Source organism: Caulobacter sp. CCH9-E1, assembly GCF_001556515.1.
In the GTDB taxonomy this organism is placed as follows: Bacteria; Pseudomonadota; Alphaproteobacteria; order Caulobacterales; family Caulobacteraceae; genus Caulobacter.
Genome location: NZ_LSJA01000125.1, coordinates 1 through 54,000 on the forward strand (window position 1 = coordinate 1; position 54,000 = coordinate 54,000).

A 54,000-nucleotide genomic window follows, 5' to 3' on the forward strand; every position below is an offset into this window, starting at 1 on the left:
CTGGAAGGCGGCCGCGCTGGCCCCCTCCGGCCCTCTGGGCCACCTCCCCCGCTCGCGGGGGAGGAACTGCCTGATGCTCACCCAAACAGGCCATGGATCCACCACTTCGGCGCGTCGCCGCCGCCAAACAGCCCCTGCCGGAAAATCCAGAACCGTCCGCCGGCCTCGTCCTCGACGCGGTAGTAGTCGCGGATCTTGCCCGGCCCGGTCTCGCCCTCGGCGACGCCCGCGCGCCACCATTCCTGGGCGATGCGCTCGGGGCCCTCGGCGCGGCGGATGCGATGGGACCGGCCGCGCCAGGTGAAGGAGACCGGCGGGTCGTCGGGCACCTTGGCCAGGGCGGTGATCGCCTCGGGCCGCTTGAACAGACGCACCGGGCGCGGACGGTCGGGGTCCCAGGCCGCGACGGGCGACGGGTCCAGCGGCGCGGCGCGGACCACCGCGCGTTCGGGCACGTGGCTCTCGTAGGGATCGGCCCGCCAGACGCGCGCCTCGCCCAGGCGGTTGACCAGGCGGTCGATCAGCGGGGCCAGGGTCTCGTCGAGGCCAGCGCCCGCCGTGTTGTCCAGCCCGTTCTGGACGGCGGCCAGGGCTTCGACGCCGGCGGCGTGGACGGTGACGACCTCGATGCCGAAGCCCGGATCGACCTTGTCCAGCTTGGGAACGACCAGCTTGGCCAGCCGCTGGGCGTCGCGGCCGATCCGCGCCAGGCCCGCGCGCACAGGGAAGGCCTGGCCGTCCAGCCGGTGGAACACGACCTCGAAGCGCTTGGCCCCGCGTCCCTCGGCCTCCAGCCGGGCGCAGATGAGCGCCAGCGCGTCGGCGGCGACGCGGGCCATGTCCTCGGGCGCGCTGATCGGCTCGAAGAAGGCCAGGCGGTCGAACCACGGGCTGGCCGGCCGGCGGAAGGTCAGGGCCTCGGCCGCCGCGCCCAGGGCCTGGTCGAGCCGGGTGGTGAAGGAAAGGCCAAAGCGCTTGGCCAGCTGGGCGCGCGGCAGACCATAGAGCTGGCCCACGCGGTGCAGGCCCAGGCGCGGCAGCTGGGCCTCGGCCGCCTCGTCCAGCCGCAAGGCCGCGACCGGCAGGTCCGCGAGCGCCTCGCGCTGGCCGCCGGGCGGGACGACGGCGAGGTCTTCGCCGTAGCGGGCCAAGCCCCAGGCCGCCCCGGCCGTGTCGGCGATCGCCGCCCGCGCCGGCACGCCCCAGCGCGCCAGCCGCGCCACGAGGTCGACCAGCATGGCGCCCTCCCCGCCCCACAGGTGGTCGGTCCCGGTGATGTCCAGCAACAGGCCATCGTCACCGTCGATCGCCACGGCCGGCGAGAACCGCACGCACCAGTCGCTTAAGGCCTCCAGCGCGGCGCGGTCGGCGGCGGGGTCGTGGTCGAAGGTGGCGAGGTCCGGGACCAAGGCCAGGGCGTCGGCGGCCTTCTGGCCGGGGAACAGGCCAAGGGCCCGGGCGGCCTCGTCGACGGCCGCGAGGCGGCGGGTTCCGCGTTCGGAGACGAGGAGAGCGAGGGGGGGTGAGGATGGATGCTCCCCCGCGATGCGGGGGAGCTGTCGCGGAGCGACTGAGGGGGCTAGCTGGAGATCGGCGGAGCTGGCCCCCTCCGGCCCTCCGGGCCACCTCCCCCGCATCGCGGGGGAGGATTGCTCAGCCGGCTTTACGCCACCCGGATTCCGCCGGCGCCACGTCGTGATCGGCCAGTTGGGGCACCAGACGGAAAGGATGCGGGCCATGGCCGGCCTCCTGGGCTTCTAAGATCCAGCCGCCGGAACGTCCGCCCCGGCAGCGCTCGAGTTCGACCCGCCAGCGCGGCGGTCCCAAACCAATGTCGTCGGGCGGCGCGCCGCTGGGCTGGGGCCCCACGCGCCAGCGGCTGAACGAGGCCGAGCCGGACACGGTGCGAGGCCCCTCCCCCGCCCGGCCGCCATAGGGCCGGCGATGCAGCAGCAGCCCAAGGCCGCCGCGCTTCTCGCAGGCCAGCTGCAGCCGGCGGCCGGCGGTCAAATCGGGGGCCTCCGCCTCGCCGACCGCTGCCGCGACGCCTTCCGTGGAAAGCGCGTCCTCCAGCACCGACAGCACCTCGGCCTCGTCGCGGGCCCGGACCTGGATCAGCCGACCGGCGGGAAAACCCAGGCCGGCCAGGCCCGGCGCGAACAGGTCGCTGCGCCGCGCCACCCAGACCACGACGCCGGTCGTGACCAGCGGCCGCAGCAAGAGCCCGACGAAGGCCGCCGGGGCCGCGCCGGTCTCGCCCTCCAGGCCCGCGCCGACCACCTCGTGCCAGGCGCCCAGCGGCAGGCCGCCGCCGGGAAAGCAGCCGTCGATGGCGCGATCGCCGAACGGCAGGACCGGAGTCGGAGTCCGAGTCCCCGCTTCGATCGCGGCGATCCGGCCTCTCAGGGCCGCAAGACGCGCCTCGCGCGATCCGGCCATCTCACACTCCAAGTTCTCTCTTTGTTCTCGCGCCTGGCGCGGGGAGAGTCAAGGGATGGAGGATGCGACCTTTGAACCCGACTTCCCCGGCGCCACGGGTCGCACTATGCGCGCCCGAGCGTAAACTCCTGCTCGGGGCCCAGATTCATCCGGAGTGTTTGGGGGTGATGCGCCCGCTTGCCCTGTCAGCGCGTCAAAGGTTCTGGGTTCGATCTGGGCCCCGGCATTCGCCGGGGAGATCGGAACTCTAAAGCCTATTCCTCTTTATTCAGCCACCGGGTGGCGACGATCGGGCCGAAAAAGAAGCCGACGCCCAGGGTGTCGGCGACGATGTCGAACACATCGGCGTCGCGGCCGACGATCGGCAGGCCCTGCAGGATCTCGATGGCGATCCCAAAGCCCAGCAGCACCGCGCCGATCTTCCAGTAGCGGCTCCTGGGCAGGGCCATCGTCGCCAGGAAGGTCAGGCCGTAGAAGACGATGAAGTGCTTGGCCTTGTCCCAGGGGATCAGACCCTGGGTGTCGTCGCCGGGGGCGAGGGCCGCGTAGAGCGTGAACGCCACGGCGGCGACGAAGGCGGTCAGGCCCAGCCAGTTGATCTTGCGGCGAACGAGCAGGGACATGGGGGGCCTTCGTCAAGTTCCTCCCCCGCGATGCGGGGGAGGCGGCCCAGAGGGCCGGAGGGGGCGAGCTGGGCATACGCCGCGTTCGCCCCCTCAGTCACTCCGTGACAGCTCCCCCGCATCGCGGGGGAGCATCTTCTCACCGCGGCCGGATCTTCTTGATTACGCCCGAGAAGTTCAGCATCGGGCCGGTCCCGGTCGAGATCAGGCCGCGCACGAACAGCAGCGAGCCGCCGGCCCGCACCACCTCGCCCGAGCCCGTCACCAAGTCGCCGGGGCGGGCCGGGCCGACGAACTCGCCGTTCAGGCTAACGGTCACGGCGCGGCTGTCGGCCAGCTCTTTCCAGGCGATCGCGAACAGCGAGAAGTCGGCGAAGGTCATCATGCAGCCACCGTGCATGAAGCCGCCGCCGTTCATGTGCTTGGTCTCGGCGCGGAACGCGGTGGTGACGCGACCGTCCTCGCCCTCGCGGAAATAGAAGGGGCCGGACTGGTCCTCGAAGGGGTCGAGACCCGACCACGTCCGCCAGCCCGCCCAGTCGCCCGTCTCGATCAGGCGCGGCCCGCCGATGACTTCATTGCCGCCGTCCATGGCGATCCCCTCCGTTTCTTTTGAGGATCAGCTAGAAGCAGCCGGCGGCGAGCGCAAGCGCCGGGCTCGCCTCTGCTGACAATCCGTGGCATGGGAGCGCCCATGACCTCCCCGATCCAAGACACGATCCTGTCCCAGCTGGCCGCGCTGCCGCCGGGCAAGTCGATCGACCCGATGAACGTCGCCAAGGCCATCCAGCCCGAGCGCTGGCAACAGATCCTGGGCCACGTGCGCACCAACGCCATCGAGCTGGCCCGCGAGGGCAAGGTCGTGATCCTGCGCCACAACAAGCCGACCAATCCCGAGAAATTCCGCGGCGTCTACCGCATCCGCCTGCGCATGGAAGGCGACCCGACCTCGTTCGAGGACGAGGCGGGCGGCGACGAGGACTAGGCTTGGGAGGTGGGGACCGCGTTCCTAGATTGGCGACATGTCGCTCGACGCGCTCCTTTCCGAGATCGCCGCCTGCCGGGCCTGCGCGCCTTACCTGCCGCACACGCCTCGGCCGGTGACGCGAGTCCGAGAGGAGACCCGCATCCTGATCGCCGGCCAGGCGCCGGGAAGGCTGGTCCATGAGACGGGCCTGCCGTTCAACGACCGCTCGGGCGATCGCCTGCGCCAGTGGATGGGCGTCGATCGAGAGACCTTCTACGGCCGCCCCGAGATCGGCGTCGCGGCCATGGCCTTCTGCTTTCCCGGCACCAATCCCAAGGGCGGCGACTACCCCCCGCCGCCGCGCTGCGCGGCGAGCTGGCGAACGCGCCTTTTGGAGCAGTTGCCGAACGTCGAGCTGACCTTGCTGGTCGGGTCCTACGCTCAGGACTGGGCGCTGCCGGGACGGGCCAGCAAGACCATGACCGAGACCATCGCCCGCTGGCGCGAGTTCGGGCCGAACGTCCTGCCCCTGCCGCACCCGTCCTGGCGCAACACCGCCTGGCTGAAGCGCAATCCGTGGTTCGAGGCCGAGGTGACGCCCTATCTTCGCCAGAGGATCGGGGAAATCCTCGGGTCATGAATCGCCGCGCCCTGATCCTCTCGGTCTCCGCCCTGGGCCTGACCGCCTGCGCGCCGCTGGCGCAGAAGCCGGACGTCGCGGCCCTGGGCTTTCGCGGGCCAGGGCTGCTGGACGACGCGTTCGTCAGCTTCGACGGCGCGAAGCTCGGTCTGATGCGCTGGCTGCCGGCGGGCGAGCCGGCCAGAGAACCGGATTGGGTGGTCGTGGGCCTGCACGGCATGAACGACTACGCCAACGCCTATCACCTGGCCGCGGCCTGGTGGGCGCAGCGGGGGATCGCGACCTACGCCCTGGACGTCCGAGGCTTCGGCCGCTCGCCCGAGCGCGGGGTCTGGGCGCCGACCGATCTGGTCTTGGAGGACGTCCGCGCCCTGGTCGCGGCGGTCCGCGAGCGGCATCCCAACGCCAAGGTCGCGCTGGCTGGGATCAGCATGGGCGGGGCGCTGGCGATCTGCGCCATGGCCTCGAACGACCCGCCGCCGGTCGACAAGCTGATGCTGTTCGCGCCGGCGGTGTGGGGCTGGTCCAATCAGCCGCTGCCGAACCGGGTCAGCCTGTGGGCGACGGCGCATCTGATGGGCGAGTGGGTGGTCAAGCCGCCCGACTGGCTGGCGCGGAACATCATGGCCAGCGACAACATCGACGAACTGCGCCGGATGGGCCGCGATCCCCTGATGATCTGGGGCGCGCGATCCGACGCGATCTACGGCCTGGTCGGGCTGATGGAGCGGGGCTGGCGCTCGGCCGACCAGGTCCAAGTCCCAACGGCCTGGTTCTACGGCGCCCGCGACCAGATCATCCCGCGCGAACCGACGGCCGAGGCGGTGCGCCGCCTTCCGGCCCAGGCGCGAACGGCCTACTACGCCAGCGGCTATCACCTGCTGTTGGTGGACCGGCAGGCCGAAAGGGTCTGGTCGGACGCCGAAGCCTTCCTGCGCGGATCGTCGGCCGCCTGGCCGCCATCGGGCGCGCCCGCGATCCCGACGTCGATCGCGGCCATGACCGCCCTCGACCCGCCCAAGCCCGGTAAGCGCAAGATACCGCGTCGCCAGCCTTGAGGGTTGTTCGGCGCGGCGAGGGGGCGTAAACCCCGCGCCACATTCATTCTGGCTGACGTGAGACCGACGGCATGACCTTGTTCGATTCCCCCGATTTCGAGGGACACGAAGGCGTCCACGCTTTCTTCGACGAAAAAACCGGTCTGAAGTCGATCATCGCGATCCACTCCACCGCCCGCGGCCCGGCCGCCGGCGGCTGCCGCATGTGGGACTATTCCAGCGCCGACGCGGCGATCACCGACGCCCTGCGCCTGTCGCGCGGCATGTCCTACAAGAACGCCATGGCCGAGCTGGACCTCGGCGGCGGCAAGGCCGTGATCATCGGCGACAGCCGTAGCCAGAAGACGCCGGAACTGTTCGAGGCCTTCGGCCGCGCCGTCGACAGCCTGAATGGCAAGTACTGGACCGCCGAGGACGTCGGCGTCTCGCCGGCCGATCTGGAAAGCACCCGCAAGACCACCCGCTTCGTCGCCGGCCTCGAAGGCCACGCCGCCGCCTCGGGCGACCCGTCGCCGGTCACCGCCGAGGGGGTGTTCCGAGGCGTGCGCCTGTGCGTCGAGCGGGCGCTGAACCGCGACCTCAACGGCGTCCACGTCGCCATCCAGGGCGTCGGCCATGTCGGCGGCTATCTGGCCGAGAAGCTGCACGCCGCCGGCGCGCGCCTGACCATCGCCGACGTCAATCAAGCGGCCCTCGAGGCCGTCGCCGCCAAGACCGGCGCCCAGATCGTGCCGACCGACGCCATCTTCGACGTCGAGGCGGACGTCTTCGCCCCTTGCGCCCTGGGCGGCGCGATCTCGGCCGCGACCCTGCCGCGCCTGAAGGCCAAGATCATCGCCGGCGCCGCCAACAACCAGCTGGCCGACGCGACGATCGGCCAGGCGGTGTTCGAGCGGGGCCTGCTCTACGCCCCGGACTACGTGATCAACGGCGGCGGCATCATCAACGTGGCGGCCGAGATCCGTGGCCTGGAAGCTGGCGCGGCGTTCGACGGCGCCTGGGTGGCGGCCAAGCTGGACCGATTGGCGCTCACCCTGGCCGAGGTGATCGACCAGTCGATCGCCGAGAAGCGCCCGGCCAATGTGGTCGCCGACGAGATCGCCCGCGCGCGTATCGCCGCGGCGCGCGCCTAAACCGGACCTCATGCGTTCTTCGGGGACGGAGCTGTCCCTGGAGAACGCGATGTCCCACCTCGACGAGCTGAAGACGCAGTTGGAAGAGGCGGTCGCCGCCGACGACTTCGAGACGGCGGCCAAGCTGCGCGACCATATCCTCTCCATCCAGCACAGTGCCCTGGTGCGCGATGTCGAAGACCCGCCCCAGGCGTCCTACTTCAAGCGCCAGGTTCCGGGGCGCATGGGCCTGGGCACCGACCAGCCCGTGCCGCGCAAGCCCGAGGGTTGGGTTCCGCCTGTGAAGCCCGACCCGATGACGGCAGGCCATTCGCGCGGCGGACGTCGCCGAAAGGCTTAGGTCGACTTGGCCCGGCCGCTGATCGTCGCGCCGGCGTCCTTGTCCAGCGCCAGGTAGACGGGCAGGGCCAGCAGGGTCACCAGGCCGATCGCCACGAACGGCAGCACGAAGCGATCCGGCGTCAGGGCGCCGTCCGATCCGCGCGCCACGTGCAGCATCACGCCGCCGAAGCTGACGCCCAGCGCCAGGCCGACCTGCTGGGTCACGGCCGACAGGGTCGAGGCGGCGGCCGTCTTGGTGTCGGGCACGTCGGCATAGGCGATGGTGTTGGCGGCGATGAACTGGTTGGAGCGGCAGAAGCCGCCCAGCAGCAGGGCCGTCATCATCACCACCATCGGCGTCTCGGGCGTGAAGAAGCCCGGCGCGGCCGTGAACAGCCCGGTGAGCGTGACGAACACCGCCAGCGAGGTCCTGAAGCCGAACCGACGCAGGCCGGCGGCCGCGAACGGACGCGCGATCAGCACGCCGACGCCCGTCGCCAGGGTGACGAAGCTGGCCTTCAGCGGACTCCACCCGAGGGCGACCTGCAGCAGCAGGGGCATCAGGAACGGGCTGGCGCCGATGCCTAGCCGCACCAGCGTGCCGCCCAGCAGGCTGGCCCGATAGGTCGGATAGCGCAGCAGCGACAGGTCCAGGATCGGCCGGCCGGTGCGCCGGCAGATCTTCAGATAGATGAGACCGCAGGCGAGTGAGACCGCCAGCAGGGCGATCTGGACCCAGGCGGGCAGCAGGCCGACGCCCGAGGTCTCGGCCACCACGACCAGACCGCTGATCGCCGCGGCGGAAAGCGCGAAGCCGAGGGTGTCGAACCGCCCGAGGTCCCGTTGGGGCTCGCTTCGCGGCACGAACCGCATGACCGCGATCGCGCCGAGCAGGCCGATCGGCAGGTTGATGTAGAAGATCCAGGGCCACTCGGCGACGCTCAGCACCAGGCCGGCGATCGGCGGGCCGATCAGGGGACCGACCAGGGCGGGCATGGTGAACCAGCCCATGGCCGACAACAGGCGCGCCTTGGGCGTGGCGCCGACCACGATCAGCCGCGCCACCGGCGTCATCATCGCCCCGCCCAGCCCTTGGATGATGCGCGAGGCGACCAGGGTCTCCAGATTGCGCGACAGGCCGCACAGCGCCGAGCCCAGCAGGAACACGACCATAGCCGACAGGAACACCCGCCGCGCGCCGAAACGCTCGGCCGCCCAGCCGCTGGCGGGGGTGAAGACGGCCAGGGCGAGAATGTAGGAGGTGAGCGCCAGCTTCAGATGGATCGGGTCCACCGAAAAGGCGCGGGCCAGGGTGGGGAGGGCGGTGGACAGCGCGGTGGAGTCGATGAACTCCATCAAGAGCGCGCTGGCGACGGCGATCGAGACCAGTCGGGTCGACAGCGGAGACGTCGCGGACTCTGACGCGTCAGGCTGTGTGGAGGGATCGGACACGCGGGCGTGTTACGCCCGTGCGGGACAGGGGTCCAGAGACCCGGAGGCCTCAGTGGCCGGGGCGGGGCTCGAAGGTGCGTTTTTCCTTCAGCTTCACGCAGGCCTTGTCCGGTGTCTGGCCGTGCTGAGGCTTGGGCTCGGCCTTGGGGAAGCAGACATTGGTCATCGGATTCTGGTTCTGAAAACCGCTGGTCATGACGTTTTCTCCCATATGCCGTTAACCTTTATCACGCCGCGCGCCCGATTTCATCGATGAGTCGCACGTCCACAGAGACTTGCAGGCGCGACTCGCCCGGGTCGCCGATGATCGCGCCCGAGACCGGCAGAGCCTGGGCCGGGGTCCGCGTCGCGGCCACGCGGATCAGGTCCGGCGACTCGGCCAGGCCATTGGTCGGATCGAACTCCAGCCAGCCGAGGTCCGGCAGGAAGACCTCGCACCAGGCGTGGGTCGCGCCCGCGCCGCGGATCTGGGCGTTGGGCGAGTGGATGTAGCCGGTGGCGAATAGGGCGGCGTAGCCCAGGCGACGCAAACCCTCGACCATCAGCCAGGCCAGATCGCGGCAAGCGCCGCTACGCTTGCGCAGCGTCTCGACCGGCGTCTGGACGCCTTTTTCCTCGCGGCTCTGATAGTCGAACTGCTTGTGGATCAGGTCGTTGACCCGCAGCAGGAAGGCCAGCGCCGGTTCGTCCTTGTGGCTGGCCAGGCCGCGCAGCCAGCGCAGCAGCACCGCGTCGGGATCGTCGGTCACCGGGGCGATGAACGGCTCCAGCGTCGCGCGGTCCTCGCGCGAATAGACGATCGGCGTCAGGGTGTCGGGGTTTTCGATCCGCTGGGGGACCAAGGGCGCGGGATAACGGTCGATGACAAGCTCGCTGGCCACCCGCATGGCGTCGGCCTTGCCGTTCGGCTGGAACAGGCAAATGCAATTGCCGTTGGCGTCATAGCTCCAGCGGGTGTCGCCCGGCGGGAACAGGCGCAGCGACGCCTCGACGATGCGCAGGGCGTGACTGTCGCGCGGCCGGATCATCAGCCGCTGAGGGCCAAAGCTCACCGGTCGTTCGTAGTAGTACCGCGTCTCGTGCAGGATGCGCAGCCGTCCCATGTCGAACCCAAAAGCACGACCGAGACTTGGGTTCCCGCGGAACGCTTAGGCGCGGAAGCCGGCCTCGGCGAAGTTGAGCATCCGCTCCAGCAGGGCGGACACGTCGGCTTCGCTGGTCTGGCCTTCCGACAGCACGTTCAGCCGGTCGAACTCGGCGAAGCGGTTGTTGTGCAGCATGCCCAGCGTGAAGTGCAGGCGCCAGTAGACTTCTTCCGGCGACAGGTCGGGGCGCGCGCGCAGCAGGGCGTCGGAGAAGCGGCGCAGGTGCGAGACATCGGTCTTCAGCACCTGGCGGATCTCGTCGGTGCCCTCGCTGCGGGCGCGGATCAGGAACTGCAGCGAGATGCGGCGCTCGTGCTCGGGCGCCAGCCAGCGCAGGGGCGGGGTCAGCAGGGCGGCCAGGATCTCGCGCAGCGGCGGCGCGCCGGCGTTCCGGTCGTTGGCCTCGTGCAGCATCTTGGCCCGCTCGCGGTTGAGCTCGGCCGTGCGCCGCTTGAAGATCTCGAACAGCAACGCGTCCTTGGAGCCGAAGTGATAGTTCACGGAGGCCAGGTTGACGCCGGCGGCGGCGGTGATGTCGCGCACCGACACGTTCTGGAAGCCGTGCAAAGCGAACAGACGCTCGGCGGCGACGAACACCAGGTTCTTGGTGGCGGCTTCGGTCTCCGCGCCCTCGGTTTCGACGGAGGCGGCGGCGTCGGTCGTCGGACTCACTACATATTCCCCTTTACCCGTGGGGAAGTCTTACGACCGTTCGAATTTGGCGCAAGCGTCAAGATCGTTCAGTACAATGCAAATTACGCCGAAGGGGCGCCGGAGATCGACCTTTCCGCCAAGGCTGGCCGCAGGCGTTCGGCCGGGCGACCCATCCGGCCGCGCCGCAGCTGGCGCAACAGCGGACGAGCGACGGCGGTGAACAGGATCAACGGGGCCAGCGCCAGGGCCAGCGCCTTGCGCCGTTTCCGATCCGCGCGCTTGAGGAAGTAGCGCACCAGCCCTCGGCCCTTGTGCCATTCGATCACCAGCGGGCTCTCGCGGCTGGTGGAGCCGACGTGGACGATGTGGGCGTTCGGCTGGAACAGCACGCTGCCGCCCTGGCGTCGCGCCCGCCAGCACAGGTCGATGTCCTCGACGTGCAGGAAATAGCCCTCGTCGAAGCCGCCCAGCGTCTGGAAGTCCGCCGCCGACATATGGAAGCAGGCCCCGGAGATCGTAGGGGTGTCCACCGGGTAGGGCGGCGGGGGCTCACCCTCCCGGTGGATCTCGAAGCGGCGCAGCGGGGGCAGTAAGGCGCTGAGCTTCGAGAGGCTAAGCAGGGTCGTGACGGGCGTGATCTCGCCGCGCCGCGCGCCCCGCTGTTCGGTTCCGTCGGTGTTGAAGACCCGGGCGCCGATCACGCACGGCGAGGGCCGGTCGCGGGCGGCGTCCAGCAGCGCCGCGATGGCCCCGGGGGTCAGGAAGGCGTCGGGATTGAGGAAGACCAGGGCGTCGCCCTTGGCGCTGGTCGCGCCGAGGTTGGCCGCGCGGGCGAAGCCGATGTTGCCCAGGCCTTGCAGCAGCCGCACGCGTGGCTCGCGCCGGGCCAGCTCGCGCAGCCAGGCCGCGTCCGCCAGCGACGAGCCGTTGTCGACGATGACGAACTCGTCCGCGGCGGGGTCGGCCAGCACGCGTCGGACGCTTTCCATCAGCGCGGGGCCGGTCATGTACACCACCATGATGACCGACACGCGCGGACGCGCCTTCGATGAGGCGGCGCGGGCGTGTTCGGGATCAATGGCGATGTACATGCGCTCACTGCGTTCAAAATAGTTGCGTTAAAACTGTAGTCGCTGGATAAGCAACCCGCAAGAGGCTGAGCGTCCATCGCAACAGGTTGTTGCGTTTTTATGCAATGTGTAACAACTAGGGAGCGCTCGCTGGGGAGCGCTGAAACGGCTTTGCGATGTCACGAACGGCGATGAATCCCGCCAAGGCGGCGCTGACCAAGTCCCTCCGACGCGAAGCTGGGCGTTGGTTGAAGACCGCGCGTGAGGCCGCGGGTTTGACTCAGGCCGAACTGGCCGAGCGGACCGGACTGCGCTACTACACGTTTGTATCCCAGGTTGAGAACGGCCTGGGGCGCGTGCCGATCGAGGCCCAGGCCGTCTGGGCTGAAAGCCTCGGTCTGGATCCAAGCCAATTCGCCCGTACTCTGCTGCGCTATTATGAGCCCGAGCTTCACCGACTGCTGTTCGAAGGCGCCGCCGACGCGGACGCGCCGGTCGTCGTTGAGCGGGCGGCGCAAGGCTGACGAGCGCCGCGATGGGTGAAGTCCTCGCCTTCGCGCCCCGGCCCCCGGCCGGAGACTGGACCGCCAGCGAGCGGGGCCTGTTGCTGCTGCTCACCCAGCATCTCGAAAAGAGCTATGGCGAGATCGACGCCATCTTCGGCCAGACCGACTCTGGCGATCCCTGGTACGTCGTGACCGACGCCAATCAGGACGTGCTGGTTCACGTGGCTAGGATCGACGGCCAGTTCGTCGTCCATGACGCCGCCGTCGACATGTTCCACCAGGTCGGCAGCCTGTGGAGCGCGCTGCGCCAGATGCTGGCCTCGGGCGCGTCCGAGGAGCCGGCGGGCGTGGTCGTGTCGTTCAACCCCGCCAGCCGCGAGGCGCAGTCCTTCCTGTCGCTGGTCATCGCGGTCGGTCTCTACCTTGAACTTCGCGACGCGGGTTTTGGCGAAATCTCCCGTCTCGACTTCGGCGGCCTGCCGCGCAGCGGGGACCTGGCGGTCGATGGCGTGGCGTCCAAGCTGATCGCCGCCCTCAATTTCGATCCCGACCGGATCGAGAGCCGCGGCGCGCCGCAGGCCGCGCCGGCGAACGAGAATGGGGCCCAGCCCGCCATCAAGCCCGAAGGCGCCAAGGCGGCGGCGATCGAAACGCCTTGGGCCGCCTTGACCGGACTCACCGTGAGCAAGGCGGCGCACGCCGAGACGATCGCGATCGCGCCGCCGCCCTCGCAGCCTCCCGCCCAGCTCCAACAAACCGACGCTTCCAAGACCGCGGAGGCCGGCGGCACGCAAGGTTTCGCCGGGACGGCGTCGGTGATCAACGGCACCCCTGGCGACGACAACATCGTCGGCACGGCGGGCGCCGACGTGATCCGCGCCGGCGCCGGGGATGACCATATCGACGGCGGCGGCGCGCGTAGCGGGATCGATCGCATCGATGGCGGCGCCGGAGACGATGGCATCGTCATGAACGCCCGCGTGGTGGCCAGCGGCGGGACCGGAGCGGACACCTTCCTGATCTCGGCCAAGGCGCCGACGAACAAGGCCGAGGCTCTTTTGGGCGTGGTTCTCGACTACGCCGCCGCGCAGGGCGATCATCTCGCCGTGCTGGGCAAGGGGCAGCTCACCGTTGTCAGCGCGACGGCGGTCAGCAACGTGCTGAGCGCTCAGGAAAGCGCGCTCGCCGAATCGACGGCGCACCTGGTGACCGACGTCACGCGTACGGTGGCGGGCGCGCGCGTGGGCTTCGACATCGATGGCGACGGGCGCGAGGACGTCTTCATCCTGCTGGGCGGCGCCAACACCGCGACCTTCCGCATCGGAACCACGATCGACGCCGACCACGCCGCCGCGCCGACCGTCTCGGTGGTGGGCCAGCCCGCGATCGACGCTAATTTCTTCGGCGAGCCCGCGCCGTCGCGGTAGGGCGCCTTAGCCGCGCACCAGCTCGCGCATGGCCTTGTCCAGGCCTTCCAGGGTCAGCGGATACATGCGGTCGGACAGGATCTGCTTCATCACGCCGATCGACTGGGTGTAGTCCCAGTGCCGCTCGGGCGTCGGGTTCAGCCAGACGCAGCTCTGGTAGATGTCGGTGACCCGCTGCATCCAGATCGCGCCGGGCTCCTCGTTCCAGTGCTCTACGCTGCCGCCCGGATAGGTGATTTCGTAGGGGCTCATGGTCGCGTCGCCGACGAAGATCACCTTGTAGTCGGCCGGGAACTTGTGGAGCACGTCGAAGGTCGGGATCTTCTCGGTGTGGCGGCGCTTGTTGTCCTTCCAGACCGTCTCGTAGAGACAGTTGTGGAAGTAGTAGAACTCCAGGTTCTTGAACTCGGTCTTGGCGGCGCTGAACAGCTCCTCGCAGAGCTTGATGTGGCCGTCCATCGAGCCGCCGATGTCGAAGAAGATCAGCACCTTGATGGCGTTGCGGCGCTCGGGGCGCAGCTGGATGTCGAGATAGCCCTTCTCGGCCGTGCCCTTGATCGTACCGGGCAGGTCCAGCTCCTCGGCCGCGCCGGTGCGGGCGAACTTGCGCAGGCGCCGCAGGGCGACCTTGATGTTGCGGGTGCCCAGTTCGACGCTGTCGTCGAGGTTCTTGTACTCGCGCTTGTCCCAGACCTTCACCGCGCGGCCATGGCGGCTCTTGTCCTGGCCGATCCGCACGCCCTCGGGATTGTAGCCGTTATTGCCGAACGGCGAGGTCCCGCCCGAGCCGATCATCTTGTTGCCGCCCTCGTGGCGCTTCTTCTGCTCGCGCAGGCGCTCCTGCAGGGTCTCCATCAGCTTCTCGAAGCCGCCCATGGCCTCGATCTGGGCCTTCTCCTCGTCGGTGAGGAATTTCTCGGTGAGGGCTTTCAGCCACTCCTCGGGGATGTCGGCGGTGAGCCCCTCGTTGACGGTCTCCAGGCCCTTGAAGACGTGGCCGAACACGCGGTCGAACTTGTCGAGGTTCTTCTCGTCCTTCACCAGGCTGGCGCGCGACAGAAAGTAGAAGTCCTCGACCGTGCGGTCGATCACGTCCTTGTCGAGGGCCTCCATCAGCAGGAGGTACTCGCGCAAGGACACGGGAACCTTGGCCTGGCGGAGCTCGGAGAAGAAGCGGAGGAACATCGGCGCGGCTTTCGAACGGTTGTTCGGATTGTGCTGTGTTCCGAAGGCGGACGCAATCCAATCCTCCCCCTAGTGGGGGAGGTGGCCCGAAGGGCCGGAGGGGGAAGTCCGGCTGACCTTGCCGCTTCCCCCTCCGTCGTCTCTTCGAGCCGACACCTCCCCCGCTAGGGGGGAGGATTTTGAAAAACTCCTCACCCCCGCCTCAGGATGAACTCCAGGTCCTTCGTCTCGCCGACCGGGAAGAAGTACTCCCCGACCTTCTCGAACCCCAGGCGGCCGTACAGCCGCTGCGCGCCGAAGTTCTCGGACCAGACGCCGATCCAGAGGGGGCGGGGACCGTCCTTCTCGAGCCACTCCAGCGCCGTGTTCAGAAGGCGGCTTCCCCGACCGCCGCCCTGATGCGACTTGAGCAGATAGATGCGCTTCAGCTCCCCGTCGCCCGATTTCACGTCGTCGTGCGGCAGGTCGCAGGGGCCGGCCAGCGCGTAGCCGATCGCCTCGCCGTCCTCGTCCTCCAGGATCCAGGACGCCTTTTCCGGATCGGCCAGATCGTTGCGCGTCCGCTCCAGGCCGTAGGCGTAGGCCAGGAAGGTCTCGAGATCCTCGGGCGGATAGAGGTGCGCGAAGGTCTCTGTGAAGGTGCGCGCGCCGAGGCTGGAGAGGGTGTCGGCGTCTTCGATGGTCGCGCGGCGAAGGTTGTCGGTCATGGCGACCTGAGTAGCCGCCATGACCGAGTGCTTCAACGGTCAGAAGCCTTCCAGCGCCACCTTGCCGATGGTGCGGGCGCTCTCGACGATGCGGTGGGCCTCCAGGAGATCGGCCGCGCGGATCTTGCCGACCACCTGGGTCAGGGTGGTGCGCAAGGTCCCCTGATCGACCAGCTCAGAGACGGCGTTCAGCAGCCTGTGCTGCTCGATCATGTCCGGCGTGCCTTGCGGGCGGGCGAACATGAACTCCCAGTGGATCGAGGCGGCCTTATGGTGCAGCGGGCGGATGTCGAGGTCGCCGTCGGCCTCGATGATCCCGATCTTGCCTTGCAGAGCGATCGCTTCCGAGACTTGCGGGAAGTGCTGGGCGCTATGGGTCAGGCAGGCGATGTAGGCCGGAGCCTCAAGGCCCAGGCGCGCCAGTTCCTCCGTCAGCGGCTTGGTGTGGTCGAAGATCTGGTGCGCGCCGAGGTCCTGGACCCAGCGGCGGGTTTCCTCTCGCGAGGCGCTGGCCACGACGTTGAGCTTGGTCAGCTTGCGGGCCAGCTGGATCATGGCTGACCCCACGCCGCCCGCGCCGCCGATGATCACCAGGGTCTGGCCCTCGCCGCCGTCGCGCGCCACGCCGAAGCGATCGAATAGCAATTCCCAGGCGGTGATGAAGGTCAGCGGCATGGCGGCGGCCTGGGCGTAGTCCAGGCTCTTGGGCTTGCGGCCCACGATGCGCTCGTCGACCAGCTGCAGCTCGGCGTTCGAGCCTTGGCGGCCGATGGCGCCGGCGTAGAACACCTCGTCGCCGGGCGAGAACAAGGTGACGGCGTCGCCGACGGCCTCGACCACGCCGGCGGCGTCGTAGCCCAGAACCCGGACCTCGCCCTCGGCGGGCTGGGCGCGACTGCGCACCTTAGTGTCGACCGGGTTCACGGAAACAGCCTTCACTCGCACCAGGATGTCGTGGCCGGTGGGCGCGGGATCGGGCGCTTCCAGGTCGAGCAGGGCGTTGGGATCGGTGGCGGGCAGCAGCTCGCGGAAGCCGACGATCTTCATGATGGTCTCCAAAAGGGCCGCGGTTTCGAACCGCGAGGAGGAGATCGCGCTAAGATACGATCTTCGCAAGTACGGTCATTTTTTGTATGTAGTACCCGTTTTGATACTATGAGGCTTTGATGGACGATCCCAAGGAGTGCGGCGTCGAGGCCGCCTTGAGCCTGATTGATGGCAAGTGGAAGGGCGTGATCCTCTACCACCTGATGGGCGGCCGAATGCGCTTCAACGCCTTGGGGCGGAAGCTCGGCGCGGTGACCCAGCGGATGCTGACCAAGCAGCTTCGAGAGTTGGAGAGCGACGGCCTGATCATCCGCACCGTCTATGCCGAGGTGCCGCCGCGCGTTGAATATTCGCTGTCGACCAAGGGGCGCAGTCTCGAGCCGGTGATTTGCGCTCTGAAGGCCTGGGGCGACGCCAATGTTCTGAACGCCGAGGCCCCGTCCTTGCGAAAGGCGGGATGAACAAGTCTCCGAGGGGCGGGTTGTGTCGCCGCTCTAGGGCGGCTACGACCTTCCGGCGCCGAGGCTTCGTCGCCCCCGCGCTGTGCTTTTCCAGGAGGAACGAGAGGACGGAGTTTCCGCCTTCTCTTCAATATGGCCGACGTCACCGCCGACCACCCATCCCCCGTCGTCCGTCCGGGCGTCATCACCCTGGCCCGCCATGGCGAACCCGCCTTGTCGCGCAAGGTGCGCCTGAACGCGCCTGAATACGGAGACTGGTGGGGGCGCTACGAGGAGGGCGGGCTGAAGGAAGGCCAGGTCCCGCCGCCAAGCCTCGTGGAACTGGCGAAAGACGCCGACGTGATCATCGCCTCGACCCGCCGCCGCTCGATCGAGACGGCGCGGGCGGTGGTCGGCGACCGGGCTTTCGCCACTGATCCGACCTTCATCGAGGCGCCGCTGCCGCCGCCGCCGTGGCCCCTGTGGATTCGAATGTCGCCCAAGCGGCTGGGCTTCTTCGCGCGGTTCTGGTGGTGGTTCTTCGACAACCACGGCGGCCAGGAAACGCGGAAGGCGGCCGAGGCGCGGGCCGGGCAGGCGGCGGACCTGCTGATCGAGCTGGCGGACTCCGGCCAGAACGTGCTGGTGCTGGCCCACGGTTTCTTCAACTGGATGATCGCCGACGCGCTCAAGAAGCGCGGCCTGACCAAGCTGTTGGATCAAGGACACGGCTACTGGAGCATCAAGCGCTTCCGCCGCGCTTGAGTTCAAACCCTCTTCCCTTAACCAGCGGCAGGCTCTAGGCCGTTGTCGATGAGCTTGCGGGCCACTAGGCTTAAATCCGCTCACCTGAGAGTTGCAATGACCGACGCTACGATCCCTTCCGCCGATATCTCCGCCCTGAGTTTCGAGGAAGCCCTGGCGCAGCTGGAACGGATCGTGGCCGAGCTGGAATCCGGCCAGGCGCCGCTGGAGCGCTCGATCGACATCTACGAGCGCGGCGCGGCCCTGAAGGCCCACTGCGAGAAGAAGCTGGAAGCCGCGCGCCTGAAGGTCGAGAAGATCGTGCTCGGGCAGGGCGGGGCGGTCTCCGCCGAAGCGGCCGAGTTCAACTGATGAGCGGCGTCCAGCCGAGGATCGAGGGGAGCCGCCCTTGAACGATCACGCCCCCTCCGACCTGGCCCGTCGCATCGTCCAGGCCGCGGACATCGTCACGGTCGCGCTCGATGAGTTGCTGCCGCGCGCCGATGGTCCTGAAAGCCGCCTGACCGAGGCGATGCGCTACGCGGCCCTGGGGCCCGGCAAGCGCCTTCGGCCGTTCTTCGCGCTCGAGACCGGCAAGATGTTCGACCTGCCCGAGCGGCCGGTGCTGCGCGCGGCCTGCGCGCTGGAGTGCATCCACGCCTACAGCCTGGTTCACGACGACCTGCCCGCCATGGACGACGACGACGTGCGCCGCGGCCGGCCGACCGTGCACAAGCAGTACGACGAGGCCACCGCCATTCTCGCGGGCGACGCCCTGCAGACGGCGGCCTTCGAGATCATGGCCCACCCGGACACCCACGATGACGCCCACGTGCGGTCGGAACTGGTGCGCAAGCTGGCGATCGCCTCGGGCGCGCGCGGCATGGTCGGCGGCCAGATGATCGACATCCTGGGCGTCCGCGACGACCTAGGCGCCGTGGCGCGGATGCAGCGGCTGAAGACCGGCGCCCTGATCGCCTTCGCCTTCGAGATCCCGCTGATCATCGCCCGCGCCAAGGAGGCCGAGCGCCACGCCCTGATGGCCTTCGCCCAGGATCTGGGTCTGGCCTACCAGATCGTCGACGACATCCTCGACGCCGAAGGCGATGAAAAGACACTGGGCAAGGCCGCCGGCGGCAAGGACGCCGCCAAGGGCAAGGCCAACTACGTCACCCTGCTGGGACTGGACGCGGCGAAAGAGCGCGTGACGCTTTTGGCCGAGCAGACCCGTTCCCATCTCGAAATTTTTGGCGAGCGGGCCGAACATCTCCGCGAAAGCGTTGATTTCGTACTGGACCGCCGCAACTGACCGCGCTTTTGTCAAACATGTCTTCCAAAACGCCCTTGCTCGACACCATCGCCTCGCCCGCCGACACGCGAGGCCTGTCCGTAGGCGAACTGAAACAGCTGGCGGCCGAGGTGCGCGCCGAGACGATCGACGCGGTCTCGGTGACGGGCGGGCACCTGGGCGCGGGCCTGGGCGTGGTCGAGCTGACCGTCGCCCTGCACCACGTGTTCGAGACGCCCAAGGACATTCTCATCTGGGATGTCGGCCACCAGGCCTATCCGCACAAGATCCTGACGGGCCGCCGCGACCGCATCCGCACCCTGCGCCAGGGCGGGGGCCTGTCGGGCTTCACCAAGCGGGCCGAGAGCGAATACGACCCGTTCGGCGCGGCCCACGCGGCGACCTCGATCTCGGCGGCGCTGGGCTTTTGCGCCGCGCGTGACGCGAAAGGCGAGGACAACAGCGTCATCGCCGTGATCGGCGACGGCTCGCTGGGCGCGGGCATGGCCTACGAGGCGATGAACGCGGCGACCGATACGACCAAGCGCCTGATCGTCATCCTCAACGACAACGACATGTCGATCGCCCCGCCGGTCGGCGGCATGAGCGCCTATCTGGCCAACCTCGTTTCGGGCGGCGCCTACCGCTCGGTGCGCAAGCTGGGCAAGACGGTGGTCGAGAAGCTGCCGAGCCCCATGCGCGAGGCGGCCCGCAAGGCGGAAGAATATGCCCGGGGCATGGTCACCGGCGGCACCTTCTTCGAAGAACTGGGCTTCCACTATGTCGGCCCGATCGACGGCCATGACATGGACGCCCTGGTCAGCGTGCTGAAGAACGCCAAGGCCTTCGCCGACAAGCCGGTGCTGGTCCACTGCGTGACCCAGAAGGGCAAGGGCTACGCCCCGGCCGAGGGCGCGGATGACAAACTGCACGCGGTGGTCAAGTTCGACGTCGTCACCGGCCAGCAGCAGAAGTCGGCCGGCGGCCCGCCCAGCTACACCAAGGTCTTCGCCCAAGAGCTGATCAAGCAGGCGCAGAAGGACGACAAGATCGTCGCCATCACCGCCGCCATGCCGTCCGGCACCGGCCTTGATCTGTTCGGCAAGGCCTTCCCCGATCGCACCTTCGACGTCGGCATCGCCGAGCAGCACGCGGTGACCTTCGCCGCGGGCCTGGCCGCCGACGGCATGAAGCCGTTCACGGCGATTTATTCGACCTTCCTGCAGCGCGGCTACGACCAGGTGGTGCACGACGTCGCCATCCAAGGGCTGCCCGTGCGCTTCGCCATGGACCGCGCGGGCCTGGTCGGCGCCGATGGTCCCACCCACGCCGGCAGCTTCGACATCGGCTTCATGGGCGCTCTGCCGGGCATGGTGCTGATGGCCGCCGCCGACGAGGTGGAGCTGGCCCGCATGGTCGCCACCGCCGCCGAGATCGACGACCGCCCCAGCGCCTTCCGCTATCCGCGCGGCGAGGGCCTGGGCCTGGAGATGCCGGCCAATGTCGACCCGCTGGAGATCGGCAAGGGCCGCATCGTCCGCGAAGGGACCAGCGTCGCCATCGTTTCGTTCGGCACGCGCCTGTCCGAAAGCCTCAAGGCCGCTGACCTGCTGGCCGCCCGCGGCCTGTCGGCCACCGTCTGCGACGCCCGCTTCGCCAAGCCTCTCGACCTCGACCTCTTGCTGCGCCTGGCGCGCGAGCACGAGGCGATCGTCACGGTGGAAGAAGGCGCCATGGGCGGCTTCGGCGCCTTCGTGCTGCAGGCCCTGGCCCAGCACGGCGCGCTGGATCGCGGCCTGAAGATCCGCACCCTGTGCCTGCCCGACATCTTCCAGGACCAGGACAAGCCCGACGCCATGTACGCCCAAGCCGGCCTCGACGCCGAGGGCGTCCTGCGCGGGGCGCTGTCGGTGCTGGGCATGGACAATGTCAGCGCGGCGGGCGCGGGGCGACGAGCCTAGGCCCCGCAGGCCTTGAAGAAGGCCTTGACCTGACTTCGGTCGGCAGAACCTGCCGCGAGGCTGTGACGCTGACCCTTGGTCAGCAACGCCAGATCGCCTGATCTCTTGAAGCCTCGAAGCGCGGGAGCGCTGATCTGGCCGCGCGCCTCCATCAGGCCTTCGCTCATGGCGTCGTCGATCCTGGCGGCGGCGAAGCGGCTCTCGCTGCGGCCCGAGGCCAGCAAGAGTTCGCCGCCTGAAAGCCCGACGGCCGACATGTTGATCTGGCCGGCGCCGGGCCGGCAACGCATCATCAGCACGACGTCATCGCTGTCGGGGCGACCGTAGGCGAGGCGGGGATCCTCGCCGGCGGCGGCAAGATAGGCCCAGCGATAGCCGTCCTGGGCGACCTTCTCGTGCGCGCAGCCCGCCAGGCCAGCGGCCAGCAGCAGGGCGATCATCGGAAGGGCGCGGGTCGGCATGGAAGGTCCTCCTCGTCCGATCAACGCGGCTTGGACCTGAATGGCTCCTGAAAGCAGAACGGGCGCGGAGACCGCTCGGTCGCCGCGCCCGCAAAGGTCGGTCTCTACGCCGCGCTTAGAACGGCGAGAACCGCTCGACCAGCGCCTGGCCGGCCGGGGTCTTCTGGACGCGGCTGATATCGCCGCGGCCGCCGTAGCTGATGCGGGCCTCGGCGATCTGGGTGTGGCGGATGGTGTTGGCCGAGGAGATGTCTTCCGGACGCACGATCCCGGCCACCGTCAGCTGGCGCAGCTCGGCGTTGGTGCGGACCTCCTGCGTGCCCTGGATCACCATGTTGCCATTCGGCAGGACCTGGCTGACCACGGCGGCGATCGTCAGGCTGATCTTTTCCGAGCGCTTGATGCTGCCCGCGCCCGAATTGGTCGTGCTCGAGCCGGTTTCCAGCGCATTGGCCGGATCGAAGCCGCCCGGCAGGACCTTGCCCAGGCTCGACTCCAGACCCAGCAGGTGCGGGACGCCGGCCTTGGTGTTGGCGGCGCGCGAGCTGGCGGTCTGGTTCTTGGTGTCGACGCTATCGTCGATGGAAATCAGCACGGTCAGGATGTCGCCGACGCGGCTGGCGCGCTGGTCGTTGAAGAAGGCGCGGGCGCCGACCCGCCACAGCGAGTTGGCCGAGGCCGCCTGGGGGGCGGGTTCACGGGCGGAGACATATTGCTGCTGGATCGGGGCCAGGGCGGCGGGGTAGCCGACCGGAGCCAGTTCCGGCCCCTTCACGGCTTCCTTGACGGTGGAGCAGGCGGCCAGCGGGGCCAGCAGCAGGGTGGCGGCGATGAGAGCGGGGCGACGCATGGGTCAGAGCCTCTTAGCGAGCGGCGAAACGGACGGGTTGCGAACGAGCTTGCAAGCCTTGGGCCTGCGGGCCGACGGCGGCGGCGCCAGGGCCGGTCGCGACAGCCTGAATGATCTTCTTCGACAGCGTGTTCTGGACGGCGATGACATCGCCGGTCGAGGCGGCGGCCATGGCCTTGCCTTGAAGCGAAAGGGAAATTCCGCCGTCGCTGTAGGTCACGGTGATCAGGTCGCCGGTCTTGATGACCTGGGGCGCGGTCACGTCGCGGGTCGAGACTGCGGCGCCTTCACGCAGGGGGCGCTTGGCGGCGAGGCCGATCACCGCGTCGGAGTCGCGCGGCGCGCCGGCCGGGGCCCCGGCCATCTTGGTCCACACCAGGTCTTCCGGCTGGACGATTTCGCCGGCCGAGAGGCTGCGGGCGTAGGCAAGAACTTCCACGTTCCCGCGCGACGCGCCCGCCAGGCCGGCCCGGGTCGAGCCGCCATTGTCGGCGCCCTCGCGGACGATGATCCGGCGGACGCCCTGGCTGTTGTCCCAGTCGAAGCCCGCGCGGCGCGCGAAGACCTGCACCTGGCCGGCGTCGAGCACGGCGCTGGGGCCCATGCGCGGCGCGACCACCAGGTTGGCGGCGGCGCCGGAGACGCCGTCGAACAGGTCGCCCAGAGTGACGCGGCCGTCCGCGTCGGTGGTGTCCATCCGCAGGCTCACCGGCGTCCCGGCGAAGGCCGGGGCGGCGAAGGCGAGGGCGGCGGCGGCGATCAGCAGCGCTTTCATCGGCTTACGACCTCATCTGCGAGGTGGTCTGCAGCATCTGGTCGGCCGTCGAGATGACCTTCGAGTTCATCTCGTAGGCGCGCTGCGCGGTGATCAGGGCGGTGATTTCCGAGACCGAGTCCACGTTCGAGGATTCGGTGTAGCGCTGCATCAGCACGCCAAAGCCCGGCTGACCCGGCGCCGCGAGGTTGGCGGCGCCCGAGGCGGCGGTTTCCAGGAACAGGTTGTCGCCGATAGCCTCGAGACCGCCTTCGTTCATGAAGTTGGCGAGCTGCAGCTGGCCGATCGTCTGCGGCTGGGGCTGGCCGTCCAGCTTCACCTGCACCATGCCGGTCTTGCTGATGATGATGTCGATGGCGTTCTGCGGGACCGTGATGCCGGGCTGGACCGTATAGCCGTCCTCGGTGACGATCTGGCCCTGGTCGTTGGTCGAGAAGTTGCCGGCCCGGGTATAGGCCGTCTCGCCCGAGGGCAGCAGGATCTGCAGGTAGCCCTTGCCCTGGATCGCAACGTCCAGCGGGTTGTCGGTCAGGGTTGGGGTGCCTTGCTCGGTGATGCGATAGACCGAGCCGGCCTTGACGCCGCCGCCGACCTGCACGCCCGTCGGGACGATGTTGCCGTCGCTGGATGACTGCGAGCCGGCGCGCTCGATCGTCTGGTACAGCAGGTCCTGGAACTCGGCCCGTTGGCGCTTGAAGCCAAGGGTGTTCATGTTGGCGATGTTGTTCGAGATGACTTCGACGTTCAGCTGTTGCGCTGACATGCCCGAAGCGGCGGTGCGGAGAGCTTGCATCGGCTAGCGTCCCTTAGTTGACTTTGCCCAGCCGCTCGACGGCGGTGCGCGACAGGTCTGAGTTGGTGTCCATCATCCGGCTGACGCTTTCGTAGGCGCGCTGGACTTGGATGAGCTTGGTGATTTCCACGACCGATTGGACGTTGGAGGCTTCCAGCATGCCCTGGTGGACCGAGGCGTCCGGCGCGGGCTGCAGGGCGGCGTTGGTGGTGTTGCGGTAAAGGTTGTCCCCGTCCTTGGCCATCGAGGCCAGGTTGTCGGGGCGAACGATGGCGATCCGGCCGACGCGGACGGCGCCCTGGCTGACGATGCCGTCCTTGCCAATGCTCACTGGGCCCAGCGTCGGGTCGATGTTGATGGGGCCGCCGCCCTCGTCCAGCACGGGGTGGCCGCCTTGGGTGACCAGCTGTCCCGTCGGGTTGGTCGTGAAGCGGCCGTCGCGGGTGTAGCGCTCGCCCCCGGCGGTCTGGACGCGGAAGAAGCCGTTGCCCTCGATCGCCAGGTCGAAGTCGCCGCCCGTCTTGGTCATCGCGCCCTGGGTGAAGTCGCGGGCGACGCCGCTATCCAGCACGAACTTGACCGGCGCGGAGCCGTCCAGGGTTTTGGCCGGCTTGGCCTGCTCGGTGCGGACCATCAGATCCTCGACCTTGAAGCCCGTGGTGTTGGCGTTGGCGATGTTGTTGGCCACGATGTCCAGCTCGCGGCGAAGCGTCAGTTGGCGCGAAAGGCCGACGTAAAGCGCGTTGTCCATGACGAGTTAACTCGGGCGGCTGGCGCGACAAATGCGCCGCACCTCCTGAAGCAACCTTCGTGCCAGAGCGAAAAGCTCAATAAAAACAGCAAATAGAAAGGTTAACGAGGGGGTGTTGGTCGGACTCTGCCGGGCAGATTCAGCCTGCGACCAAATGGCCTCCAAAACACATCGTTAACCATGCTCGCGCATGAGTAAGGGATATAGATTCCAAGGAACCGCGCGCGTGGCTCAGAACGATCAGGAAGCTCCGGAAGGTGAAGAGGGCGCCGAAGGCGAAGCCCCCGCCAAGAAGAAGCCGCCTATTCTCATCATCGCGATCGCGGCCGGCGTTCTCGTCCTGGGCGGGGGCGGCGCCGCGGCCTTCTTCCTTATGAAGCCCAAGCCAGCCGCCGAAGCGGGCGAGCATGGCAAGGAAGAGAAGGAAAAGAAGAAGGAAAAGAAAGAGAAAGAGGGCGAGAAGAAGGAAGGCGAGGGCGCCGCGGGCGCCGCAGCCGGTCCGGCGCCGGTCATCAAGGAAGGCCCTGACGGCGTGGTGTTCTACACCCTGCCGGACATCGTCGTGAACATGCAGACGGCCGACGGCAAGTCGACCTTCCTGAAGCTGAAGCTGACTTTCGAGCTGCCGGACGAAGAGACGGCCGAGGCTTTGACGCCGAATCTGCCCAGGTTGCAGGACATGTTCCAGACGTTCCTGCGCGAACTGCGTCCTGAAGACCTGAACGGCAGCCAAGGCACCTACCAACTGCGCGTGGAGCTGCTGCGCCGGGTGAACCTGGTCGCCGCGCCGGCCAAGGTGAACGCGGTCCTCATCGAGGAGATGCTGATCAACTAAGCTCTCGGGCTGGTTGGGGCGAACGATCATGGCGGACGAGAACGATCAGGCCCAGTGGGGCGCGGAAGGCGGCGGCGGAGACGGCGTCAACGAGTTCGGCGACTTCTCGGGCGGCATGGCCGGCTGGGACGACGGCGGCGGCGAGGGCGGCTCCGAGCGGATACTGAACCAGGACGAGATCGACAGCCTGCTGGGCTTCGATCTATCCGGCGACGGCTCCGAGGACCGCACGGGCATCCGCGCGATCATCAACTCGGCGCTCGTCTCGTACGAACGCCTGCCGATGCTGGAAATCGTCTTCGACCGCCTGGTGCGGTTGATGACGACGTCCCTGCGGAACTTCACCTCCGACAACGTCGAGGTCAGCCTCGACAACATCAGTTCGATCCGTTTCGGCGACTATCTGAACTCGATCCCCCTGCCGGCCATCCTGGCGGTGTTCCGCGCCGAGGAGCTGGACAACTACGGCCTGCTGACGGTCGACTCGAACCTGATCTACTCGATCGTCGACGTGCTGCTGGGCGGCCGTCGCGGCACGGCGGCGATGCGCATCGAGGGGCGGCCCTACACCACGATCGAACGCGTGCTGGTGCAGCGGATGATCGAGGTGGTGCTGCACGACCTGAAGAGCGCCTTCGAGCCGCTGCACCCGGTCGCCTTCTCGCTGGACCGCCTGGAGACCAATCCGCGCTTCGCCGCGATCGCCCGTCCCGCCAACGCCGCCATCCTGGTCAAGCTGCGGATCGACATGGAAGACCGCGGCGGCCGCATCGAGCTCTTGCTGCCCTACGCCACGCTGGAACCCATCCGGAAGATGCTGCTGCAGCAGTTCATGGGTGAAAAGTTCGGCCGCGACAACATCTGGGAAGGCCACTTGGCCACCGAACTCTGGACCACCCAGATGGAGGTCCGGGCCGTGCTCGACGAGCAGCAGCTGCCGCTGTCGCGCGTGCTGAACATGCAGGTCGGCGACACCCTGATGCTGAACGCCACGCCCGACAGCCTGGTCGAGCTGCGCGCCGGCGCCATTCCGCTGACGCGCGGCCGCATGGGACGTCGTAACCACGCCATCGCCATCCGCGCCGAGGCCCCGCTGACTCCGGCCGCCAAGAAGGCCGTGCAGAAGCTGAAATGAGTCTCGTCGCTTTCGCCATGAACGGGTTGCTGGCGGTGCTGCTGATCGTGGCGCTGGCTTTCGGCTGGCGCCTGGAGCGCCGGCTGAAGGCGCTGCGCGACAGCCACGAGGGCTTCGCCAAGGCCGTGAAGGACCTCGATCAGGCCGCCGCCCGCGCCGAGCAGGGCCTGGCCGACCTGCGCGCCGCCACCGACGAGGCGGCCGAGACCCTGGCGATCCGCATCGAGCGCGCCCAGGCCCTGGCCGCCCAGCTGGACGAGCGGATCAGCAATCCGCCGCCGGTTCGCTCCGAGCGGGCCGCGCCGCCGGCCCCCGCCGTTCGCGGCCGCGTGGAGCCGCCGGCCCCGTCTTCCGAACGCCGCCTGAAGGCCGAGGACTTCGAGCGTCTGCTCGAGCGGGAGGATCGCCTTCCGCCCAGCGCTCGCCCGACGCTCAGCGCGCCGAGCGCGCTACCCGAAACCCCGCGTTCACGGGCGCGGGTCGATGATGACCTCTTCGACGGACCGGGCGACCCCCCGCGTCCCGGACCCCAATCCAGAGCCCGCCGATGAAGAACGTTCCGCGCATCCTGCCCCTGGTCGGCGTCGCCGTCGGCGGCGTGCTGGCCATCAACGCCCTGGCCGGGGCCAAGTCGCTGCCGGACATGCTGAGCGGCGCCAAGGCCTTCGCTGAAGGCGTGGCCAAGCCCGAAGGCAAGGCTGGCGAAGGCGAGGGCGCGCCCTCGGCCGAAGGCGCGGGCCAGCCGGCCGCCGCCAAGGCTCCGCAGACCCTGCCGCGCGCCTGCGCCCCCTCGGCCGACGCCCTGGCCAAGGAAGCCGGTCTCTCGCCCGCCGAACTGCGCGTGCTGCAGAGCCTGGGCGCCCGCCGCGGCCAGCTGGACCAGCGCGAGCAGGACATCGACGTGCAGCTGCAGCTGCTGGCCGCCGCCGAGGCCAAGCTGGACGCCAAGATGAAGGCCCTGACCGGCCTCAAGGGCGAGATCCAGGGTCTGCTGGGCCAGGTCGACTCCCAGAAGCAGGCCGAGGTCGATCGCCTGGTCACTGTCTATCAGGGCATGAAGCCCAAGGACGCCGCCGCCCGCATGACCCTGCTGTCGGACGAGGTCCGGCTGCCGATCGCCGCCAAGATGAAGGAACGCACCCTGGCGATGATCCTGGCCAACATGGCGCCGGCCGACGCCAAGGTCCTGACCGAACGCCTGGCCGCGCGTCTTGCCAATCCCGTGGTCGAGAAGGGCAAGGCCGCCGTCGCCGACAACGGCGCCCAGGCCGCCGCGCCGGGCCAGCAAGCCGCTGGCGCGCCGCTGGCCGGCGCGCCCAAAAAGGCCGGTTAAGGGAGGCTCATGACCCTTCGCCGTCTCCTGCGATCCAGCGTCGCCGCCGCGTGCATCGCGGGCGTGCTGGCGCCGTCCGGCTACGCCGCGCCGCCGCCCGTCGCGGCGCGGTCGGCGCTGGACGTGCGTGTCGCGCAGGCGGCGGACTTCTCCCGGGTCGAGTTCCACTGGAGCGGCGGCACCCGGATGGCCGCGCGCCGCGAGGGCGACAAGCTGATCCTGCGGTTCAGCCGCGACGCCAATCCCGACCTCTCCACGCTCAGGATCGCGCCGCCGCGCTGGGTGAAGGGCGCCGACGCCCGCCACGGGGGCGGTTCGCTGGAGCTGGTGCTGACCCTGGCCGCCGATGCGGACTTCAAGGCCGGATCGGCTGACGGCGTCAGCTTCGTCAACATCTTCGCCAAGGACGGGGCGCTCGCCGCCGCCCAGGCGACGCCGGCCGCCGCGCCGGCGCCGCCGGTGGGACGTCCGAACCCGATGCCGCGCGACGGCGTCGTGCGCGCCGGGATCGAGCGTGACGATGGCCAGGTCACCCTGTCGTTCACCTGGGCCGCGCCCGCCGGCGCCGCCGTCTTCCGGCGCGGGGAGGCGGTCTGGATCGTCTTCGACACCCCCGCGCGGATCGACATCTCCAAGCTGCCGGCCAACACGCCCCGCTATGCGCGCATCCAGGCGCTGAGGGGCGCGGACTATTCGGCGCTGCGCATCGTGGCGCCGGTGGGCGAGCCCTATGTGGCGGTCGGCGCCGGTCCGACCTGGCGGGTCAGCTTCGGTCCCGGTCCGCAGCAAAGCCCCGACGTCATCCAGATCAACCGCGACGAGGCCGCGCCGTCGGCGGCGCTGTCGGCGGCGGTGGCGGGCGTCACCCGCGCCATCTGGGTCGACGACCCGGCCGTCGGCGACAAGATCATCGTCGCGCCGGCCCTGCCGCCCGCCAAGGGGCTGTCCTCCCGCCGAGACTATGTCGAGTTCGCCCTGCTGCAGTCGGCGCAAGGCCTGGCGGCGGAAGCCTACGCCTCGGACCTGATGGTTCAAGCCAGCGCCGACGAGGTTCGTATCGGTCGACCCAAGGGCTTGGCGCTGTCGCCGGCCTCGGCCGCCGCGCCGCCGGAAGAGGCCGTCGCCGGCGCGCCCCAGCCGCTGTCGATGCCGGCCCTGATCGATCTGGACGCCTGGCCGAAGCTCGGGTCCGGCGGCTTCCTGGCGCGCTACAACGCCCTGCAGAACGCCATCGGCGCCGCCGGTGACGACGAGAACGCCGACGTCGCCGCGCGCCTGGCCCTGGCGCGCTTTCTCGTGGGCTCTCAGATGTCGTTCGAGGCGATCGGCGTGCTGAACGCCGGCGCCCGCCAGCACCAGACGATGATGGCCAATCCGGAGTTCCGGGGTCTTCGCGGCGTGGCCCGGGTCATGGCCGGCCGCTACGCGGAAGCCGACGCCGACTTCTCCTCGCCCGTCCTGGCCGACGAGCCGTCCAGCGCGCTGTGGCGGGGCTATATCGCGACCAAGAACGGCCAGTGGCTGGACGCGCGGACCAAGTTCTCGAACGGCGGCCGGGCGCTCGACCTCTTTCCGCCGATCTGGAAGGCGAGGTTCCTGAGCGCCCAGGCCGAGGCGGCGCTGGGCGTCGGCGATCTGACGGGCGCCCTGCAGTCCATCGTCAAGGCGCTGGAGCAGCCCAAGGTCCCCGTGAAGGATCAGCTGGCCATTCGCCTGGTCCAGGCGCGCATCTTCGAGGCCAAGGGCGAGAAGGTCCGCGCCAAGAAGATGTTCCAGGCCATCGCGAAGGCGCCTTACGACAATCTGGCCGCGCCGGCCCTGCTGCATGCGACCCGGCTGCAGTACGAGAAGCGCGAGATCAACGCGGCCAAGGCGGCCGACACCCTGAACCAGCTGCGCTACCGCTGGCGCGGCGACGGCGTCGAGATGGACGTCATCCGCGCCCTCGGGAAGCTCTATATCGACCAGGGCCGCTATCGCGAGGCGCTGGAGGTGATGCGCTCGGCGGGCAGGCCCAGCTCCGACCGCCCCGAAGCCCTGGCCCTGCAGAACGAGATCTCCAGCACCTTCCGGGCGCTGTTCCTCGACGGTCTGGCCGACGGCATGCAGCCGATCCAGGCCGTGGGCCTGTTCTACGACTTCCAGGAGCTGACGCCGATCGGCGCCGACGGCGATCAGATGGTGCGCAACCTGGTGCGCCGCCTGGTGGACGTCGACCTGCTGGACGATGCCGCCAAGCTCCTGAAATACCAGGTCGACAACCGCCTGAACGGCGTGCCCAAGGCCCAGGTCGCGACCGACCTGGCCTGGATCTATCTGATGAACAAGCGTCCCGAGGACGCGCTGAACGCCATCAACGCCACCCGCACGACCATCCTGCCGCCGGCCTTGAACGCCGAGCGCCGCCTGGCCACGGCGCGCGCGCTGATCGGCCTGGGGCGCTACGACGCCGCCCTGGAGCTGGTGGAGCGCGACAACACCAAGGACGGCCAGGAAATCCGCGCCGACATCGCCTGGAAGCAGCGCGCTTGGCCGAGCGCCGGGGCGCTGTACGAAAGGATGCTCGGCGATCGCTGGAAGGGGCAGGGCGCGCTGTCCGCGGCCGAGGAAGCTCGTCTGCTGCGCGCGTCGGTGGCCTACAGCCTTGCCGATGACGATGCGTCCCTGGCCCGTCTGCGCCAGCGCTGGACGCGCTTCGTCGACAACGCCGGCAATCCCGACGGCCTGCGCGTCGCGCTGCAGGGCCTGGGCTCGGAGGCGGTCTCGCCGTCCGATTTCGGCAAGGTCAGCGCCGATAACGAGGCGTTCAGTGGTTGGGTCGCCCGGATGAAGGACAAGTTCCGCACCGGCCAGCCAGCGGGCGCGGCGGCCCGCGCGGGCGGTTGACGCCGTCTTGCTGTCCGCGAGGCATAGCTGTTCACTGGCGTGACCGTATCGTGACCTTGCAAGGCACGGCGTTCCATTTTTCGCCCGAATGGGTGAATAAACCTCCGTCGAAACTCCATTGGTCTTATGGCGGCGACGCTGGGTTTGCCCTAGGTAAGGCCCGCTCGTTCGGCGTCTCGTTGAACGGTTCGGTTCGCGTTGGAGCGTTCCTCCAGCTCGGCTCTCACGCTCGCGCTTGCCATTCTGCCGCAGGCATGTCATGACAACGTTGTCATAGGGTGGAAGACATTGGTGACCAAGAAGAACGACGGCGAGACTGGCCGCGAAGTCCTTGTGCTGCTGGGCGGCGCGGGCGATCTGGCCCTGCGAATGCTGCTGCCTTCGCTGTACTTCCTCGAAGTCGATCGGCTGCTGCCGCACGATATGCGGATCATCGGCGTTGCGCGTCACGACCATGACGCCGAAAGCTATAAGGCCCTGGTGCGCGAGCAGCTGGGCAAGCGCGCGACCGTGGAGGAGGCGGCCTGGAACCGCCTGGCGGCCCGCCTCGACTACGTGCCCGCCGACATCACCAGCGAGGACGACACCAGGAAATTGGCCGAGCGCATCGGCGCGCACGGCGACCTCGTCATCTTCTTCTCGCTCTCGCCCAGCATTTACGGCCCGGCCTGTCAGGCGCTGCAGGCGGCGGGGCTGACGGGCCCGAGGACCCGCCTGATTCTGGAAAAGCCGCTGGGTCACGACCTGGAGAGCTCCAAGCGCACCAACGCCGCCGTCGCGTCCGTGGTGGACGAAAGCCAGGTCTTCCGGATCGATCACTATCTGGGCAAGGAGACCGTTCAGAACCTGACCGCCCTGCGCTTCGCCAACGTGCTGTTCGAGCCCCTGTGGGACCGTAACGCCATCGATCACGTGCAGATCACGATCGCCGAGACCGAGAAGGTCGGCGACCGGTGGCCGTACTACGATGAGTACGGCGCCCTGCGGGACATGGTGCAGAACCATATGCTGCAGCTCTTGTGTCTGGTCGCCATGGAGGCGCCTTCGGGCTTCGATCCGGACGCCGTGCGCGACGAGAAGGTCAAGGTGCTGCGGTGCCTGCGCCCCTTCACCAAGGAGACCGTGGCGCACGACACGGTGCGCGGCCAGTATGTCGCCGGTGTTGTCGAAGGCGGCGCGCGCCCCGGCTACGTCGAGGAAGTCGGCAAGCCGACCAAGACCGAGACCTTCGTCGCCATGAAGGTCGCGATCGAGAATTGGCGCTGGGACGGCGTGCCGTTCTTCCTGCGCACCGGCAAGAACCTTCCCGACCGCCGCACCCAGATCGTCGTCCAGTTCAAGGCGGTGCCGCACAACATCTTCGGTCCCGCCACCGACGGCGAACTGTGCGCCAACCGCCTGGTCATCGACCTGCAGCCGGATGAGGACATCTCGCTGACGATCATGAACAAGCGGCCCGGACTGTCGGAAGAGGGCATGCGTCTGCAGTCGCTGCCGCTGTCGCTGTCGTTCAGCCAGACGGGCGGTCGCCGTCGCATCGCCTACGAGAAGCTGTTCCTGGACGTCTTCCGCGGCGATCGCACGCTGTTCGTCCGCCGCGATGAGGTCGAGCAAGCCTGGCGCTTCATCGACGGCGTCGCCGCCGCCTGGGCCGAGGCCGGTATCGAGCCCGCGCCCTATGCGGCCGGCACGTGGGGGCCGCAGTCGGCCAGCGCGCTGATCTCGCCCGGCGGGCGGTCCTGGAAGGCTTGAGGGATGCCGAAACTGGAAGCCTTCGGCTCGCGCGAAGCCCTCTATGACGCCACCGCCTCGATTCTGGTTGACGCCCTGACCAATGCGGTCGCCGCCTCGGGACGGACCGGTTTCGCCGCGACCGGCGGCACGACGCCGGCGCCGGTCTATGATCGCCTGGCGACGCTGACCGCGCCCTGGGACAAGATCACGGTCACCCTGACCGACGAGCGCTTCGTCCCGCCGAGCGACCCCAGCAGCAACGAAGGCCTGGTGCGCCGTCACCTGCTGAAGGGCGAGGCCGCCAAGGCCAGCTTCGCGCCGCTCTATTTCGAGGGCGTGAGCCACGCCGACAGCGCCCGCGCCGCCGAGGCTGGCGTCGAGGCCGGCTCGCCGTTCGGCGCGGTGCTGCTGGGCGTTGGTCCCGACGGCCACTTCGCCTCGCTGTTCCCAGGTAATCCGGTCCTGGCCCAAGGTCTGGATCCGCGCTCTGATCGCTTGGTCCTGGACGTCCCGCCCAGCGATCCCGCGCCCGACATTCCTCGTCTGAGCCTGACTCTGGCCGCCCTGTCGCGCACCGATTTGATCGTGCTGCTGGTGACCGGAGCGGCCAAGAAGGCGTTGTTGGAAGGCGACGTCGATCCGGCCCTGCCGGTCGCCGCCATCCTGAAGCAGGACCGCGCCAAGGTCCGCATCCTTTGGGCGGAGTAACGCCATGAACCTCAACCCCGTCATCGCGGACGTCACCGCCCGCATCGTGGCGCGCAGCCGCGACAGCCGTTCGGCGTACCTCGCCAACATGCAGCGGACGATCGACAGCCAGCCCGGCCGCGCCAAGCTGTCCTGCGCCAACTGGGCCCACGCCTTCGCCGCCTCGCCGGGCGTCGACAAGGTCCGCGCCCTGGACCCGAACGCGCCGAACCTGGGCATCGTCTCGGCCTATAATGACATGCTGTCGGCCCACCAGCCGCTGGAAGCCTATCCCGCGCTGATCAAGGACGCCGCGCGCGAGGTCGGGGCCACGGCCCAGTTCGCCGGCGGCGTGCCGGCCATGTGCGATGGCGTGACCCAGGGCCGCCCGGGCATGGAGCTGTCGCTGTTCTCGCGCGAGGTGATCGCCATGGCCACGGCCGTGGCCCTGACCCACGACGCCTTCGACGCCGCGCTCTATCTGGGCGTCTGCGACAAGATCGTGCCGGGCCTGGTCATCGGCGCCCTGACCTTCAGCCACCTGCCGGCGCTGTTCGTGCCCGCCGGCCCGATGACCTCTGGCCTGCCCAACAGCGAGAAGGCCCGCATCCGCGCCCTCTATGCCGAGGGCAAGGTCGGTCGCGCCGAGCTTCTGGAAGCCGAGCAGGCCAGCTATCACGGCCCCGGCACCTGCACCTTCTACGGCACCGCCAACACCAACCAGATGCTGATGGAGCTGATGGGCTTCCATCTGCCGGGCTCGGCCTTCGTGCATCCGAACACGCCGCTGCGCGAGGCCCTGGTCAAGGAGGCCGCGCGCCGCGCCGCCGCCGTCACCGCCAAGGGGAACGAGTACGTCCCGGTCGGCCGGATGATCGACGAGAAGTCGATCGTCAACGGCGTGGTCGGGCTGATGGCCACCGGCGGCTCGACCAACCTCGCCTTGCACCTGATCGCCATGGCCCACGCGGCCGGGATCGTGCTGACGCTGGAGGACCTGGACGACATCTCGCGCGCCACGCCGCTGCTGGCCCGCGTCTATCCGAACGGCTCGGCCGACGTGAACCACTTCCAGGCGGCGGGCGGCATGGCCTTCGTGATCCGCGAGCTGCTGAAGGCGGGCCTCGTTCACGAGGACGTGCTGACCATCGCCGGCCCCGGCCTGTCGCGCTACGCCCAGGAGCCCTTCCTGGAGGGCGGTGAACTGAAGTGGCGAGACGGCGCGGCCGAGACCCTGGACCCGGCCATCGTCCGCCCGGTCTCGGACCCGTTCAGCAAGGAGGGCGGCCTGCGCCTGATGGCCGGCAACCTGGGGCGTGGCGTGATGAAGATCTCGGCCGTGAAGCCCGAGCACCACGTGATCGTCGCCCCCGCGGCCGTGTTCCAAGAGCAGGAAGACTTCATCGCCGCCTTCAAGCGCGGCGAGCTGGACCGCGACGTCGTGGTGGTGGTCCGCTTCCAGGGGCCGTCGGCCAACGGCATGCCGGAGCTGCACAACCTGTCGCCGTCGATCTCGGTGCTGCTGGATCGCGGTTACAAGGTCGCCCTGGTGACCGACGGCCGCATGTCGGGCGCCTCGGGCAAGACGCCGGCCGCCATCCACGTGACGCCGGAAGCCGCCAAGGGCGGGCCGCTGGCCTATGTCCAGGATGGCGACGTGATCAGCGTCAACGCCGAGACCGGCGAACTCAAGATCCTGGTGGACGAGGCGACGCTGTTCGCCCGCGCGCCAGCGGACGTCCCGGCGTCCAAGCCGGGCTTTGGCAGGGAACTGTTTGGATGGATGCGAGCAGGGGTCGGCGCCGCCGACGCCGGCGCCTCCGTCTTCGGGTAAGGAAACACCAGGACATGGACGGCAATCACAGCGGGGGTCTCGGCCTCGTCGGCGACATCGGCGGCACCAACGCCCGCTTCGCTCTGGTCGAGTTTGACGGTCCGGACCCGCGCCTGATCGAGCCCACCGCCTTCAAGGGCGAGGAATACGGCACGGCTGAGGCCGCCATCGAGACCTATCTGCACAAGGTGGGCGCCAAGCACGTTGACCAGGCGGTGGTGGCGGTCGCGGGGCCGATCGATCATGGCCAGGTCCACATGACCAACCTGGACTGGACGATCTCGGAGGACGGCCTGCGCCGCGCGGGCGGCTTCCGGAACGCCAAGCTGATCAACGACTTCACCGCCCAGGCCTTGGCCGCGCCGCGCCTGGCCCCCAAGGACCTGCGTCAGGTCGGCGATCTGCCGACCCAGGGGGAGGGCGATCTGGCGATTCTCGGCCCGGGCACGGGCTTTGGCGTCGCGGGCCTTGTCCGCCGCCACGGCCATGAGATTCCGCTGGCCACCGAAGGCGGTCACGTGGCCTTCGCGCCGGTCGACGCCGTCGAGATCGAGGTTCTGCGCCTGCTGACCCAGCAACTGGACGGCGGCCGCGTCTCGGTCGAGCGCATCCTGTCGGGACCCGGCATGGAGGACCTGCACATGGCCCTGGGCCAGGCCGAGGGCCGCAAGGTCGAAACCCTGACCGCCAAGCAGATCACCGAACGCGCGGTCGAAGGCTGCGCCGACAGCCTGGCCACTGTGAACCGTTTTTGCGCCGTGCTGGGCTCGACGGCCGGCGACATCGCCCTGACCCTGGGCGCGCGCGGCGGCGTCTTCATCGCCGGCGGCATCGCGCCGCGCATCATCGACATCCTTGAGAAGAGCCCGTTCCGCGAGCGCTTCGAGGCCAAGGGCCGACTGTCGGGCTTCACCCAGGCGATCCCGACCCACGTGATCCTGCATCCGCACACGGCGCTGATCGGCGCGGCCGTGGCGCTGACGCCGGAGGGGCGGGCGGCGGTCTCTTAGGGGTTCTTGGGGCTCGCCATGACAGCCTTGTCATGGCTAAGTACGCGCCAAACCGAACGAATCGGGGAGGCGGGGACGGAATTGAGCGCCAAGATCACGATCCACGACGTGGCCCGCGAGAGCGGCGTCTCCATCAAGACCGTCTCCCGCGTCCTCAATCGCGAGCCCAACGTCAAGGCCGACACGCGCGATCGGGTGCAGGCGGCGGTGGCGGCCTTGAACTATCGCCCCAACATCTCGGCGCGCAGTCTGGCGGGCGCGAAGGCCTATCTGATCGGCGTCTTCTTCGACAACCCCAGCCCCGGCTACGTCACCGACGTGCAGCTGGGCGCGATCGCGCAGTGCCGCAAGGAAGGCTACCACCTGATCGTCGAGCCGATCGACTCCACGGACGATGTCGAAGAGCAGGTCGCGCCGATGCTGGCGACCTTGCGGATGGACGGCGTGATCCTGACGCCGCCGCTCAGCGACCATCCCGTGGTCCTGGCCGCGCTCGAGCGCGAAGGCGTCGCCTATGTCCGCATCGCGCCGGGCGACGATATCGAACGCGCGCCCTGGGTCAGCATGGACGACCGCAAGGCGGCGTACGACATGACCAACCACCTGATCGGTCTTGGCCATCGCGACATCGGCTTCATCATAGGCCACCCCGATCACGGCGCCTCGGCGAGGCGACATCAGGGCTTCGTCGACGCCATGCGCGACGCGGACCTGCCGGTGCGCCAGGATCGGGTGGAGCAGGGCTGGTTCTCGTTCCGCTCGGGCTTCGAGGCGGCCGAGCGGCTGCTGGGCGGCCAAGATCGCCCGACCGCGATCTTCGCCTCGAACGACGACATGGCCCTGGGCGTGATGGCGGTGGCCAACCGCATGCGGCTGGACGTGCCCGCCCAGCTGTCGATCGCGGGGTTCGACGACACGCCCGGCGCGCGGATCACCTGGCCGCAGCTGACGACCGTCCGCCAGCCGATCGCCGCGATGGCGGGCGCGGCCGCCGACATGCTGATGAGCGGCGTTCAGCACGAAGAGGGCGAGCCGCCGCCCTCGCGCCTGCTGGATTTCGAGCTCGTCGTCCGGGAATCCACGGGCAGGGCGCCCAACTAGGCTCATCGTCCAGCATTCAGGCAGATTGACCTTGACAGCGCTGTCCATTCGACATGAGATCATCGGCGATCAAGACGGTCGCCCACGGAAAGGCGGCGTCAGGAGGAAACGTCATGACCCCGCCTGGCCAATCCAGCGCCCGTCGCGCCGTCCTGCGCGCACGATCACTCCCCTCCAAGCGGCGCCTCTAGCCGCTTTCTTTCGCTCGGCGCGGTCCTCCGCAAGCGCCGCGCCGAGCGCTTTTCTTTCCAGCCTGTCGCCTTGTTAGAGGCCCTTCGAGGACCGCCTATGTTTTTGCGTCGCTCCCTCCATGTTTCCGTCCTGGCCTTGGCGATCGCCGGTGGACTTTCGGGAGCCGTTCTCGCCCAGGCGTCCTCGGGTCCCGCGACCACCCATCCGGCGCTGTGGCCCAAGGCCGCCAGCCCCGCGACCATCACCGACGCCAAGACCGAGGCCTTCATCACCAAGCTGATGAGCCAGATGACGGTCGAGGAGAAGGTCGCCCAGACCATCCAGGCCGACGGCGCCTCGATCACGCCTGAAGAGCTGAAGAAGTACCGCCTGGGTTCGGTGTTGGTGGGCGGCAACAGCGCGCCGGACGGCAACGACCGGGCCTCGGCCCAGCGCTGGATCGAGTGGATCAACGCCTTCCGCGCCGCGGCGCTGGACAATCGCGGCGGCCACCAGGAAATCCCGATCATCTTCGGCGTCGACGCCGTCCACGGCCACAACAACGTCGTCGGCGCGACGATCTTCCCGCACAACATCGGCCTGGGCGCGGCGCGCGATCCCGACCTGATCCGCCGCATCGGCGAGGCCACGGCTCAAGAGATGGCCGCCACGGGCGCCGACTGGACCTTTGGCCCTACCGTGGCCGTGCCGCGCGACGTGCGCTGGGGCCGCACCTACGAGGGCTATGCCGAGGATCCAGAGGTGGTGAAGACCTATGCCGGTCCGATGACGCTGGGTCTTCAGGGCGCGCTGGTCGCCGGCAAGCCGCTGGCGACGGGCCACATCGCCGGCTCGGCCAAGCACTTCCTGGGCGACGGCGGCACCGACGGCGGCAAGGACCAGGGCGACGCCAAGCTGCCCGAGACCGAGCTGATCCGCCTGCACAACGCCGGCTATCCGCCCGCGATCGACGCCGGCATCCTGTCGGTGATGGTCTCGTTCTCCAGCTGGAATGGCGTCAAGCACACCGGCAACAAGAGCCTGCTGACCGACGTGCTGAAAGGGCGGATGGGCTTCGAGGGCTTCGTGGTCGGCGACTGGAACGCCCACGGCCAGGTCGAAGGCTGCACCAATACGAGCTGCGCCCAGGCCTACAACGCCGGCATGGACATGATCATGGCCCCCGACAGCTGGAAGGGCCTCTATGACAACACCCTGGCCCAGGTGAAGGCCGGCCAGATCCCGATGGCGCGGATCGACGACGCGGTGCGCCGCATCCTGCGCGTCAAGGTCAAGGCGGGCCTGTTCGAGAACAAGCGCCCGCTGGAGGGCAAGCTGGAGCTTCTGGGCGCGCCCGAGCACCGGGCGATCGCGCGAGAAGCGGTCCGCAAATCGCTGGTCCTGCTGAAGAACGAAGGCGTGCTGCCGCTGAAGAGCTCGGCGCGGGTGCTGGTGGCCGGCGACGGCGCCGACGACATCGGCAAGGCCGCCGGGGGCTGGACCCTGACCTGGCAGGGCACGGGCAACAAAAATAGCGATTTCCCGCACGGCCAGTCGATCTTTGGCGGCATCGCCGAGGCGGTGAAAGCCGGCGGCGGCAGCGCCGAGCTGTCGATGACGGGCGACTACAAGCAAAAGCCCGACGTCGCGATCGTCGTGTTCGGCGAGAACCCCTATGCCGAATTCCAAGGCGACATCGCCACGGCCGAATACCAGCCCGGCGACAAGACCGACCTGGCGCTGCTGAAGAAGCTGAAGGCCCAGGGCATTCCGGTGGTGTCGGTGTTCCTGAGCGGCCGACCGCTGTGGACCAATCCCGAGATCAACGCCTCGGACGCCTTCGTGGCGGCCTGGCTGCCGGGCTCGGAAGGCGGCGGCGTGGCCGACGTGCTGATCGGCGACAAGGCCGGCAAGCCCCGCTTCGACTTCACGGGCAAGCTGTCCTACTCGTGGCCCAAGCGCGCCGACCAGGAGCCGCTGAATGTCGGCGACAAGGGCTACGATCCGCTGTTCGCCTATGGCTACGGCCTCAGCTACGCCAAGCCCGGCAAGGTGGCCGCGCTGTCGGAGGAGTCCGGCGTCTCGTCGGCGGCCGCTGTGAACGTGGACCGCTACTTCATCGCCGGTCGCTCGCCGTCGCCCTGGACGCTGACCGCCTCCGGCGCGGTGGCGACCAAGACCATCGACGCCGGCGCCCAGGAAAACGCCCGTCAGGCGGTGTGGACCGGGGAAGGGCAGGGGCTGCTGGCGATCTCCGGACGCCCCGTCGACCTGTCGCGCCAGACCACCGGCGACATGGCCGTCATGCTGCGCTACCGCGTGGATGCGTCCCCAGAGAAACCGGTTTCCATGGCCATCGGCTGTGGCGAATCCTGTGGGGCGACGGTAGACGTTACGTCAACGTTCTCAGGTGCGAAACTCGGCGAATGGCGTACGGCCAAGATCAAGCTTTCCTGTTTCAAGGCCAAGGGTGTGGACATGACGCGGGTGACCGCGCCGTTCGCGCTGATGACCTCCGGCCGCATGTCCATCACCTTCACCGAGATCCGGTTGGCCTCCAACGAGGGCGACGCGGTCTGTCCCACGAACTGACCTTCGACCAAGGAGCGACGGCATGATCCGCGCCCGTCGCTCCCGCATCGTCGCCACCATCGGCCCGGCCTCAAGCTCGCCGGAGATGATCGTCACCCTGGCCAAGGCCGGGGCGGACGTCTTCCGCCTGAACTTCAGCCACGGCGCGCACGAGACCCACGCGGCGGTCTATAAGGCCATCCGCGAGGCCGAGACGGTCGTGGGGCGTCCGTTGGGCATCCTGGCCGACCTGCAGGGACCCAAGCTGCGCGTCGGCAAGTTCGCCGACGGTCCGGTCATGCTGAAGCCGGGCCAGGCCTTCCGCTTCGACAGCGATCCGACGCCAGGCGACGAGACCCGGGTTCACCTGCCGCATCCCGAGATCCTGACCGCCATGCGGCCGGGCGCGACCCTGTTGCTGGACGATGGCAAGCTGCGGATGACCGTGACCGAGGCCGGCCCGGGCTACGCCAACACCAAGGTCGTCAACGGCGGCAAGCTGTCCGAGCGCAAGGGCGTGGCGGTGCCGGACGTCGTGATCCCGATGTCGCCGCTGACCGCCAAGGACCGCGAGGACCTGGCCTTCGCCCTGCGTCTTGGCGTCGATTGGATCGCCCTGTCGTTCGTGCAGGCGCCCGAGGACATGGCCGAGCTGCGCCGCATCGTCGAAGGCCGCGCCGCCGTGCTGGCCAAGATCGAAAAGCCCCAGGCGCTGAAGGTGCTGGGCCCGATCCTCGACCTCTGTGACGGGGTCATGGTCGCCCGGGGGGACCTGGGCGTCGAGATGGCGCCCGAAGAGGTGCCGGTGGCGCAGAAGGAAATTCTCCGCGCCGCCCGCGAGCGCGGCATTCCGGTGATCGTCGCCACCCAGATGCTGGAGTCGATGACCAGCTCGCCGACCCCGACCCGCGCCGAGGCCTCCGACGTCGCCAACGCGGTCTATGAAGGCGCGGACGCGGTGATGCTGTCGGCCGAGTCCGCGGCCGGCGACTATCCGGAAGAAGCCGTCTCGATGATGAACCGCATCATCGAGCGGGTTGAGCGCGACCCAAAGTGGCCAGAGCTCATGTACGCCGAGCAGAGCCACGATGACGTGGACGCCGACGTGCTGGTCGTCGCCGCCGCCGGCGCGGCCAAGGCGGGTTCGACCAAGTGCCTGGTCGCCTTCACGACCACCGGCGCCACCGCGCGCCGCCTGGCGCGTGAACGCCCGTTGCAGCCGGTGTTGGCCCTGTCGCCCCAACTTAGCGCCGTGCGCCGCATGACTCTGGTTTGGGGCGTCGAGCCGCGTGTCAGCGCCCAGCCCGACAGCCTCGAGGTCGTCACGACCGACGCGTCGAGCAAAGCGCTTGAGTTGGGCCTAGTCGCGCCGGGCGAGCGCCTCTTGGTGGTGGCCGGGACGCCGTTCGGCGCGCCGGGCGCGGCCAACCTGCTGCGCCTGGCCCATGCGCCGGCGCCCGCGCGTCGCCGATAAAGATCAGCCGCGAAGCCGCAGGCTCGGGGCGTCTTCTTCGCCGAACGGATCGGGCAGGAGCCGCTCGTAGCTCCTGCGCACCGCGCCGTAGCACTCGCAGGTCATCGCCTCGAGACCGGCCCGGTCCAGAATATCGACGACGCCCCGGCGGTAGCGGATCAGCCCCTTGGTCTGCAGCGAGCCGGCGACGGCCGTGACGGTGGTGCGCTGGACGCCCAGCATGTCGGCCAGGAACTCCTGGGTCAGGCTCACCGTGTTGGAGTCGATGCGGTCATGGCACGACAGCAGCCATCGGCAGAACCTCGCCTCGACGGCGTGCAAGGCGTTGCAGGCCACCGACTGGATCGCGTGCCCGAACAGCGCCTCGTTGTGGCGGTCCACCAGGTGTCGAAGCGCGGCGCTTCGAGTCCAGGCTTCGTGCAGCGGAGCGGCGGCTATGCGCAACGCCGAGCCCGGCGCTTGAACAATGGCGCGCGACAGCGATTGACGGGGCGCTACGGCCACCATCAGGCCCAAGGCGCCTTCGCGTCCGATCGTGGCCGACTCGATGGCCGCGCCGCTTTCCATCAGCGTCATCAGCGAGATGACGCCGTCATTGGGGAAATAGACCTGATCGATGTCGTCGCCCGGGTCGTAGAGCAGTCGCCCTTTCTCCAGGTCCGTCGGCGTGAGGTACGGGGCCAGAAGAGCCTTGTCCTCTGACGGCAGCGCGGAAAGGAGGCGGTTCTTCAAGGGATGTAGCGGCCCTAGCATGCGGAATCGAACGCCGTCTCACGGCAAGGGTTGCAAGCTATAGGCAGGTCAACTGAGGTGCGCCGTCGCTTAGTCGACACAATCCAGTCAGGAGCGGCGCAAAAATAGAAGGCGCCGAACAACTGACGCCGTCGGATCATCATTTGACGAAGAACGCATGCGTCGGGTTCTCGACATTATTACTCAGTCGAGGCGCCAGGCGACTGCTGCTAACCAAATGATAGGCAAGAAAAAAGCCGCCGTGGAGGCGGCTTTAGGGCCATGGCGTGGCTTGCGATGGGGATCAGAAGCCCATCAACCGGGCGTAGCGGTCTCTATGAAAGCTGGCGCCGCCGAACAACGCTTCGGTGACCCGCGCGCGCTTCATGTATAGGCCGGCGTCGTGAGCGTCGGTCATGCCGATGCCGCCGTGCATCTGGACCATCTCGTTGCTGGCCAGATGGACCAACTCGCATGCCTTGGCCTTGGCCAAGGAGGCGAGGGCGCGGGTGTCCGCGCCGGCGTCCACCGCCTCCAGCGCGGCCTCGACGCAGGAGCGTGTGGTCTCGAGGTCGGTGAACCACTTGGCGGCCCGGTGCTGCAGGGCCTGGAACGAGCCGATCACCTGGCCGAACTGGGTGCGGGTCTTCAGATAGTCCAGCGTGATGTCGAAGGCCGCGCTGGCGCTGCCCAGCATCTCGGCCGCGAGGCCGGCATAGGCGCGATCCAGCGTCGGCTCCAGCACCGCCCAGCCCTTGTCGACCTCGCCGAGAACCGCGTCCGCCGCGACCCCGACGCCGTCGAAGGCGATCCGGGCCGCGCCGCGCGAATCCAGCAGCGCCAGGTGCGTGCGGGTCACCCCCGGCGCGTCGCCGGGAACCAGGAACAGGGTCAGACCGTCGGTCTGGCCCGGCGCGCCGCCGGTGCGAGCGGCCACGATCAGCAGGTCGGCGGCCTCGCCGTCCAGCACGAAGGTCTTGGTTCCATTCAGGACGTAGCCCGAACCGCTCTTGGTCGCGGTCAGGGCCGTGCGGGCGGGCGCGTGGTGCGAGCCCTCGTCGACCGCCAGGGTCGCGACGATCTCGCCGCTGGCGATGCGCGGCAGCCAGGCCTGTTTCTGAGCGTCGGAGCCGGCCAGTTGCAGGGCCGAGGCGGCGATCATGGCCGTGGAGAGCAGGGGAGAGGCCGCCAGGGTGCGCCCGGTTTCCTCCAGGATCAGTCCCAGGCCCAGATAGCCGAAGGCCGAGCCGTCATAGGCCTCGGGCACGATCACCCCGGCCCAGCCCATCTCGCCCATTTCCTTCCAGGCGGCGGGGTCGAAGCTCTGGCCGCTCTTGCCGTCGCGCAGCTTGCGCAGGGCGCCGACGGGGGCGCTTTCGCTGGCCCAGCCCTTGGCGGCGTCGCGCAGCATCGTCTGTTCTTCGGTCAGGACGGCCATCAGGCGTGCTCCCTGGATTGATGACGGGCGGCCCAGTCGAGGGCCTGTTCCAGACGGTCGTTGCCCCAGAAGAGCTCGCCGTCGGCGGTGAGAAAGCTGGGCGCGCCGAACAGGCCGCGCTCTTTCGCCTGGCGGACGTGGTCCCTCAGGCGGGTCTTGATTGCGTCGGACTGGGCGGCGGCCAGGACATGGTCCGGGCCCGCGCCGACCGAGGCTATGAGAGGCGCCAGGACCTCGGGGCTGCCGATGTCCTGGTCGTCGACGAAATTGGCTTGATAGACCGCGCGGCTGAAGGCCGGGGTCCAGCCGTCCTCCAGGCCGACGATCGCCACGCGGGCGGCCAGCAGGCTGTTGCGCGGGAACTGGCTGGGGTGGCGCAGCGGAAGACCCTCGGCGTCGCAGACGCGCGCGAGGTCCCGCCACATGTACTCGCCTTTCACCGGGAAGGCGTTGAAAGGACTGTCGTTCAGCCCCTGCTGATCATGGAACAACGGTCCCAGGATGAAGGGCCGCCAAGCCACGGCCACGCCCTTGTCGGCGGCCAGCTTTTCGATCCGCATGGCCGCCGGATAGGAGTAGGTCGAGGCCATGTCATAGAAAAAGCTCAGCAAGCGGCCTGCTCCTGTGCGCGGTCGCCTTGCTTTCCGCTGTGTTGCGGAGGGTTGAAAGACATGCGCCTATACTTCCTTGGGTAGTAGGTGGCGGCGATGGTCTTGATACACACGGGCTTCTTTCTTGCAGCAGTTGGTTATATGGCCAGTGTAATTGCGATCTGGTTCAGGGTCGGGAGCTTGCGGAATGAAGGTGTTTCGTCCGGTCTACCTTCGCAGGCTCATTTTCTGACTGGAACAATATTCTTCTGGCTGTGGTCCAACAATTATAGAGCGGCGGGCGATACGCGGTTGAGACGTGACGTGTCTCTAGCGAGGGGCCTTTTCATTCTAATGCTTTTGCTCTTTGGCACCTCAATCGCGGTCCACTGATCGGGCCTGACGGCTCCCTATTTTCCCGCCTTGCTGCTGCAACCTTCCAATTGACCGAAGCAAACTCGTACCAAAACTCGATCATCGGACTACTGGTGGTCCAGCAGGCCCAGGACGCGCTTGGCGACGACGTTCAGGTTCACCTCGCTGGTGCCGCCCTCGATCGAGTTGCCCTTGGCGCGCAGCATGGCGCGCGGCGCGGCCAGCTCCTCGGCGCTGAAGCCTTCGCCCGCCCAGCCCAGGCCCTGCAGGCCCAGGGCCTCGACCAGAAGCTCGGTGCGCTCCTGGTTCATCTTGGCGGCGGCGTATTTGATGATCGAGACGGCGGCGCTGGGGCCGGAGCCCTGCTTGGACTCCGCCTCGGCGCGGCGCACGGTTAGCATGAAGGCGTGGGCGTCCATCGAATGAGCCGCCAGGCGGGCGCGGAAGTCGCCGTCGGCGATCCGGCCTTCGCTGTCGACGCCGATCTCCTTCTTGGCGGCCTCGACGGGAGAGAGCCCACCGCCGCCGCCGAAGCCCGAGGCGCTGATGTTCTGGCGCTCATACTGGAGCAGGCGCTTGGCGATGTCCCAGCCGCCGTTCAGCTTGCCGACCAGCTGGTCCTTCGGAACCTTCACATTGTCGAAGAAGGTTTCGCAGAAGGGTGACGAGCCGCTGATCAGCTTGATCGGACGGGCTTCCACGCCGGGCGAGGTCATGTCGAACAGCACGAACGAGATGCCCTCGTGCTTCTTCGTCGTGTCGGTGCGCACCAGGCAGAAGATCCAGTCGGCCTGGTCGGCGTAGCTGGTCCAGACCTTCTGGCCGTTGATCAGATAGTGGTCACCCCTGTCCTCGCACTTCGTCTGAAGCGAGGCGAGGTCCGAGCCCGCGCCCGGCTCGCTATAGCCTTGGCACCAGCGAATCTCGCCGCGCACGATCGGCGGCAGGAAGCGCTGCTTCTGCTCTTCGGTGGCGTATTCGAGCAGCACCGGACCCAGCATCCAGATCCCGAAGCTCATCAGGGCCGGGCGGGCCTTCAGGCGGCGCAGCTCCTGCTCCAGCACCTTGTTCTGAGCCTTGGACAGGCCGCCGCCGCCATATTCCTTGGGCCACATCGGCGCGGTCCAGCCGCGCTCGGCCATGCGGTCCAGCCACAGCTTGGCGTCCGGGTTCTTCCAGACCATCTTGCGGCCGCCCCACGGCGCCTCGTCCTCGGCCATCGGCGCGCTCAGGGACTTCGGATAGTTGGCTTCCAGCCAGGCGCGGGTCTCGGCGCGGAAGGTGTCGAGTTCGGTTCCCCCGAAATCGGCCATCGTCTCATCTCCCTAGGCGGACATTCGTTGTTGCGCCCACACTACGCCACACGCGGGCTTGGGCAAGTCGATTCAAACGGTCGTTCGCCTCAACAGCCGCGACCCGTTCACACTTTGCAGGCTATATGAGGCTGCTGCTGGATCCCGTCAGGGATTCGTCGTTCCGGGATCTGGATGTCGTCGACAGTTTTCAGGCCCGCGGCCCTCGCGATCGCCCCCACCTTGGCGGCGATCCTGACCGCGTCGGCCGGGGTCATGCTTCTGGCTTCGGGGGCCACGCCGTCCGAGCCTACCCGCTTCCTGCTCCTTCTGGCCTTCGCGCCCGATCTGCTGATCGAGATCAGCCACTTCTTTTCGTCGATCCTGGGTTTGGTGCTGCTGCTGCTGGCCTTCGGTCTGCGCTCGCGCCTGGGCGCGGCCTGGTGGGCGGCTTTGATCGTGCTGGCGTTCGCGGCCGTGCTGGCGATCTTCAAGGGCCTGAACTGGGAGGAGACCGCCATGCTGCTGGTCTGCTTCCTGGCCATCCTGCCGTTCCGGGACGCTTTCCCGCGCAAGGCCGCCCTGTCGAAGATGGAGATCACGCCGGGCTGGCTGCTGTCGGCCGCAGCCGCGATCGGCGGGGCGGGGCTTCTGGGCTGGTGGTCGTTCCACCACACCGAGTTCGCCGACAAGTCCTGGATCCGCATCCTGCAAGATCACGACGAGGCCGCTCGAGCCATTCGTTCTTCCGTCGCCGCCGCGATCGTGCTGCTGGCGGTAGGTGTTTGGCGCCTGATCTCGACGGCCGCCACGCCGCCGGTGGTTGATGACACCGATCCGGAGTTCGACCGGGTCCGCGCCATCCTGGCCAAGGCCGAGGACGCCGAGCCTAGCGCCAACCTGGCCTTGCTGGGCGACAAGCGCTTCCTATTCTCGGCCTCGGGCGAGACCTTCCTGATGTTCGGCGTGCGGGGGCGGTCGTGGATCGCCCTGGGCGCGCCGGTCGGTCGTCGTGACGAGCGCATGGAGCTGTTCTGGCGCTTCCGCGAACTGGCCGACGCCCACGCCGCGCGCGCGGGGTTCTATGGCCTGGGACCGGAAGACCTGCCGGACTCCGTCGATCTGGGCCTGGCCATCCAGAAGACCGGCGAGAGCGCGGCCGTGCCTCTGGAGGCGTTCAGCCTGGTCGGTCGCCGTCGCGAGGTCCTGCGCCGCAACTGGCGCAAGGCCGGGGAGGGCGGCGCCGCCTTCGAGGTCCTGCCCGTGGGCGCGGCCAACGCGATCATGGACGAGCTGAAGGCGATCTCAGACGCCTGGCTCAGCCATCACGCCGGCGGCGAGAAGAGCTTCTCGATGGGCGGCTTCGATCCGCGTTATGTCGCCGAGTTCCCGGTGGCGGTGGTGCGCGGCGAGGAGGGCAAGATCGTCGCCTTCGCCACCCTTTGGCTGACGGCGTCGAAGACCGCGTTCTCGATGGACCTGATGCGCTACTCCGACGAAGCGCCCAAGAACGTCATGGACTATCTGTTCGTCGAGCTCCTGCAGTGGGGCAAGGACGAGGGCTACCAGGCGTTCGAGTTCGGCGTCGCGCCGCTAGCCGGGCTGGAGGACCGCCGCCTTGCGCCGATCATGTCCCGTGTCGGTCGGCTGCTCTACGAGCGCGGCGAAGAGATCTACAATTTCCAGGGCGTTCGGCGGTACAAGGACAAATACGACCCCGTCTGGCAGCCGCGCTACATTGCCGCGCCCCAGAAATGGGCGATCCCTTTCCTGCTCGCCGACATCGGTCTGCTGTCGTCCGGAGGGGTCTCGGGCCTCGCCAAGCGTCCGAAGAAGGCCGCGACCTAGTAGCGCGGTTGGTTGCCGGTCTGGAAACCCAGAAGGTTAGCCAGATGCACCATCATCAGCATCAGGGCGACGACGCAGATCATCATCAGCGGGCGCCATGGGACCATGCGCGGACCCTTTAAAACATTGATCGGGCGCGCGCCGAACCAGCCGCAGACGATCGCCAGGACAAGGAAGAGAGCGCAGGCCGCGAGGGTCAGGGGCAGGTCCATGGCGGCTTCTAGGCCTGCGACAATGCGCCTGGCAAATGGTTAAGTCGCGTTAACCCTCTTGCTTTTGAACCGCGCTACAGAACTGCGGACCTGTGTCCTGATTCCTCCACAGTGAAATCCCGGCACGCTATTAGTAGCGTTTAGGTCGCGTTTACACTCTAGGAATCGCTGACTAGCGTTTTCCCCAGATGCGGGGAGATAGATTCGCATGACGGCGGCTTCGCCATGGAGCGTTAAGGGGATCGACCCCAAGGCACGTGAGGTCGCCAAAGACCTCGCGCGTCGCTCCGGCATGACCTTGGGCGAGTGGCTGAACCGGATGATCATCGAGGGCGATGGTCAGGCCGACTATCGTCCCGCGAGCGAAGAGGCCCCGAGCCGCGCTCATCTGGAAGTCGTTCGGGACCAGCCGACGCGCGCCGAGATCGCCGAGCAGACCGACCAGGTCGGCCGCGTCGCCGTGGCGCTGGACCGCCTGACCCGTCGCATCGAAGTGGCCGAGGGCCGCAACGCGGCCGCCATCTCCGGCATCGACCATTCCGTCCGCGACGCCGTCGCTCGGCTGGGCCGCGCCGAGCGCGAACAGATCGCCGTCGCCGCCCGCTTCGAAGGCGCGGTGGACGAGCTGAAGACCGAACAGACCCGCACCGCCGAACGCCTCCGCCGGATCGAGGCCGAGGCCGCCGGGCCGCGGTCGGTGGAAGCTCTCCGCGCCCTGGAAGGGGCCTTGGGCAAGGTCGCCGGCCATCTCTATGACGGCGAAGCGCGCACCCGCGAGGCCATCGCCGCCCTGGAAGCCCGCCTGGACGCGCAAGCCGCGCCGCCCTCGCAAGATCCGAACGAGCTGGTCGAGGCCGTCGTCGCCCGTCTGGGCGAGCGCCTTGAGGCCGCCGAGACCCGGACCAGCGAAGCGCTGCGCGAGCTCAGCGCCTCGTTCTCGGCGCTCGACGAGCGCCTGGGCGTCGTCGAGAACGCCAACCCCGCCGCCGGCGTGCAGGAGCGCCTCGACAGCCTGGCCGCCACGCTCAGCGAGAAGATGGAAGCCGCGCGTCTGGAGATGGCCGAGCGTCTGCGCGAGACCGCCGACGGCCGCTTCGACCGCATGGAACGCAAGCTGGGCGAGATGGCCGCCCACGTCGAGGCCGCCGAGCAACGCTCCGCCCAGGCTATCGAGCGCATGGGGCGCGAGGTCGTCAATGTCGCCGACGCCTTCACCCGTCGCGTCCAGACCGCCGAGAACCGCAGCGCCGCCGCGATCGAACAGGTCGGGGGCGAGGTCGCGCGCATCGCCGCCAGCGTCGAGACTCGCCTGAACCGCAACGACAGCGTCCAAGGCCAGGCTCTGGAAAAGCTGGGCGCGGAGATCGCGCGCATCACCGAACGGCTGACCGAGCGCATCGGCAGCGCCGAGCGTCGCAACGCCCTGGCGATCGACGATGTCGGCGAGCAGGTCGCGCGGGTCACCGAGCGCCTGAACCAACGCCACGAACGCTCCAGCCAGGAGCTGCTGGACCGCATCCGCCAGAGCGAGGAGCGCACGCTCCGCATGCTGGAGGAAGCGCGCGACAAGATCGATACGCGTCTGCACGAGGCCCAGCGCAAGCCGGAGCCCGTCGCGCCGCCGCCCGCGCTTGAACCGGTCACCGAATTCACGCCGCCGCCCGCCGCGCCTTTCGAGGACGATGTGGCGCTCGGCGAGGCCTCGCCCTTCGCCGACGACGATGTGTTCGACGCGCCGCCGTCGGCCGACCGCGATCTCGACGCGTTCCCGCTGGACGAGATCGAGGACGACGAGCTCGGCGCCGACGACTTCGCCTTCGTCGACGCGCTGGACGAGGAAGAGGAACTGGACGACGCCCCACAAGCGGCCGCGCCTCAAGCCGCGCCCGCCCAGCCGGAACGTCCGCTGTCGACCCGCGAGATCATCGAGCAGGCCCGCGCGGCCGCTCGCGCCGCCGCCGCCGCGGACGCCAAGGGCGTCGGCGCGGGCCATAAGGCCAAGGCCGAGAAGACGGGTGGCGGCTCGCTGTTCGGCGGCTTCGGCGCCTTCTCGGCCAAGAAGCCCAAGCGCCGCATGGGGACGACCGTGGCCAGCGTGGCCATCGCGGTCGGGAGCGCCGCCGTGATTGGCGCGTGTGTCGGCGGCCTGCTGCTGCTGGGCGATCAGAACGCCGGCGCGAACACGTCGCGCGCCGCTCAGGCCTTGGCGGAGCAGAAGCCGGCCCAGGTCGGCGCCGCCCCGACTGGCTCGCGCGCGGCTGTCGCTCTGGTTACGGCGTCGGCCGCGCCCGTTCAGGCCGAAGTCGGCCCGACGGCTTCGGCGCTGTCCGACGAAGCCAAGGCCCTGTTCGTCGAGTCCATCCGCAAAATCGAAACCGGCGACCGCTCGGGCTTGGACGGCCTCAAGCGCGTCGCGAGCGGCGGCTATCCGGCCGCTCAGTTCTATCTGTCGAAGCTGCTCGAGAGCGGCAAGGGCGGCGTCAAGCGCGACATGGCCGAGGCGCGTCGCTGGAGCGAGCGGGCCGCCAACGGCGGCGACCCGCGCGCCATGCACAACCTGGCGCTCTACTATTTCAAGGGCGAAGGCGGTCCGCGCAACTCGACGACCGCCGCCGTGTGGTTTCGCAAGGCCGCCGACACCGGCCTCGTCGACAGCCAGTTCAACCTGGCCCAGCTCTACGAAAGCGGTTTGGGCGTCAGCCGGAACGCCGCCGAAGCCTACAAGTGGTACGTGATCGCCGGCCGAGGGGGCGATGCGACGGCCCGCAGCCGCGCCAACGCCCTGCGTCCGCAGCTGACGGCCGAGGCGCTGCAGACGGCGGACCGTTCGGCCCTGGCCTTCCGCGCCCAGGCCCCGATTCAGACGGCGGCTGCCACCGCGGCCGCCACCCCCGCGCGCGGTGATCTGAGCATGGCGCAACAGGCCTTGTCGCGGCTGGGCTACTATCAAGGGCCCCGCGACGGCGTCGCCTCGCCGGCGCTGCGAATGGCGATCGCGGCCTATCAGCGCGAACAGGGCCTGCCGGCCTCGGGCGAGGTCGATGGCGAGACGCTGGGTCGTCTGACGGCCTCGGCCCACTAAGGGGCCCCGACGCCCGAAGCGCCGAAATGGCAAGTCCAGCGATCGATCCTTGATCGCTAGAAAGGCGAGCGTCGCGCGAACGCGCTATCGTTTCACGAAAGATCGTCCGTGGACCTCTGGCTTCGCGTCGGTAATAGTCCCTTTCGGGGCAGGGGAGGCGGCTTCGGCGGCCTTCCGAAGGAGTTGATCATGAACGAGTCCGTGGGCGCGCGGACGCCGGTTCCAACGGCGGTATGGGTCTTTGGGCTTTCGACGCTCATTCCATTCTTCGTCTCGTCGGCCTTGTTCTGCTACGGCCCCCCCAAGATCCAGAGCCCCGCGCTGGTGGCTTTGCTGGCCTATTCGACCGCGATGGTGTCCTACTTCGGCGGCGTGCGCACGGGCCTGGAGATCGAGAACGCCAGCCCACGCTGGTCGGTCCTCGGCCTGTCGCTGCTGTTTCCGCTGGCCGGCTTCGGCCTTCTCCTGGGCGAGTTGAGATTCGATCCCGCCTGGCAGCTGTCCGGTTTCCTGCTGCTGCTGCTGCTGCAATGGGTGTGGGACGTGACCAATCACCAAGGCCCGACCTGGCGTCCCCGCATGCGGACCCTGCTGACCGCCGGCGCGGCGATCTCCCTGGCCTTCTCGCTGGAGCAGGCGCTGCACATGTAGCGCGACGCGGCTAATCCGGCCGCAGAGACTTCATCCCCACCGCGTGGACCCGCTTGGGGCCCAAGGCGCCGGCCAGCATCGCGCCGCCGAACAGGTTCGAGAAGGCCTCGTCCAGGATATTCAGTCCGCCGGTGAAGGCGCCGAACGCGGGCAGGACCAGTCGCTGGCCATCGGTCACGAAGCACCGCCGCCGCACCGTCGCCCGGCCGCTGGAGACCTTGGCCGCCGGGTGCAGGTGGCCGGCCACTTCGCCGAGTTGAACGCCGGGCTGGGGCTCGTGGCGAAGCGTCAGCCCCATCAGCATCGCTTCATCGATCACGTCGCCCGGCAGAGCCTTGGGCCCGTCGGCGTCGTGATTGCCCACCGCCCAGATCAGCTCGCGGCCCAGCGCCAGAGCCTCCAGTCGCCGGTAGTCGTCCGCCGCCAGGCGCGCCTCGCCAGCGCCATCGTGGAAGCTGTCGCCCAGGAAGATCAGCCGCTGGGGCGAGAGCAGGGCGATCTCGCGGTCCAGGCGGTCGAGGGTTTCGCGCGTGTCGTAGGGCGGCAGCATCTGGCCAAAGCGCGCGGCGTAGCTGCTGCCCTTCTCGAAGTGCAGGTCGGCGACCACCAGGGTGCGCTCGTCCTCCAGCCACATCGCGCCCGACCAACGCAGCATGACCTCGATATCGCACAGGGCGATCCGCAGGCCGCCGCAGGGAGAAGGGGAAAAGCGGGTCAATGCATGGCCTCGGCGATCAGGTCCTCTTCAGCCTCGGCCAGGATCATCTCGCCGGCGGCGTCGCCCGGCGCGCGCTCGCGACCGATCTCCAGCATGATCGGCACGGCGAACGGCGAGACGCGATCCAGCGTCACGTGGCGGATCTTGCCCTTCACCCGCGAGAGCATGTCGCCCAGGCGCGCGATGTCCAGCATGCCGGTGGCCGCGTCATGGCGGGCGCAGCGCAGCATCAGGTGGTCGGGTTGGTGTTTGCGCAGCACGTCGTAGATCAAGTCCGTCGAGAAGGTCACCTGCCGCCCGGACTTCTCGGCGCCGGGATGGCGGCGCTCGATCAGACCCGCGATCAGGGCGCAGTGCTTGAAGGCCCGCTTCATCATGAAGCTCTCGTCCAGCCAGGCCTCCAGGTCGTCGCCCAGCATGTCCTGGGCGAACAGTTCGTCGAGGTCCAGGCCGTCCATGGGTCGCAGCGACCAGATGTTGAGCGCGTAGTCGTTGCAGACAAAGCCCAGCGGCCCGACGCCCAGCCGGTCCAGCCGCCGGGTCAGCAGCATGGCGAGCGTTGTGTGGGCCAGGCGGCCGTCGAACGGATAGCAGACCATGTGGCGCCGCTTCCCGCGCGGGAAGGTCTCCAGCAGCATCTCGCCTTCGTTGGGGATGGCCGAGCGGATCTTCTGCCAGGCCAGCCACTCCTGGACGTCGCCGGGCAGGGCGGTCCACTCGGCCTCGTCGTGCATCATCTGGCGCACGCGGCTGGCCAGATAGGTCGACAGCGGAAACTTCGAGCCGCCCCAACTGGGCATCTTCGGGTCGTCGTTCGGGGCGGGCGTGACGAAGGCGTCGGCCCCCACGAGGCTGTTGTAGCGCCAGACCTGGCCGGCGAAGACGAAGGTGTCGCCGGGCGTCAGCTGCTCGAAATAGCCTTCCTCGGCCTCGCCAATCTTGCGCCCGCCCATGGGGCGACGCCCGCTGCCGATGCGGATGTTGATCATGCCCGGTGAGACGATGGCCCCGACGTTCATCCGGTGCTGCTGCCGGGCCTGGGCGTTGCGGGCGGTCCACAGGCCGTCGGCGCTCTTCACGATCCGCCGGAACTTGTCATAGGTGCGCAGGGCGTAGCCGCCGGTCGAGACGAAGTCGACGACGGTCTCGAAGTCCTCCCAGGTGAGGTCCGCGTAGGGACCGGCCGAGCGGACCTCCTCGTACAGGGCGAGCATGTCGAACGGCTCGGAGCAGGCGCAGCCCATGATGTGCTGGGCCAGGGTGTCCAGCGTGCCGACGCGCGGCGGATCGCCGTCCAGGTGGTTCTCCAGGATGGCGTCGGCGGCGGCGCGGCACTCCAGCATCTCGAAGCGGCTGGCCGGCACGAACAGGGCCCGGCTGGGCTCGTCCAGGCGGTGGTTGGCGCGGCCGATCCGCTGCACCATTCGTGACGCCCCCTTGGGCGCGGCCAGTTGGATGACGAGATCCACGTCGCCCCAGTCGATGCCCATGTCGAGCGTCGAGGTGCAGACCACGGCCCGCAGCGCCCCGCGCGCCATGGCGGCTTCCACCTTGCGGCGTTGCTCGGCCGACAGGCTGCCGTGGTGCAGGGCGATCGGCAGTTCGTCCTCGTTCAGCTCCCACAGGCGCTGGAACGCGAACTCGGCCTGGAAGCGGGTGTTGACGAAGATCAGCGCCGTCTTCGACGACTTGATGATCTCATAGACCTCGGCCATCGCGTGCTCGGCCGTATGGCCCGCCCACGGCACGCGACCGCCCGAGACCAGCACCTCGACGACCGGCCGCGCGCCGCCCGAGCCGAGGACGAGGTCGATATTCGAGCCCCTTCCCCCTTGCGGGGAAGGGGTTGGGGAT

Annotated in this window: 51 protein-coding genes; 27 read left to right on the forward strand and 24 right to left on the reverse strand. The window is 68.7% G+C overall.

What is annotated here, in order from left to right:
- Positions 1-77: 77 nt before the first annotated feature.
- The 4 genes from AX690_RS08270 to AX690_RS08285 all read right to left on the reverse strand — a co-directional run bounded on the left by AX690_RS08270 (position 78) and on the right by AX690_RS08285 (position 3,654).
- The gene (locus AX690_RS08270; protein ID WP_231732147.1) at positions 78-1,739 is read right to left on the reverse strand and encodes a DNA polymerase Y family protein; all 1,662 of its coding nucleotides are present in this window, start codon (positions 1,737-1,739) and stop codon (positions 78-80) included.
- Positions 1,654-2,451: an ImuA family protein gene (locus AX690_RS08275; RefSeq protein ID WP_082769570.1), complete on the reverse strand. Its 798-nt coding sequence runs from the start codon at positions 2,449-2,451 to the stop codon at positions 1,654-1,656. The genes AX690_RS08270 and AX690_RS08275 overlap by 86 nt, the downstream gene beginning before the upstream one ends.
- Positions 2,452-2,693: 242 nt before the next feature.
- Positions 2,694-3,062 carry a VanZ family protein gene (locus AX690_RS08280; protein WP_066686058.1) on the reverse strand — a complete coding sequence of 123 codons (369 nt, stop codon included), beginning with the start codon at positions 3,060-3,062 and terminating at the stop codon, positions 2,694-2,696.
- Between the two features lie 139 nt (positions 3,063-3,201).
- Positions 3,202-3,654, reverse strand: coding sequence for a PaaI family thioesterase (locus AX690_RS08285; protein WP_066683917.1), 453 nt, complete (start codon positions 3,652-3,654; stop codon positions 3,202-3,204).
- A gap of 102 nt (positions 3,655-3,756) precedes the next feature.
- Between AX690_RS08285 and AX690_RS08290 the strand changes: the two genes are divergently transcribed.
- The 5 genes from AX690_RS08290 (at position 3,757) to AX690_RS08310 (ending at position 7,200) form a co-directional block, all read left to right on the forward strand.
- Positions 3,757-4,047: a DUF3253 domain-containing protein gene (locus AX690_RS08290; RefSeq protein WP_066683915.1), complete on the forward strand. Its 291-nt coding sequence runs from the start codon at positions 3,757-3,759 to the stop codon at positions 4,045-4,047.
- 37 nt (positions 4,048-4,084) lie between these two features.
- Positions 4,085-4,669, forward strand: a complete 585-nt coding sequence (locus AX690_RS08295) for a uracil-DNA glycosylase family protein (protein WP_066683912.1) — start codon at positions 4,085-4,087, stop codon at positions 4,667-4,669.
- Positions 4,666-5,727 (forward strand): alpha/beta hydrolase, encoded by a 1,062-nt coding sequence (locus tag AX690_RS08300; RefSeq protein WP_066683910.1) that lies wholly within the window; start codon positions 4,666-4,668, stop codon positions 5,725-5,727. Before AX690_RS08295 ends, AX690_RS08300 begins: the two co-directional genes overlap by 4 nt.
- 71 nt (positions 5,728-5,798) lie before the next feature.
- Complete coding sequence (locus AX690_RS08305; RefSeq protein ID WP_066683908.1) at positions 5,799-6,860, forward strand: Glu/Leu/Phe/Val dehydrogenase; 1,062 nt, start codon at positions 5,799-5,801, stop codon at positions 6,858-6,860.
- Positions 6,861-6,909: 49 nt separating this feature from the next.
- Entirely contained in the window at positions 6,910-7,200 is a 291-nt protein-coding gene (locus AX690_RS08310) for a UvrB/UvrC motif-containing protein (protein WP_066683906.1), read from the forward strand.
- On the opposite strand, the gene AX690_RS08315 is transcribed toward AX690_RS08310, so the two are convergent.
- From AX690_RS08315 to AX690_RS08330, 5 genes are all read right to left on the reverse strand, one after another.
- On the reverse strand, positions 7,197-8,633 hold the full coding sequence (locus AX690_RS08315) for a DHA2 family efflux MFS transporter permease subunit (protein ID WP_066683904.1): 1,437 nt from the start codon (positions 8,631-8,633) through the stop codon (positions 7,197-7,199). The two genes, AX690_RS08310 and AX690_RS08315, sit on opposite strands and share 4 nt — an antisense overlap.
- A gap of 49 nt (positions 8,634-8,682) precedes the next feature.
- Positions 8,683-8,829: a hypothetical protein gene (locus AX690_RS23250; RefSeq protein WP_197426813.1), complete on the reverse strand. Its 147-nt coding sequence runs from the start codon at positions 8,827-8,829 to the stop codon at positions 8,683-8,685.
- Positions 8,830-8,860: 31 nt separating this feature from the next.
- Positions 8,861-9,736, reverse strand: a complete 876-nt coding sequence (locus tag AX690_RS08320; RefSeq protein ID WP_066683902.1) for a transglutaminase family protein — start codon at positions 9,734-9,736, stop codon at positions 8,861-8,863.
- A 45-nt stretch (positions 9,737-9,781) separates the two neighbouring features.
- Positions 9,782-10,450, reverse strand: a complete 669-nt coding sequence (locus AX690_RS08325; RefSeq protein ID WP_066683900.1) for a TetR/AcrR family transcriptional regulator — start codon at positions 10,448-10,450, stop codon at positions 9,782-9,784.
- Positions 10,451-10,533: 83 nt separating this feature from the next.
- Positions 10,534-11,523: a glycosyltransferase family 2 protein gene (locus AX690_RS08330; protein ID WP_066683898.1), complete on the reverse strand. Its 990-nt coding sequence runs from the start codon at positions 11,521-11,523 to the stop codon at positions 10,534-10,536.
- A gap of 155 nt (positions 11,524-11,678) precedes the next feature.
- Here AX690_RS08330 and AX690_RS08335 point away from each other — a divergent pair, with 155 nt between their 5' ends.
- Together AX690_RS08335 and AX690_RS08340 are read left to right on the forward strand one after the other, a co-directional pair.
- Positions 11,679-12,026, forward strand: a complete 348-nt coding sequence (locus tag AX690_RS08335; RefSeq protein ID WP_066683896.1) for a helix-turn-helix domain-containing protein — start codon at positions 11,679-11,681, stop codon at positions 12,024-12,026.
- A gap of 11 nt (positions 12,027-12,037) precedes the next feature.
- Positions 12,038-13,435 carry a calcium-binding protein gene (locus AX690_RS08340; protein ID WP_066683894.1) on the forward strand — a complete coding sequence of 466 codons (1,398 nt, stop codon included), beginning with the start codon at positions 12,038-12,040 and terminating at the stop codon, positions 13,433-13,435.
- A 6-nt stretch (positions 13,436-13,441) separates the two neighbouring features.
- Here AX690_RS08340 and AX690_RS08345 read toward each other — a convergent pair whose 3' ends face one another.
- From AX690_RS08345 to AX690_RS08355, 3 genes are all read right to left on the reverse strand, one after another.
- Positions 13,442-14,620 carry a VWA domain-containing protein gene (locus tag AX690_RS08345; RefSeq protein WP_066683893.1) on the reverse strand — a complete coding sequence of 393 codons (1,179 nt, stop codon included), beginning with the start codon at positions 14,618-14,620 and terminating at the stop codon, positions 13,442-13,444.
- Between the two features lie 191 nt (positions 14,621-14,811).
- Positions 14,812-15,348 (reverse strand): GNAT family N-acetyltransferase, encoded by a 537-nt coding sequence (locus AX690_RS08350; RefSeq protein WP_066683892.1) that lies wholly within the window; start codon positions 15,346-15,348, stop codon positions 14,812-14,814.
- A gap of 18 nt (positions 15,349-15,366) precedes the next feature.
- Positions 15,367-16,374, reverse strand: a complete 1,008-nt coding sequence (locus tag AX690_RS08355; RefSeq protein ID WP_066683887.1) for a zinc-binding alcohol dehydrogenase family protein — start codon at positions 16,372-16,374, stop codon at positions 15,367-15,369.
- 119 nt (positions 16,375-16,493) lie between these two features.
- Here AX690_RS08355 and AX690_RS08360 point away from each other — a divergent pair, with 119 nt between their 5' ends.
- From AX690_RS08360 to dxs, 5 genes are all read left to right on the forward strand, one after another.
- Positions 16,494-16,835, forward strand: coding sequence for a helix-turn-helix domain-containing protein (locus AX690_RS08360; protein WP_066683885.1), 342 nt, complete (start codon positions 16,494-16,496; stop codon positions 16,833-16,835).
- Positions 16,836-16,967: 132 nt separating this feature from the next.
- Positions 16,968-17,579, forward strand: a complete 612-nt coding sequence (locus tag AX690_RS08365; protein ID WP_066683883.1) for a histidine phosphatase family protein — start codon at positions 16,968-16,970, stop codon at positions 17,577-17,579.
- A 96-nt stretch (positions 17,580-17,675) separates the two neighbouring features.
- On the forward strand, positions 17,676-17,930 hold the full coding sequence (locus AX690_RS08370; RefSeq protein WP_066683881.1) for an exodeoxyribonuclease VII small subunit: 255 nt from the start codon (positions 17,676-17,678) through the stop codon (positions 17,928-17,930).
- A gap of 37 nt (positions 17,931-17,967) precedes the next feature.
- Positions 17,968-18,867, forward strand: a complete 900-nt coding sequence (locus AX690_RS08375; RefSeq protein ID WP_066683879.1) for a polyprenyl synthetase family protein — start codon at positions 17,968-17,970, stop codon at positions 18,865-18,867.
- 17 nt (positions 18,868-18,884) lie between these two features.
- A complete protein-coding gene (gene dxs / locus AX690_RS08380) occupies positions 18,885-20,807 on the forward strand; it encodes a 1-deoxy-D-xylulose-5-phosphate synthase (RefSeq protein WP_066683876.1) in 1,923 nt (640 codons plus the stop codon).
- Here the strand turns inward: dxs and AX690_RS08385 are convergent.
- From AX690_RS08385 to flgF, 5 genes are all read right to left on the reverse strand, one after another.
- The gene (locus AX690_RS08385) at positions 20,804-21,268 is read right to left on the reverse strand and encodes a hypothetical protein (protein WP_066683875.1); all 465 of its coding nucleotides are present in this window, start codon (positions 21,266-21,268) and stop codon (positions 20,804-20,806) included. The two genes, dxs and AX690_RS08385, sit on opposite strands and share 4 nt — an antisense overlap.
- Positions 21,269-21,383: 115 nt before the next feature.
- Positions 21,384-22,118, reverse strand: a complete 735-nt coding sequence (flgH, locus tag AX690_RS08390; RefSeq protein WP_066683873.1) for a flagellar basal body L-ring protein FlgH — start codon at positions 22,116-22,118, stop codon at positions 21,384-21,386.
- Between the two features lie 13 nt (positions 22,119-22,131).
- Positions 22,132-22,893 (reverse strand): flagellar basal body P-ring formation chaperone FlgA, encoded by a 762-nt coding sequence (gene flgA / locus AX690_RS08395; RefSeq protein ID WP_066683871.1) that lies wholly within the window; start codon positions 22,891-22,893, stop codon positions 22,132-22,134.
- A 4-nt stretch (positions 22,894-22,897) separates the two neighbouring features.
- Positions 22,898-23,686 carry a flagellar basal-body rod protein FlgG gene (gene flgG, locus AX690_RS08400; RefSeq protein ID WP_066683868.1) on the reverse strand — a complete coding sequence of 263 codons (789 nt, stop codon included), beginning with the start codon at positions 23,684-23,686 and terminating at the stop codon, positions 22,898-22,900.
- Between the two features lie 13 nt (positions 23,687-23,699).
- Positions 23,700-24,437 carry a flagellar basal-body rod protein FlgF gene (gene flgF, locus AX690_RS08405; protein WP_066683866.1) on the reverse strand — a complete coding sequence of 246 codons (738 nt, stop codon included), beginning with the start codon at positions 24,435-24,437 and terminating at the stop codon, positions 23,700-23,702.
- Between the two features lie 190 nt (positions 24,438-24,627).
- Between flgF and fliL the strand changes: the two genes are divergently transcribed.
- From fliL to pyk, 12 genes are all read left to right on the forward strand, one after another.
- Entirely contained in the window at positions 24,628-25,272 is a 645-nt protein-coding gene (gene fliL / locus AX690_RS08410; RefSeq protein WP_066683864.1) for a flagellar basal body-associated protein FliL, read from the forward strand.
- A 28-nt stretch (positions 25,273-25,300) separates the two neighbouring features.
- Entirely contained in the window at positions 25,301-26,407 is a 1,107-nt protein-coding gene (fliM, locus tag AX690_RS08415; RefSeq protein ID WP_066683862.1) for a flagellar motor switch protein FliM, read from the forward strand.
- The gene (locus AX690_RS08420) at positions 26,404-26,958 is read left to right on the forward strand and encodes a DUF6468 domain-containing protein (protein WP_066683861.1); all 555 of its coding nucleotides are present in this window, start codon (positions 26,404-26,406) and stop codon (positions 26,956-26,958) included. Before fliM ends, AX690_RS08420 begins: the two co-directional genes overlap by 4 nt.
- On the forward strand, positions 26,955-27,740 hold the full coding sequence (locus tag AX690_RS08425) for a MotE family protein (RefSeq protein WP_066683859.1): 786 nt from the start codon (positions 26,955-26,957) through the stop codon (positions 27,738-27,740). The genes AX690_RS08420 and AX690_RS08425 overlap by 4 nt, the downstream gene beginning before the upstream one ends.
- Positions 27,741-27,749: 9 nt before the next feature.
- A complete protein-coding gene (locus tag AX690_RS08430) occupies positions 27,750-30,626 on the forward strand; it encodes an endoglucanase (protein WP_066683855.1) in 2,877 nt (958 codons plus the stop codon).
- A 291-nt stretch (positions 30,627-30,917) separates the two neighbouring features.
- Positions 30,918-32,378, forward strand: coding sequence for a glucose-6-phosphate dehydrogenase (gene zwf / locus AX690_RS08435; RefSeq protein WP_066683919.1), 1,461 nt, complete (start codon positions 30,918-30,920; stop codon positions 32,376-32,378).
- A 3-nt stretch (positions 32,379-32,381) separates the two neighbouring features.
- The gene (gene pgl, locus AX690_RS08440; RefSeq protein WP_066683854.1) at positions 32,382-33,068 is read left to right on the forward strand and encodes a 6-phosphogluconolactonase; all 687 of its coding nucleotides are present in this window, start codon (positions 32,382-32,384) and stop codon (positions 33,066-33,068) included.
- 4 nt (positions 33,069-33,072) lie between these two features.
- Positions 33,073-34,881 carry a phosphogluconate dehydratase gene (gene edd, locus AX690_RS08445; RefSeq protein ID WP_066683853.1) on the forward strand — a complete coding sequence of 603 codons (1,809 nt, stop codon included), beginning with the start codon at positions 33,073-33,075 and terminating at the stop codon, positions 34,879-34,881.
- Positions 34,882-34,895: 14 nt separating this feature from the next.
- Entirely contained in the window at positions 34,896-35,891 is a 996-nt protein-coding gene (gene glk / locus AX690_RS08450; protein WP_066683852.1) for a glucokinase, read from the forward strand.
- Between the two features lie 81 nt (positions 35,892-35,972).
- Positions 35,973-36,992, forward strand: coding sequence for a LacI family DNA-binding transcriptional regulator (locus AX690_RS08455; RefSeq protein ID WP_066683851.1), 1,020 nt, complete (start codon positions 35,973-35,975; stop codon positions 36,990-36,992).
- 288 nt (positions 36,993-37,280) lie between these two features.
- Complete coding sequence (locus tag AX690_RS08460; RefSeq protein WP_066683849.1) at positions 37,281-39,755, forward strand: exo 1,3/1,4-beta-D-glucan glucohydrolase; 2,475 nt, start codon at positions 37,281-37,283, stop codon at positions 39,753-39,755.
- Positions 39,756-39,777: 22 nt separating this feature from the next.
- Complete coding sequence (pyk, locus tag AX690_RS08465; protein WP_066683847.1) at positions 39,778-41,208, forward strand: pyruvate kinase; 1,431 nt, start codon at positions 39,778-39,780, stop codon at positions 41,206-41,208.
- Positions 41,209-41,211: 3 nt separating this feature from the next.
- Here pyk and AX690_RS08470 read toward each other — a convergent pair whose 3' ends face one another.
- The 4 genes from AX690_RS08470 to AX690_RS08485 form a co-directional block, all read right to left on the reverse strand.
- The gene (locus AX690_RS08470) at positions 41,212-41,940 is read right to left on the reverse strand and encodes a Crp/Fnr family transcriptional regulator (RefSeq protein WP_231732148.1); all 729 of its coding nucleotides are present in this window, start codon (positions 41,938-41,940) and stop codon (positions 41,212-41,214) included.
- 304 nt (positions 41,941-42,244) lie between these two features.
- Positions 42,245-43,378 carry an acyl-CoA dehydrogenase family protein gene (locus AX690_RS08475; protein ID WP_066683843.1) on the reverse strand — a complete coding sequence of 378 codons (1,134 nt, stop codon included), beginning with the start codon at positions 43,376-43,378 and terminating at the stop codon, positions 42,245-42,247.
- Positions 43,378-43,989, reverse strand: coding sequence for a 2-hydroxychromene-2-carboxylate isomerase (locus AX690_RS08480; protein WP_066683842.1), 612 nt, complete (start codon positions 43,987-43,989; stop codon positions 43,378-43,380). The genes AX690_RS08475 and AX690_RS08480 overlap by 1 nt, the downstream gene beginning before the upstream one ends.
- Before the next feature lie 461 nt (positions 43,990-44,450).
- Positions 44,451-45,656, reverse strand: a complete 1,206-nt coding sequence (locus AX690_RS08485) for an acyl-CoA dehydrogenase family protein (RefSeq protein WP_066683840.1) — start codon at positions 45,654-45,656, stop codon at positions 44,451-44,453.
- Between the two features lie 174 nt (positions 45,657-45,830).
- On the opposite strand from AX690_RS08485, the gene AX690_RS08490 reads away from it, so the two are divergent.
- Positions 45,831-47,483 carry a bifunctional lysylphosphatidylglycerol flippase/synthetase MprF gene (locus tag AX690_RS08490; protein WP_066683838.1) on the forward strand — a complete coding sequence of 551 codons (1,653 nt, stop codon included), beginning with the start codon at positions 45,831-45,833 and terminating at the stop codon, positions 47,481-47,483.
- Here AX690_RS08490 and AX690_RS08495 read toward each other — a convergent pair.
- A complete protein-coding gene (locus AX690_RS08495) occupies positions 47,480-47,695 on the reverse strand; it encodes a hypothetical protein (RefSeq protein WP_066683836.1) in 216 nt (71 codons plus the stop codon). The genes AX690_RS08490 and AX690_RS08495 overlap by 4 nt on opposite strands.
- 208 nt (positions 47,696-47,903) lie before the next feature.
- Between AX690_RS08495 and AX690_RS08500 the strand changes: the two genes are divergently transcribed.
- Together AX690_RS08500 and AX690_RS08505 are read left to right on the forward strand one after the other, a co-directional pair.
- Complete coding sequence (locus tag AX690_RS08500; RefSeq protein ID WP_066683834.1) at positions 47,904-50,777, forward strand: peptidoglycan-binding protein; 2,874 nt, start codon at positions 47,904-47,906, stop codon at positions 50,775-50,777.
- Positions 50,778-50,966: 189 nt separating this feature from the next.
- Entirely contained in the window at positions 50,967-51,428 is a 462-nt protein-coding gene (locus AX690_RS08505; RefSeq protein ID WP_066683832.1) for a DUF3429 domain-containing protein, read from the forward strand.
- Positions 51,429-51,438: 10 nt separating this feature from the next.
- Here the strand turns inward: AX690_RS08505 and pdeM are convergent, their stop codons facing one another.
- Positions 51,439-52,146 (reverse strand): ligase-associated DNA damage response endonuclease PdeM, encoded by a 708-nt coding sequence (gene pdeM / locus AX690_RS08510; protein ID WP_066683830.1) that lies wholly within the window; start codon positions 52,144-52,146, stop codon positions 51,439-51,441.
- A partial coding sequence (locus AX690_RS08515; protein ID WP_066683829.1) for a helicase-related protein occupies positions 52,143-54,000 on the reverse strand: 1,858 nt, incomplete at its 5' end. The genes pdeM and AX690_RS08515, both read right to left, overlap by 4 nt.

Bases quoted from the DNA above. Each gene is read 5' to 3' on its own strand.
- AX690_RS08270 (WP_231732147.1), bottom strand. From the start codon at position 1,739: ATGGCCCGCATCCTTTCCGTCTGGTGCCCCAACTGGCCGATCACGACG.
- AX690_RS08280 (WP_066686058.1), bottom strand. From the start codon at position 3,062: ATGTCCCTGCTCGTTCGCCGCAAGATCAACTGGCTGGGCCTGACCGCC.
- AX690_RS08285 (WP_066683917.1), bottom strand. From the start codon at position 3,654: ATGGACGGCGGCAATGAAGTCATCGGCGGGCCGCGCCTGATCGAGACG.
- AX690_RS08290 (WP_066683915.1), top strand. From the start codon at position 3,757: ATGACCTCCCCGATCCAAGACACGATCCTGTCCCAGCTGGCCGCGCTG.
- AX690_RS08295 (WP_066683912.1), top strand. From the start codon at position 4,085: ATGTCGCTCGACGCGCTCCTTTCCGAGATCGCCGCCTGCCGGGCCTGC.
- AX690_RS08300 (WP_066683910.1), top strand. From the start codon at position 4,666: ATGAATCGCCGCGCCCTGATCCTCTCGGTCTCCGCCCTGGGCCTGACC.
- AX690_RS08305 (WP_066683908.1), top strand. From the start codon at position 5,799: ATGACCTTGTTCGATTCCCCCGATTTCGAGGGACACGAAGGCGTCCAC.
- AX690_RS08310 (WP_066683906.1), top strand. From the start codon at position 6,910: ATGTCCCACCTCGACGAGCTGAAGACGCAGTTGGAAGAGGCGGTCGCC.
- AX690_RS23250 (WP_197426813.1), bottom strand. From the start codon at position 8,829: ATGACCAGCGGTTTTCAGAACCAGAATCCGATGACCAATGTCTGCTTC.
- AX690_RS08320 (WP_066683902.1), bottom strand. From the start codon at position 9,736: ATGGGACGGCTGCGCATCCTGCACGAGACGCGGTACTACTACGAACGA.
- AX690_RS08330 (WP_066683898.1), bottom strand. From the start codon at position 11,523: ATGTACATCGCCATTGATCCCGAACACGCCCGCGCCGCCTCATCGAAG.
- AX690_RS08335 (WP_066683896.1), top strand. From the start codon at position 11,679: ATGTCACGAACGGCGATGAATCCCGCCAAGGCGGCGCTGACCAAGTCC.
- AX690_RS08340 (WP_066683894.1), top strand. From the start codon at position 12,038: ATGGGTGAAGTCCTCGCCTTCGCGCCCCGGCCCCCGGCCGGAGACTGG.
- AX690_RS08345 (WP_066683893.1), bottom strand. From the start codon at position 14,620: ATGTTCCTCCGCTTCTTCTCCGAGCTCCGCCAGGCCAAGGTTCCCGTG.
- AX690_RS08350 (WP_066683892.1), bottom strand. From the start codon at position 15,348: ATGGCGGCTACTCAGGTCGCCATGACCGACAACCTTCGCCGCGCGACC.
- AX690_RS08355 (WP_066683887.1), bottom strand. From the start codon at position 16,374: ATGAAGATCGTCGGCTTCCGCGAGCTGCTGCCCGCCACCGATCCCAAC.
- AX690_RS08360 (WP_066683885.1), top strand. From the start codon at position 16,494: ATGGACGATCCCAAGGAGTGCGGCGTCGAGGCCGCCTTGAGCCTGATT.
- AX690_RS08365 (WP_066683883.1), top strand. From the start codon at position 16,968: ATGGCCGACGTCACCGCCGACCACCCATCCCCCGTCGTCCGTCCGGGC.
- AX690_RS08370 (WP_066683881.1), top strand. From the start codon at position 17,676: ATGACCGACGCTACGATCCCTTCCGCCGATATCTCCGCCCTGAGTTTC.
- dxs (WP_066683876.1), top strand. From the start codon at position 18,885: ATGTCTTCCAAAACGCCCTTGCTCGACACCATCGCCTCGCCCGCCGAC.
- AX690_RS08385 (WP_066683875.1), bottom strand. From the start codon at position 21,268: ATGCCGACCCGCGCCCTTCCGATGATCGCCCTGCTGCTGGCCGCTGGC.
- flgH (WP_066683873.1), bottom strand. From the start codon at position 22,118: ATGCGTCGCCCCGCTCTCATCGCCGCCACCCTGCTGCTGGCCCCGCTG.
- flgA (WP_066683871.1), bottom strand. From the start codon at position 22,893: ATGAAAGCGCTGCTGATCGCCGCCGCCGCCCTCGCCTTCGCCGCCCCG.
- flgG (WP_066683868.1), bottom strand. From the start codon at position 23,686: ATGCAAGCTCTCCGCACCGCCGCTTCGGGCATGTCAGCGCAACAGCTG.
- flgF (WP_066683866.1), bottom strand. From the start codon at position 24,437: ATGGACAACGCGCTTTACGTCGGCCTTTCGCGCCAACTGACGCTTCGC.
- fliL (WP_066683864.1), top strand. From the start codon at position 24,628: ATGAGTAAGGGATATAGATTCCAAGGAACCGCGCGCGTGGCTCAGAAC.
- fliM (WP_066683862.1), top strand. From the start codon at position 25,301: ATGGCGGACGAGAACGATCAGGCCCAGTGGGGCGCGGAAGGCGGCGGC.
- AX690_RS08420 (WP_066683861.1), top strand. From the start codon at position 26,404: ATGAGTCTCGTCGCTTTCGCCATGAACGGGTTGCTGGCGGTGCTGCTG.
- AX690_RS08425 (WP_066683859.1), top strand. From the start codon at position 26,955: ATGAAGAACGTTCCGCGCATCCTGCCCCTGGTCGGCGTCGCCGTCGGC.
- AX690_RS08430 (WP_066683855.1), top strand. From the start codon at position 27,750: ATGACCCTTCGCCGTCTCCTGCGATCCAGCGTCGCCGCCGCGTGCATC.
- pgl (WP_066683854.1), top strand. From the start codon at position 32,382: ATGCCGAAACTGGAAGCCTTCGGCTCGCGCGAAGCCCTCTATGACGCC.
- edd (WP_066683853.1), top strand. From the start codon at position 33,073: ATGAACCTCAACCCCGTCATCGCGGACGTCACCGCCCGCATCGTGGCG.
- glk (WP_066683852.1), top strand. From the start codon at position 34,896: ATGGACGGCAATCACAGCGGGGGTCTCGGCCTCGTCGGCGACATCGGC.
- AX690_RS08460 (WP_066683849.1), top strand. From the start codon at position 37,281: ATGTTTTTGCGTCGCTCCCTCCATGTTTCCGTCCTGGCCTTGGCGATC.
- pyk (WP_066683847.1), top strand. From the start codon at position 39,778: ATGATCCGCGCCCGTCGCTCCCGCATCGTCGCCACCATCGGCCCGGCC.
- AX690_RS08475 (WP_066683843.1), bottom strand. From the start codon at position 43,378: ATGGCCGTCCTGACCGAAGAACAGACGATGCTGCGCGACGCCGCCAAG.
- AX690_RS08485 (WP_066683840.1), bottom strand. From the start codon at position 45,656: ATGGCCGATTTCGGGGGAACCGAACTCGACACCTTCCGCGCCGAGACC.
- AX690_RS08490 (WP_066683838.1), top strand. From the start codon at position 45,831: ATGTCGTCGACAGTTTTCAGGCCCGCGGCCCTCGCGATCGCCCCCACC.
- AX690_RS08495 (WP_066683836.1), bottom strand. From the start codon at position 47,695: ATGGACCTGCCCCTGACCCTCGCGGCCTGCGCTCTCTTCCTTGTCCTG.
- AX690_RS08500 (WP_066683834.1), top strand. From the start codon at position 47,904: ATGACGGCGGCTTCGCCATGGAGCGTTAAGGGGATCGACCCCAAGGCA.
- AX690_RS08505 (WP_066683832.1), top strand. From the start codon at position 50,967: ATGAACGAGTCCGTGGGCGCGCGGACGCCGGTTCCAACGGCGGTATGG.